The sequence below is a fragment of the Maribacter sp. 2-571 genome, from assembly GCF_050589625.1.
GTDB lineage: Bacteria > Bacteroidota > Bacteroidia > Flavobacteriales > Flavobacteriaceae > Pelagihabitans.
Genome location: NZ_JBNGOP010000029.1, coordinates 1 through 57,671, shown reverse-complemented (window position 1 = coordinate 57,671; position 57,671 = coordinate 1). Strand labels below are relative to the sequence as shown.

52 protein-coding genes (1 of these 52 running past the window's edge) are annotated in these 57,671 nt (G+C 45.2%); 14 read left to right on the top strand and 38 right to left on the bottom strand.

All coding sequences use genetic code 11. The annotated features are described in order from the left end of the window. The 3 genes from ACRD7P_RS17520 to ACRD7P_RS17510 all read left to right on the top strand — a co-directional run. Nucleotides 1–1,983, top strand: partial view of a M28 family metallopeptidase gene (locus ACRD7P_RS17520; RefSeq protein ID WP_430908981.1) — the 3' portion only. 210 nt of this gene lie to the left of the window's left edge; 1,983 of the gene's 2,193 nt are visible here — the last part of the coding sequence; its start codon lies off the left edge, out of view; its stop codon occupies nt 1,981–1,983. A gap of 162 nt (nt 1,984–2,145) precedes the next feature. Further along, nucleotides 2,146–2,376: a DUF2007 domain-containing protein gene (locus ACRD7P_RS17515; RefSeq protein WP_430908980.1), complete on the top strand. Its 231-nt coding sequence runs from the start codon at nt 2,146–2,148 to the stop codon at nt 2,374–2,376. Between the two features lie 16 nt (nt 2,377–2,392). Then, nucleotides 2,393–5,812: a HEAT repeat domain-containing protein gene (locus tag ACRD7P_RS17510; RefSeq protein WP_430908979.1), complete on the top strand. Its 3,420-nt coding sequence runs from the start codon at nt 2,393–2,395 to the stop codon at nt 5,810–5,812. A 20-nt stretch (nt 5,813–5,832) separates the two neighbouring features. On the opposite strand, the gene ACRD7P_RS17505 is transcribed toward ACRD7P_RS17510, so the two are convergent. Together ACRD7P_RS17505 and mnmA are read right to left on the bottom strand one after the other, a co-directional pair. Next, nucleotides 5,833–6,774 (bottom strand): NAD(P)H-dependent flavin oxidoreductase, encoded by a 942-nt coding sequence (locus ACRD7P_RS17505; RefSeq protein WP_430908978.1) that lies wholly within the window; start codon nt 6,772–6,774, stop codon nt 5,833–5,835. A 76-nt stretch (nt 6,775–6,850) separates the two neighbouring features. Continuing rightward, the gene (gene mnmA, locus ACRD7P_RS17500) at nt 6,851–8,041 is read right to left on the bottom strand and encodes a tRNA 2-thiouridine(34) synthase MnmA (RefSeq protein WP_430908977.1); all 1,191 of its coding nucleotides are present in this window, start codon (nt 8,039–8,041) and stop codon (nt 6,851–6,853) included. A gap of 655 nt (nt 8,042–8,696) precedes the next feature. Here mnmA and ACRD7P_RS17495 point away from each other — a divergent pair. Continuing rightward, complete coding sequence (locus tag ACRD7P_RS17495) at nt 8,697–9,698, top strand: fasciclin domain-containing protein (RefSeq protein WP_430908976.1); 1,002 nt, start codon at nt 8,697–8,699, stop codon at nt 9,696–9,698. 1,075 nt (nt 9,699–10,773) lie between these two features. After that, a complete protein-coding gene (locus ACRD7P_RS17490) occupies nt 10,774–12,810 on the top strand; it encodes a fasciclin domain-containing protein (RefSeq protein WP_430908975.1) in 2,037 nt (678 codons plus the stop codon). A 294-nt stretch (nt 12,811–13,104) separates the two neighbouring features. Here the strand turns inward: ACRD7P_RS17490 and ACRD7P_RS17485 are convergent, their stop codons facing one another. The 4 genes from ACRD7P_RS17485 to ACRD7P_RS17470 all read right to left on the bottom strand — a co-directional run bounded on the left by ACRD7P_RS17485 (nt 13,105) and on the right by ACRD7P_RS17470 (nt 17,821). Continuing rightward, nucleotides 13,105–13,674, bottom strand: coding sequence for a DUF6515 family protein (locus ACRD7P_RS17485; RefSeq protein ID WP_430908974.1), 570 nt, complete (start codon nt 13,672–13,674; stop codon nt 13,105–13,107). A 224-nt stretch (nt 13,675–13,898) separates the two neighbouring features. Next, nucleotides 13,899–15,770, bottom strand: coding sequence for a membrane protein insertase YidC (yidC, locus tag ACRD7P_RS17480; RefSeq protein WP_430908973.1), 1,872 nt, complete (start codon nt 15,768–15,770; stop codon nt 13,899–13,901). Nucleotides 15,771–15,892: 122 nt separating this feature from the next. Continuing rightward, nucleotides 15,893–17,530, bottom strand: a complete 1,638-nt coding sequence (locus ACRD7P_RS17475) for a CTP synthase (protein ID WP_430908972.1) — start codon at nt 17,528–17,530, stop codon at nt 15,893–15,895. A 60-nt stretch (nt 17,531–17,590) separates the two neighbouring features. Continuing rightward, a complete protein-coding gene (locus tag ACRD7P_RS17470; RefSeq protein WP_430908990.1) occupies nt 17,591–17,821 on the bottom strand; it encodes a DUF3820 family protein in 231 nt (76 codons plus the stop codon). Nucleotides 17,822–18,013: 192 nt separating this feature from the next. Between ACRD7P_RS17470 and ACRD7P_RS17465 the strand changes: the two genes are divergently transcribed. Beyond that, the gene (locus ACRD7P_RS17465; protein WP_430908971.1) at nt 18,014–18,880 is read left to right on the top strand and encodes a hydroxypyruvate isomerase family protein; all 867 of its coding nucleotides are present in this window, start codon (nt 18,014–18,016) and stop codon (nt 18,878–18,880) included. A 355-nt stretch (nt 18,881–19,235) separates the two neighbouring features. Next, nucleotides 19,236–20,330 (top strand): serine hydrolase domain-containing protein, encoded by a 1,095-nt coding sequence (locus ACRD7P_RS17460; RefSeq protein WP_430908970.1) that lies wholly within the window; start codon nt 19,236–19,238, stop codon nt 20,328–20,330. On the opposite strand, the gene ACRD7P_RS17455 is transcribed toward ACRD7P_RS17460, so the two are convergent. The 13 genes from ACRD7P_RS17455 to recR form a co-directional block, all read right to left on the bottom strand. Further along, the gene (locus ACRD7P_RS17455) at nt 20,320–21,990 is read right to left on the bottom strand and encodes an amidase family protein (RefSeq protein ID WP_430908969.1); all 1,671 of its coding nucleotides are present in this window, start codon (nt 21,988–21,990) and stop codon (nt 20,320–20,322) included. The genes ACRD7P_RS17460 and ACRD7P_RS17455 overlap by 11 nt on opposite strands. Beyond that, nucleotides 21,987–22,850 (bottom strand): DUF2911 domain-containing protein, encoded by an 864-nt coding sequence (locus tag ACRD7P_RS17450; RefSeq protein WP_430908968.1) that lies wholly within the window; start codon nt 22,848–22,850, stop codon nt 21,987–21,989. The genes ACRD7P_RS17455 and ACRD7P_RS17450 overlap by 4 nt, the downstream gene beginning before the upstream one ends. After that, nucleotides 22,847–23,809: a signal recognition particle-docking protein FtsY gene (gene ftsY, locus ACRD7P_RS17445; RefSeq protein ID WP_430908967.1), complete on the bottom strand. Its 963-nt coding sequence runs from the start codon at nt 23,807–23,809 to the stop codon at nt 22,847–22,849. Before ftsY ends, ACRD7P_RS17450 begins: the two co-directional genes overlap by 4 nt. A 183-nt stretch (nt 23,810–23,992) precedes the next feature. Continuing rightward, nucleotides 23,993–24,145 carry a DUF4295 domain-containing protein gene (locus ACRD7P_RS17440; RefSeq protein WP_430908966.1) on the bottom strand — a complete coding sequence of 51 codons (153 nt, stop codon included), beginning with the start codon at nt 24,143–24,145 and terminating at the stop codon, nt 23,993–23,995. A 43-nt stretch (nt 24,146–24,188) separates the two neighbouring features. Beyond that, a complete protein-coding gene (rpmG, locus tag ACRD7P_RS17435) occupies nt 24,189–24,371 on the bottom strand; it encodes a 50S ribosomal protein L33 (RefSeq protein ID WP_430908965.1) in 183 nt (60 codons plus the stop codon). A gap of 19 nt (nt 24,372–24,390) precedes the next feature. Then, nucleotides 24,391–24,627, bottom strand: coding sequence for a 50S ribosomal protein L28 (rpmB, locus tag ACRD7P_RS17430; RefSeq protein WP_430908963.1), 237 nt, complete (start codon nt 24,625–24,627; stop codon nt 24,391–24,393). Nucleotides 24,628–24,692: 65 nt separating this feature from the next. After that, nucleotides 24,693–25,943, bottom strand: a complete 1,251-nt coding sequence (locus ACRD7P_RS17425; protein ID WP_430908961.1) for a competence/damage-inducible protein A — start codon at nt 25,941–25,943, stop codon at nt 24,693–24,695. Beyond that, the gene (locus tag ACRD7P_RS17420) at nt 25,943–26,281 is read right to left on the bottom strand and encodes an Hpt domain-containing protein (RefSeq protein ID WP_430908960.1); all 339 of its coding nucleotides are present in this window, start codon (nt 26,279–26,281) and stop codon (nt 25,943–25,945) included. The genes ACRD7P_RS17425 and ACRD7P_RS17420 overlap by 1 nt, the downstream gene beginning before the upstream one ends. Next, nucleotides 26,281–26,892: a fumarylacetoacetate hydrolase family protein gene (locus tag ACRD7P_RS17415; RefSeq protein WP_430908959.1), complete on the bottom strand. Its 612-nt coding sequence runs from the start codon at nt 26,890–26,892 to the stop codon at nt 26,281–26,283. Before ACRD7P_RS17415 ends, ACRD7P_RS17420 begins: the two co-directional genes overlap by 1 nt. A 42-nt stretch (nt 26,893–26,934) precedes the next feature. Then, the gene (locus ACRD7P_RS17410) at nt 26,935–27,846 is read right to left on the bottom strand and encodes a carboxypeptidase-like regulatory domain-containing protein (protein ID WP_430908958.1); all 912 of its coding nucleotides are present in this window, start codon (nt 27,844–27,846) and stop codon (nt 26,935–26,937) included. A 3-nt stretch (nt 27,847–27,849) separates the two neighbouring features. Then, entirely contained in the window at nt 27,850–28,623 is a 774-nt protein-coding gene (locus tag ACRD7P_RS17405; protein ID WP_430908957.1) for an exonuclease domain-containing protein, read from the bottom strand. Between the two features lie 360 nt (nt 28,624–28,983). After that, nucleotides 28,984–30,348 carry a dihydrolipoamide acetyltransferase family protein gene (locus ACRD7P_RS17400; protein ID WP_430908956.1) on the bottom strand — a complete coding sequence of 455 codons (1,365 nt, stop codon included), beginning with the start codon at nt 30,346–30,348 and terminating at the stop codon, nt 28,984–28,986. A 93-nt stretch (nt 30,349–30,441) separates the two neighbouring features. Continuing rightward, the gene (gene recR / locus ACRD7P_RS17395) at nt 30,442–31,059 is read right to left on the bottom strand and encodes a recombination mediator RecR (protein ID WP_430908955.1); all 618 of its coding nucleotides are present in this window, start codon (nt 31,057–31,059) and stop codon (nt 30,442–30,444) included. A gap of 312 nt (nt 31,060–31,371) precedes the next feature. Here recR and ACRD7P_RS17390 point away from each other — a divergent pair, with 312 nt between their 5' ends. Then, nucleotides 31,372–32,856 carry a sodium:solute symporter gene (locus ACRD7P_RS17390; protein ID WP_430908954.1) on the top strand — a complete coding sequence of 495 codons (1,485 nt, stop codon included), beginning with the start codon at nt 31,372–31,374 and terminating at the stop codon, nt 32,854–32,856. Between the two features lie 74 nt (nt 32,857–32,930). Here the strand turns inward: ACRD7P_RS17390 and ACRD7P_RS17385 are convergent, their stop codons facing one another. From ACRD7P_RS17385 to ACRD7P_RS17370, 4 genes are all read right to left on the bottom strand, one after another. Continuing rightward, a complete protein-coding gene (locus tag ACRD7P_RS17385; RefSeq protein WP_430908953.1) occupies nt 32,931–33,296 on the bottom strand; it encodes a CoA-binding protein in 366 nt (121 codons plus the stop codon). Nucleotides 33,297–33,619: 323 nt separating this feature from the next. Then, on the bottom strand, nt 33,620–34,630 hold the full coding sequence (locus ACRD7P_RS17380) for a 3-oxoacyl-ACP synthase III family protein (protein WP_430908951.1): 1,011 nt from the start codon (nt 34,628–34,630) through the stop codon (nt 33,620–33,622). Between the two features lie 84 nt (nt 34,631–34,714). Further along, a complete protein-coding gene (locus ACRD7P_RS17375) occupies nt 34,715–36,034 on the bottom strand; it encodes an ABC1 kinase family protein (protein WP_430908950.1) in 1,320 nt (439 codons plus the stop codon). Between the two features lie 98 nt (nt 36,035–36,132). After that, nucleotides 36,133–36,789 carry a TetR family transcriptional regulator C-terminal domain-containing protein gene (locus ACRD7P_RS17370; RefSeq protein ID WP_430908949.1) on the bottom strand — a complete coding sequence of 219 codons (657 nt, stop codon included), beginning with the start codon at nt 36,787–36,789 and terminating at the stop codon, nt 36,133–36,135. 393 nt (nt 36,790–37,182) lie between these two features. On the opposite strand from ACRD7P_RS17370, the gene htpG reads away from it, so the two are divergent. Then, on the top strand, nt 37,183–39,072 hold the full coding sequence (gene htpG / locus ACRD7P_RS17365) for a molecular chaperone HtpG (protein WP_430908948.1): 1,890 nt from the start codon (nt 37,183–37,185) through the stop codon (nt 39,070–39,072). Between the two features lie 125 nt (nt 39,073–39,197). Here htpG and ACRD7P_RS17360 read toward each other — a convergent pair whose 3' ends face one another. The 13 genes from ACRD7P_RS17360 to ACRD7P_RS17300 form a co-directional block, all read right to left on the bottom strand. Beyond that, nucleotides 39,198–40,100, bottom strand: a complete 903-nt coding sequence (locus tag ACRD7P_RS17360; RefSeq protein WP_430908946.1) for a haloalkane dehalogenase — start codon at nt 40,098–40,100, stop codon at nt 39,198–39,200. Nucleotides 40,101–40,110: 10 nt separating this feature from the next. Continuing rightward, nucleotides 40,111–40,578, bottom strand: a complete 468-nt coding sequence (locus ACRD7P_RS17355; protein WP_430908945.1) for a MaoC family dehydratase — start codon at nt 40,576–40,578, stop codon at nt 40,111–40,113. A 6-nt stretch (nt 40,579–40,584) separates the two neighbouring features. Beyond that, nucleotides 40,585–41,322 (bottom strand): 3-oxoacyl-ACP reductase FabG, encoded by a 738-nt coding sequence (fabG, locus tag ACRD7P_RS17350; RefSeq protein WP_430908944.1) that lies wholly within the window; start codon nt 41,320–41,322, stop codon nt 40,585–40,587. A 112-nt stretch (nt 41,323–41,434) separates the two neighbouring features. Further along, on the bottom strand, nt 41,435–42,418 hold the full coding sequence (locus tag ACRD7P_RS17345) for an NADPH:quinone oxidoreductase family protein (RefSeq protein WP_430908943.1): 984 nt from the start codon (nt 42,416–42,418) through the stop codon (nt 41,435–41,437). Nucleotides 42,419–42,453: 35 nt separating this feature from the next. After that, entirely contained in the window at nt 42,454–43,458 is a 1,005-nt protein-coding gene (locus tag ACRD7P_RS17340) for an NADP-dependent oxidoreductase (protein ID WP_430908942.1), read from the bottom strand. 29 nt (nt 43,459–43,487) lie between these two features. Then, nucleotides 43,488–44,252: an enoyl-CoA hydratase/isomerase family protein gene (locus tag ACRD7P_RS17335; protein ID WP_430908941.1), complete on the bottom strand. Its 765-nt coding sequence runs from the start codon at nt 44,250–44,252 to the stop codon at nt 43,488–43,490. A 62-nt stretch (nt 44,253–44,314) separates the two neighbouring features. Further along, nucleotides 44,315–45,070, bottom strand: coding sequence for an SDR family NAD(P)-dependent oxidoreductase (locus ACRD7P_RS17330; RefSeq protein ID WP_430908940.1), 756 nt, complete (start codon nt 45,068–45,070; stop codon nt 44,315–44,317). Nucleotides 45,071–45,100: 30 nt separating this feature from the next. After that, nucleotides 45,101–45,484, bottom strand: a complete 384-nt coding sequence (locus ACRD7P_RS17325; RefSeq protein WP_430908939.1) for a hypothetical protein — start codon at nt 45,482–45,484, stop codon at nt 45,101–45,103. 1 nt (nt 45,485) lies between these two features. Then, nucleotides 45,486–46,553, bottom strand: a complete 1,068-nt coding sequence (locus tag ACRD7P_RS17320; RefSeq protein WP_430908938.1) for a phosphotransferase family protein — start codon at nt 46,551–46,553, stop codon at nt 45,486–45,488. A gap of 1 nt (nt 46,554) precedes the next feature. Further along, on the bottom strand, nt 46,555–47,787 hold the full coding sequence (locus ACRD7P_RS17315) for an acyl-CoA dehydrogenase family protein (protein WP_430908937.1): 1,233 nt from the start codon (nt 47,785–47,787) through the stop codon (nt 46,555–46,557). A gap of 11 nt (nt 47,788–47,798) precedes the next feature. After that, complete coding sequence (locus ACRD7P_RS17310) at nt 47,799–48,575, bottom strand: SDR family NAD(P)-dependent oxidoreductase (protein ID WP_430908936.1); 777 nt, start codon at nt 48,573–48,575, stop codon at nt 47,799–47,801. Nucleotides 48,576–48,615: 40 nt separating this feature from the next. Then, nucleotides 48,616–50,430: an acyl-CoA dehydrogenase gene (locus tag ACRD7P_RS17305; RefSeq protein ID WP_430908935.1), complete on the bottom strand. Its 1,815-nt coding sequence runs from the start codon at nt 50,428–50,430 to the stop codon at nt 48,616–48,618. A 348-nt stretch (nt 50,431–50,778) separates the two neighbouring features. Then, a complete protein-coding gene (locus ACRD7P_RS17300; protein WP_430908934.1) occupies nt 50,779–51,351 on the bottom strand; it encodes a Crp/Fnr family transcriptional regulator in 573 nt (190 codons plus the stop codon). 420 nt (nt 51,352–51,771) lie between these two features. On the opposite strand from ACRD7P_RS17300, the gene ACRD7P_RS17295 reads away from it, so the two are divergent. From ACRD7P_RS17295 to ACRD7P_RS17285, 3 genes are all read left to right on the top strand, one after another. Beyond that, a complete protein-coding gene (locus ACRD7P_RS17295) occupies nt 51,772–52,404 on the top strand; it encodes an MOSC domain-containing protein (protein ID WP_430908933.1) in 633 nt (210 codons plus the stop codon). A 72-nt stretch (nt 52,405–52,476) separates the two neighbouring features. Continuing rightward, a complete protein-coding gene (locus ACRD7P_RS17290) occupies nt 52,477–54,246 on the top strand; it encodes a DUF885 domain-containing protein (protein ID WP_430908932.1) in 1,770 nt (589 codons plus the stop codon). Next, complete coding sequence (locus tag ACRD7P_RS17285) at nt 54,247–54,612, top strand: DoxX family protein (protein ID WP_430908931.1); 366 nt, start codon at nt 54,247–54,249, stop codon at nt 54,610–54,612. Between the two features lie 147 nt (nt 54,613–54,759). On the opposite strand, the gene ACRD7P_RS17280 is transcribed toward ACRD7P_RS17285, so the two are convergent. Next, nucleotides 54,760–55,341, bottom strand: coding sequence for a hypothetical protein (locus tag ACRD7P_RS17280; protein WP_430908929.1), 582 nt, complete (start codon nt 55,339–55,341; stop codon nt 54,760–54,762). A 230-nt stretch (nt 55,342–55,571) separates the two neighbouring features. On the opposite strand from ACRD7P_RS17280, the gene ACRD7P_RS17275 reads away from it, so the two are divergent. Further along, entirely contained in the window at nt 55,572–56,444 is an 873-nt protein-coding gene (locus ACRD7P_RS17275) for an AraC family transcriptional regulator (RefSeq protein WP_430908928.1), read from the top strand. Next, nucleotides 56,444–57,043 carry an alpha-ketoglutarate-dependent dioxygenase AlkB family protein gene (locus tag ACRD7P_RS17270; protein WP_430908927.1) on the top strand — a complete coding sequence of 200 codons (600 nt, stop codon included), beginning with the start codon at nt 56,444–56,446 and terminating at the stop codon, nt 57,041–57,043. Before ACRD7P_RS17275 ends, ACRD7P_RS17270 begins: the two co-directional genes overlap by 1 nt. A 195-nt stretch (nt 57,044–57,238) precedes the next feature. Here the strand turns inward: ACRD7P_RS17270 and ACRD7P_RS17265 are convergent, their stop codons facing one another. Next, nucleotides 57,239–57,463, bottom strand: a complete 225-nt coding sequence (locus ACRD7P_RS17265; protein ID WP_430908926.1) for a hypothetical protein — start codon at nt 57,461–57,463, stop codon at nt 57,239–57,241. Between the last annotated feature and the right edge of the window lie 208 nt (nt 57,464–57,671).

The window sequence follows — 57,671 nt, the reverse complement described above, 5'->3', positions numbered from 1 at the left end:
AACGCCGAATGGTTAAAAAAGCAATTTACGGCCTGGGGGTATGACACCAAAATTGAAACCTATCATATTTTATTCCCCTATCCAAAACGCCGCTCGGTGCGAATGACGGAACCAACACCTTACACCGCCAAATTGACGGCCGTACCGGTAGCGGGAGACCCCTATACCGGGCAAGGTGATGCACTGTTGCCCAGTTATAATGCCTTCTCCACGGATGGTGATGTCACCGCGGATCTGGTCTTTGTAAATTACGGTATCCCCGAAGATTATGAAACCTTGGAAAAACTGGGAATCGATGTGAAAGGAAAAATTGTCATTGCAAAATATCAGGGTTCGTGGCGGGGAATCAAACCAAAACTGGCCGCTGAAAAAGGTGCTATCGGCTGTCTCATTTACTCCGATCCCAAGGACGATGGCTATGTACGTGGCGATGTATACCCAAAAGGCCCCTTTAAAAATAAGACCGGGGTACAGCGGGGATCGGTCATGGACATGCCCACTTACCCCGGCGATGTTCTGACACCGGGCTATGCGGCCACAAAAAATGCGGAACGGCTAGATCGCAAAGAAGCGCCGACCATTACCAAAATTCCGGTATTGCCCATTTCTTACGAAGATGCGCTCCCCTTATTGACCGCTTTGGAGGGTCCGGTAGTGCCAAAAAGTTGGTCGGGAGGCCTTCCCATTACCTATCATGTAGGTCCGGGACCTGCCAAAGTGAACCTGACCTTGGAATTTAACTGGAGCATAATACCGGCCCATAACGTCATCGCCACGCTAAAGGGAAGTCAATTTCCCGACCAGTGGGTCATGCGGGGGAACCATCACGATGCTTGGGTACATGGCGCCAATGATCCGGTCAGCGGAATGGTCGCCCTAATGGAAGAGGCACGCGCTTTGGGCGAACTGGCCAAAAATGGCAATACGCCAAAACGAACGGTAGTATATTGTGCTTGGGATGCCGAGGAGCCGGGGCTCATCGGCTCCACGGAATGGGTAGAGGACCATAAGCAAATGTTACAACAAAAAGTAGTCGCCTATATCAATTCCGATAGCAATGGTCGCGGGTTCCTCAACGCAGGAGGGTCGCACTCCTTACAACAAATGGTCGGTGAGGTGGCAAATGTGGTGAAAGATCCGCAGACGGGCGTTTCGGTCGGGCAACGCAAAAAAGCATTAAACTTGGTAAAAGGGCGTAAACCGGGATTTCGTTTATACGCCCTTGGATCGGGGTCGGATTATACCCCCTTCATACAACATGCGGGCATAGCGTCCATCAACCTAGGGTACGGTGGTGAAAATGCCGGAGGGGAATACCATACCATTTATGACACCTATCCGCATTATGTACGATTTAAAGATCCGGAATTTGCTTATGGGGTAGCACTGGCGAACACCGCAGGCAGAATTACCATGCGTATGGCCAATGCCGATATTTTACCTTTTGCGTTCGCACCATGGTACGAGACAGTAAACGGTTATTTGGAGAACATCGTAAAATCATGTACTACCTTAAAAAAGGAAGTGGAACAATACAATTTCCTGGTTTCGGAACATGCCTTTGAGTTGGCCGCCGATCCTAAAAAAACCTTTGTGAGACCCAAAAAGAAAGAAGTGGTCCCCGATCTGGATTTTGGTCCGATACAAAAAGAACTGGAAGCTTTAAAAAAGAGTATTGCCACCCTGACCGCTATCGATATCACCATACTTGACAAAAAACAAAAACGCAAACTGAACGGACAATTGTTACTTGCGGAACAGGCACTGACCTCCGACCAAGGACTACCACGACGACCTTGGTACAAACATCAAATTTATGCCCCAGGATTTTATACCGGTTACGGGGTAAAAACACTACCGGGAGTACGGGAAGCTATTGAAGAGGAGCATTGGGACGAAGCGCGGGCACAAATTAGTGTTCTGGCAAAAACACTTCAAAAATTCAATGCCCATATCGAAAAATGCACGCGGGTCTTTAAATGAAGTGGTATTCGCTAAAAGTATCCCAAAAAAGACAAAAAACGGAGGTAAAAACGTTTTTTGTACCACTTGAAAACTGTAGAAATCAATATCTTTTGGCACGTTAAGCTTGAAATAGTATCAATAACACAATAAAGGGGTTTAAACTTTTTCAATACAAAAACTATGGACGAAACCTTTGTACAAATATTCAGCGGAAATAACCTATTGGGAAAACGAATCTTGGGAGAACTTCAAAAAATCGGTATCGACGCCATCGTAAAAGATGAGGCCGAATCGGCACGCCTGGCCGGTTTTAGTAGTGCCATGTTGGACCAGATCACACTTCTTGTGCACCGCGACCAAGAAGAAAAAGCCTTGGAAACCGTTTCTAAAATCGCTCGGGAAACCGAATAACAAAACCCAAAGCACCATGCGAATTTCGACCAGACCCCTTCTTTTTACCACCATTGCCCTTGCTGCCTTTGCTATGGGCTGTAACCTACGGGATGCCAAACCCAAGGAAATCCCCTTGGCCATTCAAGAAGATTCGCTTTTGGGGCATGTAAAGGCCAAAAAAGCTAGGGAAGGTATTGCGGCGGTGTTGGACGAACGGTTATCCCTTACCCTATGGGCTTCCGATTCCCTGGCACCGGATCCGATAGCCATGCAGATCGATGATGCGGGAGCGGTGTACCTTACGCGAACGAACCGACAAAAAAATTCGGAATTTGACATCCGCGGATACCAGCAGTGGATGACCCCTTCCATTGCCCTAACATCGGTTGAAGAACGAAGGGCATTTTTACGGGAAACCTTTTCCTCGGAAAAAAGTTTGGAAAACGAATGGTTGCCCGACCTGAACAACGATACCATACACGATTGGAAAGACTTGGCAGTGGAAAAAGAGGAAGTTTGGAAGTTGCAGGACACCGATGGTGACGGACTTGCAGATCGGTCTACACGTATTCTTGAGGACTTTAATGAAGAAGTTACCGATGTGGCCGGTGCCCTTTTGCTTCGGGAAGACGAAGTATTCGTAGGGGTCGCTCCCCACATGTGGCGGTTACAGGACACCAATGCCGATGGCGTGCTTGATGAAAAGACGGCGATTGCCGAAGGTTTTGCGGTACATATCGGATTTAGCGGTCACGGGATGTCCGGTGCCGTTGAAGGTCCCGATGGAAAAATATATTGGGGTATCGGGGATATCGGGGCGAACATTACTACGGTCGACGGCGCTACACATGCCTACCCGAACCAAGGTGTGATCGTACGTTGTAATCCCGATGGTTCCGATTTTGAGGTGTATGCAAGAGGATTGCGAAATACGCACGAGTTTGTATTCGATGCCTATGGTAATTTGATTTCCTCCGACAATGACGGTGATCATGCCGGAGAAAGCGAGCGCCTGGTACACTTGGTGGAAGGTTCCGATTCCGGCTGGCGCGCCAATTGGCAATACGGAAAATATACCGACCCGGAAAACAATCGCTATAACGTATGGATGGATGAAAAAATGTACATCCCAAGATGGGAGGGCCAGGCGGCCCATATCATCCCACCGATCGCAAACTTTCATAACGGGCCTACCGGAATGGCCTACAACCCAGGTACCGCCCTTGGCAGTGATTGGACGGACCAATTCTTTCTGGTTGAATTTGTGGGGGACCCTGGCAAATCGCACATTTGGTCGTTCGACCTGAAACCCAAAGGCGCCTCTTTTGAGTTGAACAACGAAACCGACGTGCTCAGTGGTATGCTCCCTACCGGTATTCGTTTTGGTCCGGATGGCGCCCTGTATGTGGCCGATTGGATCAACGGTTGGGGTACCAAAAACTACGGACGCGTATGGAAGATGGATACCAAGGAATCCCATAACGACCTTAAAAGGGAACGAAAAGAAACACAACGTTTGATGACCCTCGACTATACCGAACAGGATACCGACAGCCTGCTTTCCTTATTGTCCTACACCGATATGCGGATTCGAAAAAAAGCCCAGTTCGAACTGGCAAAACGTACTTTTTGGGGCTATCGGGCGCTTGAAGATTTTCTTGTGGAAGCCACCGATCAAATGGCCCGTATCCATGCCATATGGGCCATTGGACAAATTGCGGCAAACGATGTCGAAAAAGCGGAACCATTGCTGGCATTATTACGCGATGAAGACCCCGAAGTTATAGCTCAGGCAGCGAAAGTACTTGGTGATGTTCGCTATCGGCCGGCGATTTCAGAACTGCTCCCCTTGTTAACAAAACAAGAACCCCGAATACGGTTTTTTGCCGCACAGGCCCTGGGGCGAATGAAAAGTACCGAAGCCGTTGCTCCGCTTTTAAAAGTTTTGGAAACCAACGCCGATGAGGATGTTTACATACGGCATGCCGCAGTGTTGGCCCTTGCCCGAATCGGTGAGGCCGACCCCTTGATCGCGCTACGTACCAATCCCAACAAAAGTTTGCGTCTTGGGGCCATATTGGCCCTTCGTCGTATGAAGCATCCCGCAGTGGCCGAATTTTTAAACGATACGGACGAATACTTGGTTACCGAGGCGGCAAGGGCCATAAACGATGACCTTTCCATACCTGAAGCCCTCCCCGCATTGGCGAAGATACTATCACGACCGGAATGGAAATCGGAACCGTTGATACGCCGTGCCATAAACGCTGCCTTACGGGTGGGTGGCGATACCGAAATGGACCTGGTGCTGCGTTTTGCAAAAAACGATAGTATGTCCAGTGTATTGCGAGGAGAAGCATTGGCCGCTCTGGGTAGTTGGGCAAGGCCTTCCCTATTGGATCGGGTAGATGGCCGTTACCGGGGACCAATCGTTCGGGACTCCGCAACCATAAAGGCGAAAATGGAAAAAGGAATTCCCGAATTTTTGAACGATTCCAATCCCGACATTTTGATCGGTACGTCTAAAATTATAGCCGCCCTCGGTATTGAGACCCATCATTCCGATCTCATCGTACTACTCAACCGACATCAAGATCCAGGGGTACGCTCCGCGGTGTTGGAAACACTGGCACAGCTAAAGTATACGGATATGGAGCCTTTGCTAAACAGGGGAATGGCCGACCGCTCGCAAGCGGTACGGGAAACGGCCGTAGGGCTATTGGGAAGCTTGGAAATTTCCAAGGAGCGCCTCCCTCAAATGGTAGATGCCCTTTTTAAAAACGGATCGGCCAGGGAACAACAACGCATGCTGTCCGTGTTGGGAACGATGCCCTTGGAAAAAAGCGGACCTGTTTTACACAACTTGCTGCGCAAAGCAAACCGAAACCAAGTACCGGCCGAGGTAACCCTTGATCTTATTGAGGCCGTGGAAGCCACCGGAGATACGGCCTTACTGGCCGATTTACAACAATTAAAAGGAAGCGGACATTCTGTTGAAGCCTATCAAGAAACCTTACATGGCGGCAGTTGGTGGCCGGGATACTCGGTCTTTACCAGCAATCCCACCGCACAATGTGTACGTTGCCATGCGGTAGGTGGTGCGGGCGGACAAGTAGGCCCTCCTTTGGATAATATTGGAAATCTATTGACGCGGAAACAATTACTGGAAGCCCTTATCGAACCTAGTGCGCGCTTGGCGCCGGGGTACGGCACCATTTCCGTTACGCTAAAAAACGGCCAGGAAGTTACCGGAATTCTAGAACGGGAAACCAAGGAGGCCCTAATCGTTCGGACCTCTGATGCCGAGCCTATGGAAATTTCGCATGCGCGGATCCAAAAAAGGGAAAACGCCCCCTCCTCTATGCCAGCCATGGGCCGATTGATCAGCAAAAGGGAATTGCGCGATCTGATCCATTATTTGTCGAGCTTAAGAGAAGAAGAACCCAGTTCTTGACGGGCAAATTTTTTGACTCGCTACAATCTGGAAACGCCCAACTTAGCCGCTTCGAACTCACGAACCATGTCCTTAACGATTTGTTTCGCTGGCCTGATATCGGAGATTAATGCGGACACCTGCCCTATTTCCAATTCCCCTTCCTGCATATCCCCTTCGAACATACCACGTTTGGCTCGGGCCCTGCCCAACAGGTTTTTGAGGTCCTCTTTGGAGGCCCCGTTCTCATAAGCACGTTGTAGGTCCTCATAAAATTTGTTTTTCAACAATCGTACGGGAACCAATTCTTTAAGGGTCAGTTGGGTATCGCCTTCTTTGGCAGCAACCACCTGTTCCTTGAACAGTTGGTGGGAAGAAGCTTCGTTACTGGCCACAAAACGGCTGCCCACCTGTACGCCATCGGCCCCTAATACCATGGCGGCCAACATTGCGGCTCCTGTGGCAATACCACCTGCCGCAATCAAGGGAACCTTTATTTGCGACCGTACTACGGGCAACAGCGTAAACGTGGTGGTTTCGTCCTTTCCATTATGCCCCCCAGCTTCAAAGCCCTCGGCAACAACGGCATCAACACCGGCTGTTTGTGCTTTCAAAGCAAACTTTAGACTACTGACCACATGTACCACCGTAATCCCATGTGTTTTCAAGTGTGCTGTCCATTTCCTTGGATTTCCGGCCGAGGTAAAAACGATCTTTACCCCATTATCGATTATGATGTTCATCAATTGCTCGATATCGGGATACAACAAGGGAACGTTCACCCCAAAGGGTCTTGAGGTGGCCTTTTTACATTTTAGAATATGCTCTTGCAACACCTCGGGATACATGGAACCCGCCCCTAGAAGTCCGAGACCCCCAGCATTGGAAACCGCGGATGCCAATCGATATCCGCTGGCCCAGACCATACCCGCCTGAATGATCGGATGCTCGACTCCAAAAAGTTGGGTAATCCTATTTTCCATAGTATTTAAAAAGTATAAATGTCAGCATGTGAGCACGTATCGATAGGAAGAAACCATTTACATCCGTTGACTTCCATTAGGAAATTACACCGGAACCTATAAGTTCCTCGCCCAAATACCACGCCACGAACTGTCCTTCGGTAATCGCCGATTGTGGGTTGACAAAATCGACATACATACCGCCGTCTACCTTATAAAGAGTTGCGTTCTCCAAAGGTTGTCGATATCGGATACGGGCCTGTACCTCCATTTTGGCATCTATGGCCAAGGAGAGGTCCGGTCGTACCCAGTGCAGCTCTTCATCGGTCACAAAAAGGGTATGGCGATAAAGTCCAGGATGTGCTTTTCCCTGTCCGGTATAGATGACGTTTTCCGTTACATCGGTGGCGATTACGAACAAGGGTTCCTTGGTACCTCCGACATCCAGTCCCTTTCGTTGTCCGTTGGTAAAATAATGGGCGCCCTGATGTTCGCCTACTACTACCCCGTGGTCCAACCGATATTCCGGTTTTCGCGAACGGTACGCCAACTCGTCCACCTTATTGCTAAAAACGGTTTCCGTTTTCATATAAGGTGTGGCATCTGACGGCACCTCAACGATTATGCCTTTTTTTGGTTTCAATTTTTGTTGCAGAAAATCCGGCAAACGCACCTTTCCAATGAAACAAAGACCCTGCGAATCCTTTTTATCAGCGGTCACCAATTCATTTTCGGCCGCTATTTTACGTACCTCCGGTTTGGTAAGTTCCCCTATGGGAAAAAGCGTTTTGGCCAGTTGGCCTTGGGACAGTTGACACAGGAAATAGGACTGGTCCTTATTACCGTCCACTCCGGAAAGCAACTGATGGGTTTCCGTACCGTCGGCATTTGACACCGTTGTTTTGCGACAATAGTGTCCCGTTGCCACATAGTCCGCACCAAGTTGCAATGCCAGTTTTAAGAACACGTCAAATTTTATTTCCCTATTGCAAAGCACATCGGGATTGGGGGTACGGCCCCGTTCGTATTCGTTGAACATATAATCGACGATCTTTTCCTTATATTCCTTGCTCAAGTCGACCGTTTGAAAGGGAATTCCCAATTTTTCGGCAACGATGAGCGCATCATTGCTATCTTCCAACCATGGGCATTCCTCAGAAATCGTTACCGAATCGTCATGCCAATTTTTCATAAATAGACCGATTACTTCATACCCTTGCATTTTTAAAAGGTATGCTGCTACACTGGAATCAACACCGCCAGAGAGTCCGACCACTACTTTTTTCATAATATCATAAAGTGAGTTATACTATTTTAACTGTGAAATCGCGCATATAGAAATTGAATTAATTTTTAGTTGTTCGAGGCAAAAAATGGAAGCATAGCCTTAGCTACGGTTCTATTTTTTAACGAAGAACAGCTGAAAAAGAAGCGATTTATTCGTTCTATTTCAAAGTTAAAATGGTATGGTAAAGGTACTAATACCATTTCTGATGTTAAATCGCCCTTTAAAAATTGTTCTTTTCCGTGTATGCTTCAAAATAAAATCCCTGATTTTTACTTGCGTAATTCAATACCAGAAATGGTATAATCGTAGCGTTTCACTCCTGTTCCTTACACATTTACCTCCGTTTGTTCAGCGTTAAACGTTAATTAAATACTAATGCAAACCGATGTCAGCGGCGATTTATCCCTTGGAAACCGGTCATCGAAAAAAGCTCGATACACCTGTCTATGGAGGGTTTGGCCGTTCCGGATACGGAACATCCGCTTTTTCGAGAATTGTTAAACTTTTTGTAAAAAAGAATAAACAAAAGCAACCCTTCGTTCCACCCTATATCTACCTTATGTTCATTACTTCCTCAAGGACAATAGACATAAGTAGCCCCGATTTAATGAACATCAATGTAAAATGAATTGTATTAACCCTTAAAACAAGTACCATGAAAAAGTTTTTGAAACTGAAATCATTTTTACTCTTAACCGTATTATGCAGTATTTTCGTTTCCTGTAGTGACGACGATAACGACCCTGACCCAAATATGGACGCCACAAACACTATTGTTGAACTCGCCCAGGCTTCGAACGACCTTTCCACTTTGGTGGCAGCTTTGGATCGCGCAGATCTGGTAAGCACCTTAGCTGGAGATGGCAATTTTACTGTATTGGCACCGACCAATGCCGCTTTTGACGCTTTTTTGGCCGACAAAGGTTTTGCCACTCTCGAGGATGTCCCTACCGAAGTATTGGAGCAAATACTACTAGGGCATGTAATAGCCGGCAACGCACCATTGACCGCTGGCGATCTTACCGCCTTGGGAGCAGGGTATGCCAATACGGCCGCGGCCGGAATTGCCGACGGAACCAACATCAGCCTGTATTTTGATACCTCCAGCGGTGTTACTTTCAATGGTGGACCGTCCGTATCAAGTGCCGATAATTTTGCAACCAATGGGGTTGTACATATAATTGATGCGGTAATCGACATTCCTACTGTAGTTACCTTTGTTCAGGCTGACCCAAGGTTTGAAACCTTGTTGAGCGCATTGACGGAATTGACTCCCGATACGGATTTTGCGGCCACCCTTAGCACTGCAAACGGAACGGCTCCGGCTCCATTTACCGTGTTCGCACCGACCGATGAGGCCTTCGCAAAATTGGATGCCATTCCGGCCGAAGATACCTTGACCCCCATTTTACAACATCATGTAGTGGCCGGTGCAAATGTACGCTCGGGAGACCTGACCCCGGACGGGACCACCAATGCTACGACTTTGGAAGGCGATGATATTGCCATAAGCTTGCCAGGTATTACAGGTACTATAGCCAATGTGGTCGATGGTGCAGGTAACACGGGCATCGGAATAGTAGCGGTAGATATACAGGCTGGAAACGGCGTTATCCATGTGCTGGATACGGTACTTATCCCTAACTTGGACAACTAAGTATTTCCGTCAATGCTCGTTGAGCAAAGGCCGCCTTTAAGGGCGGCCTTTTTTTATAGCCTACCTTATCCCAACAGACTAATACCCTGCGTACAAAGGCGAAAACAATCTCACCATTCCCTAGCGAATTTCTAAAATACCGCAAAACGACCTTCCCTCGATATTCTTCCATATAAAGGTCAAACCCAATCCAAAAGCAGCGTTCCTTAGCTGATTTCGATCCGTTTTAGAAGGAAAAAAGCGAACGCACCAACGGTATATTTTTTCCGAAAGTTCATCTGTCTAAGAACCTGGAAAACGCAAATAATACCATTTTAACTTTGAAATCGCGCTTATAGAAATGGAATTATTTTTTAGTCGTTCGAGGCAAAAAGCTTGTCCCCGGCTTGACCTGGGATCTAAGCATAGCCTTAGCTACGGTTATATTTTTTAACGAAGAACAGCTGAAAAAGAAACGATTTATTAGTGTTATTTCAAAGTTAAAATGGTACAAGGTCTGGGATATAAGTCTATATGCCTGTTTTACCTGTTCGTTTTATACAATGAACAAGTGACGGAAGTCGTACGACGGTAGTGGATCATCATTAAAAACTGAAGGAGATTATCTTTTTTAAAAAGCACCTTCAAGTCGTTTTGTTTAAAAAATGATGTAAGATATTATACAATTTACACCCGTAAAGCATTCCAAAAGTCAACGTTTAGGTCTTAAAAAAACCTTAATGAATTAAAAAATAAGTTTCCGGGACAATTTAAAATTTCTTTTATTCTGGCCTGTAACCACTAGTCTGATCGATAAAATACATACGTTGGGCGCTAGTACTCTTTCATTAAAATTGTTAAACTTTTGTAAAAATAAATTAAACAAAAGCAACCCTTTCAATGTTTAATACTCTAACTAATATATTAAACAAAAAATCTGTTCTGTTGAATCAAAACATCACTTTAGATATTAAAAGAAGAAAAAACTGAAACAAAGCGCTATTTCGGTTTAGAATTCAAATCCAAAGAAAGTTACCCGATACAGAACGGCAATCATTAACATAAATAAACAGTTCACACCTAAAAGTTCACTATTATGAAAAAATTTATCCGTTTAAAAAACATGTTACTCCTCGCAACGATCAGCTTGTTCGTACTCTCGTGCGACAAGGATGACAACGAAGCTACCGACAGGGGTGGCGACAGTAGCAATACCATAGCTGCCGTAGCAACTGGGGAGGCCTCCTTATCCTCATTGGTAGGTGCATTGGTACAGGCCGATGCCGGTTTGGTAGAGGCACTTAGCGATACCGACGCTACCTATACTGTATTCGCTCCAACTAACAGTGCCTTTGAAGCTTTATTGGAAGGACTGGACGGATACGATTCCTTGGAAGACTTCGACACTGCCGAGGAAAAAGCCTTGCTCGCTACCATACTCAAATACCATGTTGTTACCGGAATTGCCGCGAAATCGACCGACTTGAGCGATGGACAGGTAATAGGTACCTTACAGGGAGAGGATGTTACCATTAGTTTGGTAGACGATGGCGTTTTTATCAAGGATGCTACAATGGACAAGGCAGAAGTAACCTTGGCCAATGTTGAGGCCAGTAATGGGGTGGTGCACCTTATCGATAAAGTACTATTGCCACAGGAAATTATCGATGCCCTTAATGGTGATGGTGGAATGGATGCCAAAAACTTGGTGGAAATCGTAGTAGAGACCGAAGCATTGTCCATTTTGGAAGCCGCCGTAATTAAAGCCGGTTTGGTGGAAACGCTATCCAGTGAAGGTCCATTTACCGTATTTGCCCCGACCGACGATGCTTTCGTAGCGCTTTTGGGTGCTTTAGGTGATGATTACAACGGTTTGGACGATTTTGATACCGATGCCGAAATGATGTTGCTTACCGATATTCTATTGTACCATGTCATCGCAGGCGCTGAAGTTAAGGCAGCCGATTTAGCCGAAGGTTCCGTTGAGACGGCCCTTACCGGAAATGCTATCGACGTGATCGCTTCTGGTGACACCTTTGTAATCGGAGATGCCTCCGAGGTAGATGCAAACATTACCGCAACGGATATTATGGCCTCTAACGGAGTGGCCCATACGATCGACAAAGTATTGCTTCCACAGTCCGCCATTGATTTTGTAGCTTCTCTTAGCTTGAAGACCATTGTAGAAATTGCCGTTGAAACGGACGATCTGAGCTTATTGGTAGGTGCCCTACAACAAGCGGATGCCGGTTTGGTAGAGACACTTTCCAGTGAAGGACCATTTACGGTGTTCGCCCCTACCAACGATGCCTTTGTTGCACTTCTTGAAGCCTTGGGTGATGATTATAACAGTCTTGCCGATTTTGATACGGAAGACGAGAAAGCCTTATTGGTAAAAGTATTGACCTACCATGTTGTAGCCGATACTGCCGCGTTCGCTGCCGATTTGAGCAACGGTCAAATGATACAGACCGTTCAAGGCGAAAATGTAGGCATCAATATCAAAAACGGAACCGTACATGTTGAGGATGCTACGGACACCAATGCAAGTGTTGTGATTCCCGATGTAGCGGCAAGTAACGGGGTTGTACACGTCATCAACAAAGTACTTTTACCACAGGAAGTATTGGACCTATTGAACCCTCCGACACCGAACATCGTTGGCTTGGCACAATCCGTACCAGATCTTAGTCTTTTGGTAGACGCCTTGATCCAGGCAGATGCCGGTTTGGTGGACGTATTAAGTAGTGAAGGACCCTTTACGGTCTTCGCTCCTACCAATGCCGCTTTTGCCGATTTGCTTGACACGTTAGGACCTGATTACAATAGCTTGGCCGATTTTGACACTGCCGAAGAAAAAGAGCTTTTGGCCACGGTACTTACCTATCATGTAATTGCCGGTGCGGCAGTAGCCTCGGGTGATTTGAGCAATCACCAAGAGTTGGTGACCGTTCAAGGTGAATCCCTGTTCGCGCTTACTTCAAATGGCGTACGTATCCGTGATAGAAGTACGACCGATGCCAATGTTGCCCTGGCCGATCAAATTGCCAGCAACGGTATTGTGCATGTTGTCGACAAAGTGCTTCTGCCGCAAGAAGTATTAGAGGCTCTAGGGCTTCCCGTAAGACATTAAAAAACCATTGACCCTAAGGTTACACACCTACGGTCGGTAACAAATTGGTTGTTGCAAAAAAACTTCCTCGCGATGCAATAGTATCGCTTGGAAGTTTTTCTTTTTCTGATCCAAATCGGCAAACCACAACAAGCACATCATTAGCATACAAAATGCCGCACTTGACAACTAAGTTTATTTTTTAAGGGAAATAAGTCACATATTAGCAATCCCAAATCTTACCATACCAACTTAATCGAAAAAACCCTGACACTAGTGTCAGGGTTTCTTTTTTTATACAAAATGTTTTGAGCGTCACTCTTCTTCTTCCAAAACATCGATTACCTCGTATCCGTCTTCAATGGCACGGTATACCGCATCATTCAATTCATAGGCCGACACCCCCTCAAAATCGATTTCTTGTGCATCTTCCGGCAATTCCGGCACTACCGCACCCTTAGGAGGTGGTACTATTTCGTATTCTTCACCTACTTCTTGATAATATACTCCATCGGCATACCGGTACGCATTGTTACGGACCGCTATTCGAATGGCATTGATGGGCAACACTCTAATGCGGAACCCCCTTGGTGGAAATGCCCTAGCGTAAATGCCTTTTCGTGCTACGAAAAACATCCCCCCAACGGTATGATAGGTGATGTTTCTATAGGCGATGGCCCTTGCACCGGCAGGAAGTCGTCTTAAAGTTCTCCTGGCCACCCTTCTGTTTTTTCTGCGAACTTTGCGTTTTACTTTCTTTCTTGCTTTTCTATTTTTAACACGTACCACTTTTGCTTTGGGACGTCTTACCTGGGCTTCCAACTGCGTGCTCGGCACCAAAAAAAGGAATAAGAGCAGCCCTATGGCGTATTTGAAATTTTTCATGGCTTCTATTTTAAAATTGTACAGAGGTAGGACACCTCATTTTGCAAATGGTTTAATGAACATTGCTTAAACGGAAAAAAATGGCTTTTCGTCTTCCCTGATATCGAAAACAAGTCCAAAAACCATTGATACCATTTTAACCTTGAAATGGCATAACAAAAGGTACCCCAATAAAAAACGGCCCTGATGGGCCGTTTGTAGATTATTGAAAAATATGATGGTACTTAACGCTTTCCCGTTTTCTTTTGTTCCTCGGCCTGTTCCATCATTTCCCGCATTTTTCGCTGGAATTTATTCTCCTTTTTGGGTTTCGCCTTATTTTCTTGAATTTGCGCATGTATTTTATCGTTATCGATGATTACATTTTTAATGACCAACATGATCCCAATGGTAATCAAGTTCGAAATAAAATAGTAAAGGCTTAAACCGGATGCATAGTTGTTGAAGAAAATCAACATCATAAAGGGCATCAGATACATAATGAACTTCATATTCGGCATTCCCGGTTGGGTGGGCATGTTCTGTCCGGTCGTCATCATCATATAAAAGAAGATGGCAATGGAGGCCAAAATGGGAAACAAGCTTACATGGTTACCATAAAAGGTAGAAATTATCGGAATTTGCGCCGTCCACTCAAAAATGGAATCATAGGAAGAAAGGTCTTCCGCCCATAAAAACGACTTTTGTCGCAGCGCGAAGGAGGTCGGGAAAAACATGAAAAGCGCATAAAATATCGGCATTTGCAATAGGGCGGGCACACAACCGCTCATAGGGCTCACCCCGGCCTTATTGTAAAGCTTCATGGTTTCCTGCTGCTTTTTCATTGCGTTGTCCTTGTACTTTTCGCCCAACTCGGTTATCTCCGGCTTCAATACTTTCATTTTCGCTTGGGACATGTACGACTTATAGGTTACCGGTGACATGGCCAATCGCACCAAAATTGTCATCACCACAATAGCGATACCAAAGGGCAAGAAAGAACTCAACAGGCTGTAAAATGGGGTGAACACATAACGGTTGATCCATCCAAAAATACCCCAACCAAAAGGTATGGAATCTACAAGGCCTATATCTTCATACTTTTCCAGCACCGCAACGTCCGTAGGGCCGTAATACCAATTCATCTTTTGGGAAAACTCGCCGGCCGTCAAACTAAGGGGCACTTCGGATTCATATACCTTGGTGTATTGCGCTTTTTTATCCTCTTCGTCCACTAGATTCTTGGAACGGAGGTCTCCTTTTTTAAAATGCTCCTCGGCGACCAAGATCGAACTAAAAAAGTGCTGCCGATACGACAACCATTTGATATCTTCTTCCGTTTCCTCATCATCGCTACCCTCGGAAAGCTTACTGATCTTCCCATCGTCGTGATTATAGGTGAGCCGGCTGTACCTGTTTTCGTATTTTATACTTTTATTATGGCGTATCCCTTTCAACTTCCATTTCAACACGACGGGCCGGTTACCGTCCACAACGCCGTTTAGCCCTTGGGAACGAATGGTAAAATCGACCAGATAATCGTCCGGTTTCATCTCATATCGGTACTCCAAAAATGCATTAGATCCTGTTTTTGCCTTCATCGAAAGCACCTGCACTCCCCCATCACCTTTATCCAACGATGGTTCAAAAAACAGGTCTTTGGTGCTCAGCACCCGATTGTCGACAGTGGTAAAATCGAGCGCGAAGGAAGCGTTACCATCTTTGACCAAATATACCGGTACCGAATCGTAGGTCTTAAACTGCTTCATTCGGGCCTCAATGATCTGCCCTCCCTTGTTTGCGATCTGAAGGTATACCAGATTATTTTCCAAAACGGTCGTCCCTTCGACCGGGGCGTTATAACCAAAAGCACCAATAGTATTTTTGTAAGAGGCGAGCGCGGTAGAATCCTTTAAGTCGAGTTCCGGTCCTTTGGTGGGCTCTTCCGGTTCTTTTTCCACTTCGGCTTCCTTTTCCTTGACTACCTGTTCCTGTTTCGCCTTTTGCGCAGCCTCCTCTTCCGGAGTAGGCTTGTTTTGATAAAACATAAAAATCAAAATTCCAAAAATCAGGACAAACCCGATAATGGAATTGACGTCTATTTTCTTTTCTTCCATGAAATCGTATTTTCTATTGGTTGGCCAAAGTGCGGTTCCGTTACAGGTTCTTCGATGATTATGGCCATTCGGACCGCTGGTTTTGCTGAAGACAGTGGCAAATATATGCCCAAAAGGGCAGTTTATGCCATACTGGCATTAGTTTGTTGTTTTTTATGGACCAAGGCCGCCTGCACAAAACCGACAAAAAGAGGATGTGGGTCGGCAACGGTACTTTTATATTCGGGATGGTACTGCACCCCTATAAACCAAGGATGTTCCGGAAGCTCTACAATTTCAACCAGTCCGGTTTCACTGTTCATTCCAGAAGTCACCATTCCCGCTTTTTCCATTGCCGTCTTGTATTCGTTATTGAATTCATACCGGTGGCGATGCCGTTCCGAAATGGACTCCCGCCCCCCGTATACTTCGCTTACCAGACTGTCCGCTTTTAAGGTACAGGACCACGCCCCTAACCTCATGGTGCCCCCTTTATTGGTAACGCTCTTCTGGGCTTCCATTAAACTGATTACCGGGTTTTCGGTATCCTCGTCCATTTCGGTAGAGTTGGCATTGGCCAATCCTACCACGTTACGGGCATATTCGATTACAGCCATTTGCATTCCCAAACAGATGCCCAAAAAGGGAATTCGGTTTTCACGGGCATATTGCACGGCCTGGATCTTTCCCTCGATACCGCGTTCGCCAAAACCGGGCGCTACCAATATACCGTCCAAACCGTTCATGATCTTCGATAGGTTGTTCGGGTCAATGTGTTCCGAATGTATAGATCGTACCTTTACCCTAACCTCATTTATGGCCCCGGCATGGATGAAAGATTCCAAAATCGATTTATAGGAATCCTGCAACTCTACATATTTCCCGATAAGTCCGATGTTCACTTCATTCTTCGGGTGTTTATGCTTGTATAAAAATTCTTTCCATTGGGTCAAGTCGGGCATGGATGTATCGGTAAGCGCCAATTTTTGTAGCGTTACCCGGTCCAGACCTTCCGCTTGCATCATCACCGGCACATCGTATATGGTAGAGGCGTCGATGGACTGGATGACCGCTTCTCTACGGACATTGCAAAAGAGTGCCAATTTGTCCTTGATATCGTCCGATATTTCATGTTCGGTACGACATACCAAAATATCGGCCTTTATTCCACTCTCCATCAAGGTTTTTACGGAATGTTGTGTCGGTTTGGTTTTCAACTCTCCCGCGGCCGAAAGAAAGGGTACCAAGGTCAAATGGATGACGATGCCGTTGGTATCTCCAAGTTCCCATAGCAATTGACGCACCGCCTCTATGTAGGGCAACGATTCAATATCACCTACCGTACCACCTATTTCCGTAATGACGATGTCGTACTCACCACTATTTCCCAATAACTGAACCCGCTCCTTTATTTCGTTGGTAATGTGCGGGACTACCTGAACGGTTTTCCCCAAAAACTCGCCGCGACGTTCTTTTTCGATAACGCTCTGGTAAATACGACCAGTAGTCACATTATTGGCCTGTGAGGTACTTACGTTTAAAAATCGTTCGTAGTGGCCAAGGTCCAAATCGGTTTCGGCGCCGTCATCGGTTACGTAACACTCCCCATGTTCATAGGGATTTAGCGTCCCAGGATCTACATTGATATAGGGGTCTAGTTTTTGTATGGTGGTCTTATAACCTCTCGCCTGCAATAATTTTGCCAAGGATGCGGCAATGATTCCTTTACCCAACGAGGAAGAAACCCCGCCAGTTACAAAAATGTATTTCGTTTGAGACATGTAGCGTTCGATTGAGTTCGTACCGCCGGCAAAAGTACAAATTGAAGTCTGAAATAGGGTTCATTGAAGGGGAAAATCTTTTTGTATTTTTCGTATCAAAGGTTCCAGACCGTTAATTTTTATTTCGGTCATCTCCTTTAGCAAATTGCCCAACTTCCCCTCCGGGTATCCTTTCTGACGGAACCAAATGAGATATGCTTCCGGCAAGTCGACCAGGTAGCGACCCTTGAACTTTCCGAACGGCATTCGGTAATGGGCCAGTATTTTCAAATTTTCAATATCCGGTGCCATAGTACGGGTAAAGGTAATATTGTTATCTTTAGGAATCATCAAAAGCTTCAAAACCGAAGTGGAACGGTCCACTGTTTTCATGCCAAAGCGTCCTATGTGCAGGAGCAATGGCCGAGACGTTAAAATGGATGGTGCACCCACAAAAAAGCGGAGATGGCTTTACAGACAAAAAATTAAGAAACTACTAGGATCATGAAAAGAAGAACTTTTATCGGCGCCTCGGCAGGTGCTTCCGTCGGCCTATTGACCGGAACGGCACAGGCCATGAAAACAACACTGCTATCCACTTTAGAGTTAAAAGGAAACATACAGCATAGTGCCTGCTATTGGTGTTATGGCTCCATTCCGTTGGAAACCTTTTTACAGGACCTTAACGGATTGGGCGTTAAGGCCATAGACCTTACGGGACCGAAAGAATGGCCGTTATTAAAAAAATACGACATCCATGCGGCGATGTGCTGGGGTGCGGGAATGGGTATCGAAAAGGGTTGGAACGATACCAAACTCCACGAGGAATTGGTGGCCGACTATCTGCAATTGATTCCAAAAGTTGCAGCCGCGGGTTATACCAACCTCATTTGTTTTAGTGGCAATCGCAATGGAATGGACGATGACGAAGGCCTTCAAAATTGTGTAAAAGGACTCAAACAATTATTGCCGACCGCCGAAAAACATGGTGTCGTGCTCCAAATGGAGCTATTGAATTCCAAAGTAGACCACAACGATTATATGTGCGACCGTTCCCGTTGGGGCGTTGCACTTTGCAAGGCGCTCGGATCCGAAAATTTTAAATTGTTGTACGACATTTATCATATGCAGATCATGGAAGGGGACGTCATTAGGACCATTCAAGATTTTCATCCCTATTTTGGCCACTACCATACCGGAGGAAATCCTGGTCGCCATGAAATCAACGACACACAAGAACTAAACTATCCAGCGATCATGAAGGCTATTTTGGATACCGGTTATAAAGGACATGTTGCTCAGGAATTCATTCCTACCTATGAAGATAAAATTGCCGCTTTAAAAGAGGGTATTACCATATGTGACGTATAGAAAGGATGGTAAGACATAAGAATGTTTGAACGGTTCATTGATTACAATCGCCGGTTGAAAGAATGCACCCTGGAGCAAAACCTTCCTTCGATTACTCGACTGTCACACTTGGCGTTAGGCAATCTTCTTGGATGAACTCCTTTTACGGCCAACCGTGTACCGCTGCTTTTATGCGTTATTGAGAGGGAATTTCGTTCTTCTCCCATGCCCTTTGTATTTTAGATACCATGTGGTTCGTTACTATTTAAGGGATGCTGCGTACCATACGAAAGTGCCGTTTTTTTCGTTGTTATTGATACGTCAAACCGTTCTTTTAGAAGGGGATAACGTGGTTGCGAACCCCCATTTTTGAAGTATGAAATACTTTTTTCTTATTACGATACTCTTGCTGATAACGGGCTGTTCTTCCGATGATACGGCAGCATCGGAAACGCCGATAGCATCCGATACCGATGGAGCGATATACTTTCCACCGATAGGCCCGGACGATTGGGAAACCGTTTCTTTGGACGCTCTCGGTTGGGACACGGACGCCGAATCGGCATTGTTGGACTTTTTAGCGGCAAACGGCACCAAGGCCTTTTTACTTTTGAAAGATGGAAAAATTGCTCTGGAAGCATACCCGAACGGTGGGCAAAAAAACGAAGCCCATCCATGGTATTCGGTCGGAAAGACCCTGGTTTCCTTTAGTGCCGGTTTGGCGGTACAACAAAACCGGCTGCTGCTGAACGAGCCTTCCTCCACGTATTTGGGAACGGGGTGGTCCAGCCTGGAAAATACCCAGGAAATAGCGATTACCGTAAAGGATCACCTGCAAATGACCTCCGGTCTTGATTTTAACGTTAGCAATACGAATTGTACGGACGCTGAATGCCTGACCTTTTTGAACACTCCCGGTGGTTTTTGGTATTATCACAACGCGCCGTACACCCTTACACAAAAAATTATTGGCGAAGCGGTGGGCGAAGCGTTCGAGCCTTATTTTGAACGGAACTTAAAGAACATGATCGGCATGGAAGGTGAATGGGTGACACTCGGTTTTGCCAACATCTATTACAGCAATGCCAGAAGCATGGCGCGCTTTGGGCTGTTGAACCTGAACCAAGGTCAGTGGGAAGATACCCCGGTATTGGGCGATTTGGAGTATTTTGAACAAATGACAAGCACTTCGCAACCCATGAACAAGGCGTATGGCTACTTTTGGTGGATAAACGGGGCTGCGGACTATAGACTCCCAGGCTCCGAACAGCAATTTGACGGCAAATTGATTCCGAACGCTCCCGACGATCTGATCGCGGGCCTGGGAAAAAACGACCAAAAATTATATGTTGTACCCAGTGAAGGCATTGTGGTGGTTCGAATGGGAGAAAGTGCGGATGAACCCACCTTGGGGCCTTCCGGATTTGACAATGCCCTATGGGAAAAAATCAACGTCTTGATCAATCGATGAAATCCGAGGGTAGTTTTCTTATTTTTTGCATGGCTTCTACGGCAGCGGCCATTTGCAACAACTGATTTTCCGTAAACGGCTTTCCAATAAACGTTAGCCCAACGGGTTCCCCGGCATCGGTATAGGCCATTGGTATGGTCAAAGCGGGGTATTCCGCCACCGCGGCATATCCCGCATGATAATTGTTGATGGACAGTATCGCGTCAAGCCCGTACTTATCCATGGCCTTATCAAAAAAATGACGCCCGTTGTTTTTCAATCGGCGCTTTATACGCGCCAAGCCCTCCACAGTAGTGGTATCGTCCAACATACCGGTAAAAATTGCCTGGCCGTAGGGGATACGCACCGTGGAATCCTGCGCGTTAAATTGGGCAGCATCCGCTACCGATCGTATTGGTACCTTATTCTTATCGGTCTGGGAAATCAAATATAGGGGAAGATCGTTTCGCATATCAATGTTCAAAATGCTCAAAAAACCTTGTAAGGGTACTTCGAGCGCATCGAACACTGTAACCTTGGCGCCGGCTTCACGCATTTTTTCTATTGTTTTTCGATAACGGTCGTTTTCCTCCATTAAATTTCGAAAAGCCCCAAAATGCTTACCAAGAAGGGAAACGGTTTGAGTGTTCCAATCCAAAAAGGTTTCGGTGCTCACCACCGATTTTTCGTCCGCTTCGTCCCTTCCCAACATGGCGGAAAGCACAATCGCATTATCGATCACATTTTTGGTCATCGGTCCCGGTGTATCCAAGGTACTTGAAATCGGTACAATACCGCTTCTACTTAACAGCCCTACCGTAGGTTTTAGTCCCACCACTGAATTTTTACTGCTCGGGGATAAAATGGACCCGGAGGTTTCGGTACCGATTGCAGCTGCGGCATAGTTGACCGCTACGGAAGTACCGCTTCCCGAACTGGAACCGCCCGTTTCAAAAACCATTCGTCCATAGGGGTTCAAGGTTTGCCCGCCAATGGCGCTGTAGCCTACCGGGCAACCCTCACAGAGAAAATAGGCCCATTCGCTCAAATTCACTTTCCCCAAGATCAACGCTCCTTTTGATTTGAGTTGCCGTACGATAAAAGCGTCGGAAGCGTTATTATCACGTAAGGCGATGGCACCGGCAGTAGTGGGCATACCGGACGCTCCGATATTATCTTTCAGCAGAATGGGAATCCCATGTATCGGATGCCGTTGTCCGGCAGTGGTACGCTCGTTCAACTTATCCAGTTTTCGGGCTTCGTCGACCACCGATGGGTTCAAGGTGATCACGGTATTAAGATGTGTTTTATTGTTCAGCTCATAGTGGTAGATCCGGTATAAGTAAAACAACACCAACTTTTCATACGTCAGCATTCCCGAAACGATATGCGACTGAATGGTAGGAATGTCCTGTTCCAAAATCAAAGGCTTCAGGGCCCGATAGTCGCCCGCTGTCATTTGGGAGACTTCCTCATACAAAGGGTTAAAGACTTCGTTCTTATCCAACACCTTGCTCTCGATCAGCCGATATCGCATCCGATCAACTTCATGATCTTCGTTGGCACGGAGCGCTTCGGTTTCGTCATACGGCGTCCAAAGTACTGGGGGTGCTATCTCCTTCTTTTCCGTTTTACAACCAAAAAAGAAGGTGATGATGATCGTAACGAGAAGGCCCTTCATTTTGGTTCTTTTTGTAATTGTCGACGCCATCGAAAAATATTTTTTTGATTCATACGTACAAATTCGTCCTTTCCTTCTTTTTCGGCCAACGCCAAACTTTCTTTAGCCGAAGATATCGCGGCTTCATAATCGTGCATGGCAGCTTGTAAAAGTGATCTTACCCGATAAAAATAATACGTATCCCCTTCCAATTGTAAAGCCGTGTTCACATACCCCAAGGCACGTTCGTGGTCCACATCTTGTTCCTGCAGATAGCGTGCCGCTTGGTAGTAGGTTTCCGCAGTAGGTTTTTCAGTGATCGCCGTTTCGATTTGAACAAGCATTTTTGCGTGTGTTGCCACTGTCATGGGAACCACTATCTTGGTATGTGCCCAATTCAGTGTCATTTCCATGCCGTTGTGATGAACATTTTCGAAAGAAATAAGAAAGGTCTCGTGATAGGCCTCCGTTTTTTCGGGAAGCACCGTTATTCGAAAAACATCTTCTTCGGGATTATAATTTTTTCTACCATCGCCCCAGTGCCCCGTATTGTAATGAAAAACAATTTCCCATTTTTCTTTATACGGGAAAGCATACAAGGCGTAAGTTCCTTTGGGCAAGGTATTTCCCAATACCGTAATTTCGGAATCTACCGTTAGTTTCGTGGATTCGTTCGCCCCTACCCGCCAAATACGACCGTATGGGACCAAATCTCCAAAAATGATACGCCCTTGGGCCGAGGGTCGGGAATAGGCCACGGATACCGAGGTAAGCCCTACTTCTTGGGTAATTTTAGAAAACGCACTTGCTTTAGGGTGTGCTATCTGAGCGGAAAGCGATGTTCCGAACAATACGAAAACAACAAGCCATTTTGCCCTCAACTTTTGGTATTAAAAAAGGAATCTACAAACTCGTATTTATTGAACACCTGAAGATCTTCTATGCCCTCACCTACCCCAATATACTTTACCGGTATTTGAAACTGATCGGAAATACCGATAACCACACCGCCTTTGGCGGTACCATCGAGCTTGGTTACTGCAAGTGCGGTAACTTCGGTAGCCTTGGTAAATTGTTTCGCCTGTTCAAAGGCATTCTGACCGGTAGATCCGTCCAAAACCAAAAGCACCTCGTGCGGTGTATCGTCCACCACTTTTTGCATCACCCTTTTCACCTTGGTCAGCTCGTTCATCAGATTCACCTTATTGTGCAACCTGCCCGCGGTGTCGATAATTACGACATCGGCATCTTGTGTAACGGCCGAACTTAAGGTATCAAAGGCTACGGAGGCAGGATCACTGCCCATTTTTTGTTTTACGATCGGTATGCCCACGCGATCGGCCCAAACTTGTAATTGGTCTATTGCTGCGGCCCTAAAGGTATCCGCCGCGCCCAATACCACTTTATATCCCTTGTTTTTATACTGATGGGCCAACTTGCCAATAGTGGTCGTTTTGCCCACACCGTTGACGCCTACTACCATAATTACATACGGTTTTACACCGGTAGGCAATTCAACTTCCGTGGCGTCGCCACTGTTGGTCTCCGAAAGCAGCCCGGCAATCTCCTCCCTTAAAATGACGTTCAATTCCTCGGTGCCCATGTACTTGTCCTTGGCGACCCTTGCCTCAATACGTTCGATGACTTTTAAGGTAGTCGCCACCCCTACATCGGAACTTACCAGTACCTCTTCCAGGTTATCGAGTACATCGTCATCTACCTTTGATTTTCCCGCTACGGCCTTACTAAGCTTGCCGAAAAAACTGGTCTTGGATTTTTCCAGTCCCTTATCCAGATTTTCCTTCTTTTTCGAGGAAAAAATATTCTTAAATAAACTCATGTACGGTGTAAACTAAATTCCTTCAAATATAAGAAAGTAAACGGCAAATCGGGAACCCAAAACTAGGAATGCCCCTACGTCTATTTTGATGCATCGCCTTGCACATCGTTCGGTTCCGGTGCAGGCATAAAAAAAGCTGCCCTCTTTCGAAGGCAGCCCTATATATCGTAAAAACGGGAATGGCTACTTTTTGGCCAACCACTCGTTAACGGCCTCTGGCGTCATTATCGATTCCGAAAATGTATACGCTCCGGTCTTTGGCGATTTTACCATTTTGATCGCTTTTGTAAGCCTTTTTGAACTTGTCTGTAAACTTGCTACCGTTTTCTTTGCCATGACTAAATTGTTATGCTATCGAATTTCCCTTTTAAAATTCCAATTACTTAATTTCTTTGTGTACCGTCATTCTCCTCAGAATGGGGTTGTATTTTTTCAACTCCATACGTTCGGGAGTATTCTTTTTGTTTTTCGTGGTAATGTAACGAGATGTTCCCGCCTGTCCGGATTCTTTATGCTCCGTGCACTCCAAGATTACCTGAACCCTATTTCCTTTCTTTGCCATACCTAAACTATTTTAAGGCTTATTTTACCAATCCTTTCTGCTTTGCTTCTTTCAAAACAGCGGAAATTCCTCTTTTGTTGATTATTTTCAATCCTTTTGCAGATACCTTCAACGTTACCCATCGGTCTTCTTCAGGAATATAAAAACGCTTTTTGGAAAGATTCACATCAAATCTTCTCTTGGTCTTGTTGATAGAAAACGATACGTTGTTTCCGGTCATCGCTTTCTTTCCGGTAATTTCGCAAACTTTTGACATTACGCTGATTTTTTTAAACAGGATGCAAATTTATATCATTTTTACCGGACGGACAACATTCTACTTCAGATTTTTGAAATTTCTTTTTGCATCATTTCCAAAGCCTTATGAACGGTCTTTTGGACCACGCGGTCCCGGTGGTTTCCCATCATAAAATGTTCGGCATATATCCCATCCGGCGTTGCTATGGCGATATATACCGTTCCTACCGGTGCCTCGGAATCGCCCTTGGATGGTCCGGCATTTCCCGTGGTGGCGATAGCGTAATCGGAACCCAACAATTCTCGAACGTTCCCGGCCATGGCCATGGCCACTTCTTTGCTTACTACCGAATGATCGGCTATTATCCTTTCCGGAACATTTAGGACGGTTACTTTGGTTTCGGTGGCATAACTCACCACACTCCCCTTAAAATATGCCGATGCTCCCGGAATCGCCGTCAGTTGCTGGGCAATTTTTCCACCCGTGCAGCTCTCTGCGGTGGCCAAGGTGCGTTTCTTTTTCACGAACAATTTGCCTACAACAGCCTCAAGGGTCTCTTCGTCTTCCTCTCCGTATAAAATGTCCTTAATAAGTGGATAAAGTTGTTGCAATTGCGCCTCCATCGTTTTTTCCATGAGCGCCTTGTCCGTCCCTTTCGCACTCAATCGCAGGCGTACTTTTCCCAGATTTGGCAGATAGGCCAATTTTATGGTATCGGGCAAATTTGCTTCCCAATCGGCAATATCCTCGGCGATGGCACTTTCGCCCCTTCCATAGGTAACCAAGGTTCTGTGCAGAATGTGCGGCCTTTCAAAGGTGTCCATTATCTTGGGGACGACCTGATTTTTTATCAGGTTCTTCATTTCAAAAGGAACTCCGGGCAGGGATACATATACCGCATGTTCTCCTTTGATCCACATTCCCGGTGCAGTACCGTATTCATTTTTAAGCACCTCTGCACGGGAAGGCACCATGGCCTGCTGCCGATTGACATCGGAAATGGTCGTGCTTTTAATGTATTTTTCAAAAAGGTATTCAACATGCGCCAAAACCGCCTCGTTCCGCACCAAGGTATCGTTAAAGAACTCGCAAAAAGTATGTTTGGTAATATCGTCCTTGGTCGGCCCCAATCCACCGGTACATATCACGATATCCGCATGGTCACCGGCCGCTTTCAACGCCTTTAAAATATGTTGTCGCTCGTCCTGTACAGAAGTTATTTGGTATACGGAAATGCCTATTTTGTTCAACTCCTTCGCTATAAAAGCGGAATTGGTATCCACAATCTGCCCAATGAGGATTTCGTCCCCAATGGTAATGATTTCAGCCTGCATTAGAGGTTAAAATCTTTCTTCAACTCGGATACTACCTGAGCAATATCCTTTTGTAGTACCGGAAAGATTCTTTCGATTTCGGACATATTGGACTCACTTTTGCCCAAGGTTTCTATTTCCAGGGCGGCGGCACGGGTCTGCTCCATACCTAAAAGATCTACATTTGGTTTGATCTTGTGGGCCAACTTGTACACCTGTTCGTAGTTTTTTCGTTTTAGGGCGCCTTCCAAAAGTTCTAGATCGGTAGGTACTTCCTCCAAAAAAACTGCGATAACAGACTGAACAAATTCCTCGTCCCCCTCGGCCATTTCATTAATCTTATCCAAACTGTAAATCATCACTTAATTTTTAAGTTGAACAATTCATTCCCTTCCAATATACCCGAAAGATAGTCATTTGCCTGTATTTTACCAACCCCCGCAGGTGTTCCGGTAAAAATCACATCTCCCTTTTTTAAGGTGAAAAATTGAGAAACATAGGATACCAGTTCATCTATCTTCCACAGCATCATGGAAGTAGTTCCGTTTTGAACGACCTGCCCATTTTTCAGAAGTGAAAAGTTAAGGTCGTCCACATCGGTATAATCTGACTTTGCCTGCCAATTTCCTATTACGGCCGCGCCATCAAAACCCTTCGCTTTTTCCCAAGGTAACCCTTTTTCCTTGAGTTGTGCCTGCAGGTCCCTGGCCGTAAAGTCAATTCCAAGTCCAATTTCGTCGTAGTAGGTATGTGCAAATTTTTCGTGAATGTGCTTCCCAACTTTTTTGATCTTGACCAACACCTCTACCTCATAATGCACCTCTTGGGTAAACTCGGGAATGTAAAAATCCTGTTCTTTGGGTAAAATAGCGGAATCGGGCTTTATAAATACTACCGGGGCTTCCGGTTTTTCGTTTGCCAATTCGTTAATATGGTCGGTATAGTTACGACCGATACAAATGAGTTTCATACTTCTTTGGGGTTATGTTATCTACGCGCCGTATTACCGCGCTTAGTTTCGCAGTACCTTTAAACTGATCGCCGGTATCAAATTTTCCGCGTAATCCTTTGATTTTGTAACAAAATCGGTCCATTCGCCCATTCCATAGACCATGGCCCTAAAATTTTGGTTTTTAGTAAAGACGGCCCCAAAGGTCGGGGCGAACCGATCTTCTAACACCTTTTGTTTGGATATTGGATGTTCGTATGTATTGGTATACCAATTGCTGGGCACAAAAAGCCATTCCAGCCCGATAAAGACTCCTCCCTTGGGCATTTTCAATTGCAGGTCGGACAAGTCCACGGAAATGTATTCTTGGTTTTTATCGGTTCGTAGTACCATACTTTCCCTCAAAATATCCCTTCCCGGTTTTTTGGTACCGGGTTCCACATCGTAAACGCGAAGTCGGAAACTGGCCGAATCCCTTTTAAAGGCAACGTTCGGCCTTTGGAATATAGTTACCACGTCCAACACCTTTTCTTGTTGCCCAATATTCGGAAAATAGAGTGCAAGTACCCAAGGGGTATCGGACGAGGCAAAACCACTGGACAGACTATAACTGGAAATAGGGTTCAAAAAAATGGCCTTGCTCAGTTTTTTGGAAACGACCACTTCTTCCAAGGCAAAGGATTCGGGCGCCATTTTAAAACGCTTCGCGCGATGCAATTTTGCAGCGGTTACAATAGTGTCATTATATCCCAAAGAAGACAGGTGTACCTGTTTTTCTAGATATGCAGTGGGAACATCGAGATAAAAATGCCCGTTCTCATCAGTGGAAGTCCCTTTTAAGGTATTTAAAAAACTCAGGTTTACATAGGGTATGGGCGCTTTGGTCTTGGCATCGTAAATATGGCCTTCAAACAAGGTTTCTTGAGCGCCGAGCTGCCCTAGGAAAAGAATGGAAAACCAGAAAAAGAGTCGCATTGCCTAAAACTTATTGTTTAAACCGCTTAGCTTAATTTGTGTCAGTACTTTTTTGGTATACAAGGGAAAATCGGCGTTCAATATCCAACCAAAGTATCCCGGCTCCTTCTCGAGCACCTCATGCACTTTTTTGCCCTTGTGTTTCCCAAAGGCGAAAACCTCATTATCCTCTTCATCCAAAGCGATAAAACCGGCAAAGTCCACAAATCTGCGATGCGTGGAAAAAGCGGCCAGCTTTTTTACGTTGTTTTCCAGTTCGGGATAACGGTCCAGTTGCGATAACAACACCTCGTATGTAGCAAGGGTATCGGCCTCGGCGCTATGGGCATCGACCAACTCCTTTCCACAGTAAAACTTATACGCGGCCCCTAAGGTGCGTTTTTCCTTTTTATGAAAGATGGTCTGCACATCGATCGCGGCCATACTTTTCATGTCAAAATCGACATCCGCGCGTAACATCTCTTCCGCCAGCAAAGGAATATCGAAGCGATCGGAATTAAAACCGCCCAAATCACAATCCTTGATCATTTTATAGACATCCTTGGAAAGGTCCTTGAAAGTAGGCTCTTGGGCCACCTGTTCGTCAGTAATCCCATGAATGGCCGAAACCTCTTCGGGTATGGGCATTTCAGGATTTACCAACCATGTTTTACTTTCCTTGTTGCCGTTCGGGTATACCTTTAGGATAGCGATTTCGACTATACGGTCCTTGGCAATATTGGTTCCCGTTGTTTCCAAATCGAAGAAACAAATGGGGCGGGTCAGTTGTAGTTGCATTTGGGAATTATTTCGGCAAATATAGTGGTTTAGATGCGTATTAAAATGGGAAAGCTCCAGCTTAGCAACGTACTTTTATGGTAATTGCACCGTCAAATCTTGCAAGTCCCACTAAAAGGCAGGGAAAGCCAAAGTTTATTGAGCATATTATAATAGCAGTCGCTACTGGGAATGTTTCAACATCATGCTAAAACAGTTACTCAATTGTTCTCATTTTACTTTGTACGTTGTGTAAGGCGCTCCCAAAAAGTGCCTTTGTTAAGATGGGGTGAAACCTTTCCCATAAGAGCGCGCCCACGCTTTTTATTTGGCAACGAAAAAATCGGTTTTTATGCCGCAATGAAGGCGCTGTTGGAAAGCTTATATTTCCCTATTAGGATCCCAGGCCTCTAGATTATCGGCTATCGCTTTGGCAAACATACTACCGAGCGCTCCGTTTACCACACGATGGTCGTAACTATGCGATAGGTACATTTTACTTCGGATACCGATAAAGTCGCCTTCTTCCGTTTCAATTACCGCGGGCACCTTTCTTATGGCGCCCAGTGCCAAAATTCCAACTTGTGGCTGGTTGATGATGGGCGTACCGAAAACACTGCCAAAGGTTCCTACATTGGTTACCGTATAGGTACCATCCTGGATTTCGTCGGGTTTTAAGGAATTGGAACGCGCACGATCGGCCAGGTCGTTAACTACTTTTGCCATACCGACCAGATTCAATTGGTCCGCATTTTTGATTACGGGAACAATCAAGTTACCATCGGGCAATGCGGCCGCCATTCCTATATTGATATTTTTCTTTTTGATTACCTGGTCGCCCTTTACGGAGATGTTCATTAAAGGATACGTTTTCAATGCTTTGGCAACGGCTTCCATAAAAATTGGGGTAAAGGTCAACTTTTCTCCCTCCCTTTTTTCAAAGCTATCTTTGTTTTTCTTTCGCCAGTTCACCAAATTGGTGACATCCACTTCAATAAAACTCTGAACGTGGGCAGAGGTAGCGACGCTTTCTACCATGTGTTTGGCGATCAATTTGCCCATGCGCGACATTTCGATTACCTCGTCACCGCCTGAAACGGATACCTGCGGCGTTGGTTTGGGGCGTTCCGGCGCCACTTTGACTTCCGTACTGGGCCCACCGCCATTTTGTGATATTACGGGGGTAGCCGCTACCGGAGCGGCACCACTCTTTCGATTTTCGATATAGGCCAAAATATCGTTCTTGGAGACCCTCCCTCCTTTTCCAGAACCCGCAATTGCGTCCAACTCCGCGGTAGACACCCCTTCTTCCTTTGCAATATTCTTTACCAAAGGGGAATAAAAACGGGTATTATCCGATACGCTTTCCGAAGCTGTGGTTGCCTCCTTTTGAACGATTTCAATGCTTTCCTCAATTGCTGTGGCAGCCTCGATGGCTACATCCGAATGGGGCTCCGAATCGGTTTCGTTACCGTTATCTGAAACAGCGACCGTTTCGACGATGGCATCGGTCTCTATAATAGCTATGGTTTCGCCTACTTTAATGATATCGTCAACACCAAAACGTTTTTCCAACAATACCCCCTCCACTTCGCTGGGCACTTCCGAATCTACCTTATCCGTGGCAATTTCCAAAACCGCCTCGTCCATCGCTATGGTATCGCCCACTTCCTTCAACCAAGCGGTCAAAGTTGCTTCGGCAACACTCTCCCCCATTCGCGGTAGTTTCAATTCAAATTTTGACATATTCCTAATTTATATGCTCTTTTATCTATTTCGATTGCAAAAATAGCAAATAATTGCACTCTATTCTGGTTTTTCCCTATCAAAAACCACTTTTCAGGTTCTAAGAGAACCTTCAAATGGAATTCGATTTACGATACTTCTTCCCAAAGTAACTTCATCGGCATATTCCAATTCGTCCCCGACCGATATGCCCCGTGCGATCGTAGAGGTTCGAATATCAAGTCCGTTCAATTGTCTGAAGATATAAAAGTTGGTCGTATCGCCTTCCATAGTGGGGCTCAATGCAAAAACCAATTCCTTGATCTCCCCCAACTTGGCCTTTGCCACCAAGGTGTCTATTTGCAATTCTTGTGGCCCCACACCCTCCATCGGTGATATTTTACCGCCCAACACATGGTACAGGCCTTTAAACTGTCCGGTATTTTCAATGGCCATAACATCCCGAACATCCTCCACCACACATACCACACTACGGTCCCGTTTGGTATTGGAACAAAGTTCGCACAAGGCTACGTCCGAAATGTTGTGGCAATTGCCGCAAAACTTGATATTCTCCTTTAGCTGTACCAATGAACCGGCAAGCAAGGTAGTGCGTTCCGCCGGTTGCTTTAATAGGTGCAATACCAAGCGAAGTGCCGTGCGTTTACCGATTCCCGGTAGTTGGGCCATTTCATTTACAGCGTTCTCCAATAATTTGGAAGAAAAATCCATTTTTCCGTTTTAGTCGCAATTCTTGGTAAAATTACAATCAATTTTCGCTTTATACCATTTTAACTTTAAAATGGTACGTATAGCAATTGAATTGTTTTTTAGTTGTCCAAGGCAAAAGCCTGTCCTCGGCTTGTCCGGGGATCTCAGCACTGCCTTAGCGTGGGTTATATTTTCAAAGAAGAACAGCTGAAAAGTAACCACCGGATTAGCTACTTCAATCCACCCACGGTCGACCATGGAAATTCGATTTTCATTTCATCCCAAAAGAGTTACCGGTCGTATTTCGTACTTTTCGGAAATCAAAAATAGCTTATGCAGCCATTTCACATCATTCTATTGATCGGGGGGTATTTCATTTTGCTTTTGGCAATTGCCTATTTTACGGGGAAAAAGGATTCCAATACCGACTTTTTTAAGGCCGGAAAACGCTCGCCTTGGTTTGTAGTCGCCTTTGGAATGGTAGGCGCATCGCTCTCGGGTGTTACGTTTATCTCCGTTCCGGGTTGGGTAGAAGCTTCCCAGTTCAGTTATATGCAGGTCGTTTTGGGGTATTTTGTCGGTTACCTTATAACAGCTTACGTATTGTTACCTGTGTATTACAAACAAAACGTGACCTCTATTTACGAATATCTAGCACAGCGTTTTGGATTCGTAAGCCATAAAGTAGGCGCCCTGTCCTTTTTTATTTCACGTGTGCTCGGCGCGGCCTTTAGGTTGTTTTTGGTCGCCATTGTATTGCAGCAGTTCGTGTTCGACGCATGGAACGTGCCCTTTGAAGTTACCGTTGCCCTTTCCATTTCACTGATTTGGATCTACACCAAAAAAGGAGGTATTAAAACCATTGTATGGACGGACACCCTTCAGACGCTGTTCATGCTCGTTTCGGTAGGACTATCCATTTACTTTATTCTTGATGAGCTCGGTCTGGATTTTATACAGGTGCTAAGCAGCGATGCGTTGGAAGGATACGATAAAATCTTTTTCACCGACGATATCAACGCTAAAAATCATTTTTTAAAATCGTTTTTAGGCGGAATTTTCATCACTGTTTGCATGACCGGACTGGACCAGGATATGATGCAGAAAAATTTGACCTGTAATACCTTAAAAGATGCGCAAAAAAACATGCTGAGTTTTAGCGTTGTTTTGGTGGTGGTCACCTTCCTGTTCATGGTTTTGGGAGGATTGTTGTTTTTGTATGCAAAAGCGAACCAAATAGCCGTACCGCTAATGAACGGTACACCAAAGTCCGATCTATTGTTTCCGGAAATTGCCTTGAACACCGGCCTGGGGTCCTTGGTAGCGGTTACGTTCATGTTGGGCTTGATCGCGGCGGCATATAGCAGCGCGGATAGTGCCCTGACCTCACTTACCACCTCGTTTTGTGTGGACTTTTTGGGAATAGAAAAAAGGCCAGAGCGCCAACGGCTTCGTCTCAGAAAGACCGTACATATTGGCATGAGCTTGTTACTGATCGTGGTCGTCATTGTTTTTAAGCATGTTCTGGACACCAACGTTATCGATGGTCTGCTGCAAGTTGCCGGCTTCACCTACGGCCCCCTGTTGGGGTTGTTCTCCTTTGGGATATTCACCAAGTTACAAGTGAAAGATCGTTATGTTTGGGTCGTTGCCTTGACCTCCGTAGTAATGATTTTTTGTATTTCCCAAATACCGGCGAAGTTTTTGGGCGGATATCAAATAGGATACGAATTATTGCCGCTAAACGGACTGTTCACGTTTATAGGACTGCTAGCAATTCGTAAAACGACCAACAATTCTTACAAAAATGTAACGTAAACACTTATAAATCTTTGAGTTGAACATTTTTGAAATGTTAAATTTTTCTCGGCCGGATATCCTGAATCTTACTTTCACTCCCAATACTGTCCGGTAGACAACAACACTAGAGTACAGGCAATCACCACTGCTATCCCCCTATTTTCCAGTATTTTATAAAATTCAGGGTTTTCCGTGCCCGGATTAAAAATGACCCTTTTGGGATGTAGCTCCAGTATTTGTCGATAATACCCCGCTTGGCGCTTTGGGTTCATGTACAAAGTAACGGTATGAATATTTTGAAAATCATCCAAATTGGTCTTAATTTGTACATCCCTTATGTTACCCCCTTTAATACCAAATGCTTCAGTTTTAAGGTTATGGCTTCTTAAACGATTCACCGCCATATTACTGTATCTTTGGGGTTTTAAAGAAGCGCCAAAAACGAGTGTTTTTTCCATATTAAGGACTAAGATGTTAAAGTTTGTACAATTACTGTAACGATATTCCAAACTTAACGTCTATTGAAATAAGGTACATCAAAAGAAGATAACGATAAGTCGTTGATATAGCTATATGTTTATAGTTAATGGTTAGTGTTTAGTATAGCAAAATCGACGAAAGAGACCCTGGCAGCAATGTCAGGGTTTTATCGTTTATGCCCTTCCCCATCCGTCTAATTCTGATGAAAACAAAAGAGTAAACCATAACAATATTCAATTCACCGAACTTTTGCATCCGTTGCCGTAATTTCCTTACCATTCAAAATAGTACACTGGGATACTTACCATTTGATAATGGCACTGCCCCACGTAAATCCACTTCCAAAGGCGGCCAATACCACTACATCGCCTTTTTTTACTTTTTCCTGTTCCCAGGCCTCGGTAAGTGCAATGGGTATGGATGCGGCCGTTGTGTTTCCGTAGTTCATAATATTGTTATAGACCTGATCGTCTCGCAACCGAAACTGTTTTTGCACAAATTGCGATATTCTTAGGTTGGCCTGGTGGGGCACCAATAGGTCAATATCCCCTGCATTCATATTGTTTGCGGCCAAGCCTTCGTTGATGACCTCGCTAAAGCGGACTACGGCATTCTTAAACACGAACTGTCCGTTCATATAGGGAAAATACGATTCGTCGTCCGCATCATTGTCGGCAATGATATCGGTCACCCATCGTTTGCCCATTCCCGGGGCGATCAAACTGAGTTCTTCGGCGTGTTGCCCCTCGGAATGTAAGTGTGTGGATAAAATTCCCGAGTCGCGGTTTTCCTCACGGGACAATACCGCTGCTCCGGCACCATCTCCAAAAATAACGGAAACCCCTCTACCGCGTGTGGTCATATCCAATCCGTGGGAATGCAGTTCGGAACCGATGACCAATACATTTTTGTACATCCCACTTTTAATATATTGATCGGCAACGGAAAGGGCATAGATAAAACCGGAACATTGGTTTCTAACATCGAGCGCCCCTACGGTTTTAATACCGAGATCGCGCTGTACCAATACCCCTGGACCTGGAAAGTAATAATCCGGACTCAAGGTTGCAAAAATGATAAAGTCGATATCGTCTTTGTCGATACCCGCACGATCGATGGCCACCTTGGCGGCTTTAACGCCCATGGTAGTGGTGGTATCGCCATCCCCTTTGACCACATGACGCCTTTCCTTGATTCCCGTGCGCTCCTGAATCCAAGCATCATTGGTGTCCATTACCTTGGAGAGGTCGTTGTTGGTCACTACATTTTCGGGCACGTAATGTCCTAACCCTATAATTTTTGAATTGTACATACTTTGGTTGATTGTGTTGCGGTATACGGAACGATTAAACTTCAGACTAATATACTGAAAATTATATCGCTCCTTTAGCTGGTATTAACTTTGGTCTGCCAAATACTTGCGAAAGTGGTTAACATCTACTTTTGCCCTAAGATCGTGCAATAGATTGTATAGCCCAAAGAAGGTTCTGTTCATATACAGGAAATGCTTGGATCCTCGATTGCCGTTCATCCTCCGTAGCTGTTCGTCTTTTGAAAAACGCTCACTAAGGGAGGCGATCCGCATCCAAAATTCATCTGCGCCAAAATCGAACTCCTCCGCATTAAAAGGTGCCGTAAAAAGCGTGAGCAGCTCTCTAAAAAGGTCGGTGAAGAAGGTAGTTTCTTTTGGTGTATCCGTAGGGGTCAGAATCTCTAGCTGAACCAATTTCTCGCGAAAGAGGTCATCGTTATCTATGTTTTCCTTTTTTGCCAACTCAAAATAGGGATAGTAAAAAGAATCGGGCACTTCCTTGATGCATCCAAAATCAATGGCTATCAACCTTCCGGCATCGCTGATCAAAAAGTTACCGGGATGGGGATCGGCATGCACCTTGCGCAAACCATGGATCTGAAACATATAAAAATCCCATAGGGTCTGTCCCAAGCGATTGCCCATTTCGGGGGTGAAATCGGTTTTGGCGAACTCGCTCAAATGCATCCCCTGCATCCATTGCATGGTAATGATTTTTTCACTGGACATTTCCTCATAGTATTCCGGAAATTCCAAATTTTCGATGTGGGCGCAGGCCTGGGTAATTTCTTTGCTCTGCTGCACCTCAAGGATATAATTGGTCTCCTCAATAAGCTTATACTCTACCTCCTTAAAATATTTATCGGAATCCTTTCCCTTAATATTGAACATCCGTATCGCTATCGGCTTTACCAAGGCAAGGTCGCTACTGATGCTTTTGGCGACACCAGGATATTGAATTTTAACCGCTAGCTGTTTGCCGTCCTTGGTGGCCTTATGCACCTGACCGATACTTGCGGCATTTACCGAATCTTTTTCGAACGTGTCAAAAATATCCTCTGGATATTTTCCCAAATATTTTTTAAAGGTTTTGCGCACTAAAGGGGCCGACAATGGGGGAACTGAAAATTGGGATAAGGAAAACTTTTCTACATAAGCATTGGGCAGCAGGTTTTTTTCCATACTCAACATCTGCGCCACTTTGAGTGCGCTACCTTTCAAACTTTTAAGTCCGTCATAGATATCACCGGCATTATCCTCGTCCAGTTCGGCACGGTCCATTTCAGGATTTACCAGTTTTTTACTGTAGTATTTTACGTAGTTGCCCCCAATTTTGACTCCCGTTTTCACAAGTTTTCCGGCGCGTTCAATTTTACCGGTCGGAATTTTGTCGAGGGTTTTCATAGGCTTTCTTTGGTTTATTCAAACATCGTTTACATCAACATGCGACGATGTCATTATCTGACACATATGGTTTACGGAGCGGTCACGGCATCTTACGCTTAGGCCATTCTTTCCTTGAAGAGGAATTTTCCGAAGTCAATGATATTTTCCAATGGGGTATTATCGAATACGTCAAAAATGGTATTGATCGATTTTTCTATCGCCATATCCGTTTTTTCAAAGCCTGGACTGTTATCGTTCATCCAGAATTTTAAAACAAATACGAACTGTAGCCATGCACCTTCGGAAAATATTTTCGGATTGTGTTGCGTTAATCGAGAGGCCTTTTCGGCATTACCGTCCTCGATCAATTCCTTGGCAAACGAAACAATGTGTTTTTTTAAATCTTTCAACTGGCTCGGCGCACCCATCATATTTTTATCGTGGGCCAACGCAAAAAGCACATAACTTCGATTTAAGGTCATCAATTCGAAAAAAGAATAGAAAAAGGTCAACATTTTTTCTTTGTTCGAAAAGGTCTCGTATTCTTTATTTTTGAGCATAACGCTCTCCGTATTCTCGTAGAACTTTATCCATATCGCTTTTTGCAGTCCTTCGATGGACCCGAAAAAGGAGTAAAATTCCGATTCCTCTATTTTTAGTTCTTTGGCAAATTTGTAGATGGACGTGGGAATTTGTTCTGTCATCAATACATGGTCCATATACCCTGCTATAATCTGGTCTTCGGTTACCTTCTTTTTTGTTTTTGTTGCCATCGGAGTGTGTTTTGTATATCGTTTTTATTCTTGGCCCGCTTGCACTTGCGAGGTCGATTTAAAGATAATAAAAACGTGCCTCGGGGGCGAAGCACGTTTTAAACAACCTAACCAATAAATAATCAAACATGATTATATGTTAAAAATCTTCTTCATAGCAAGATTTTAATCTAATCATACTCAAAGATAATACTGTTTAACTTATTAACTAAAAAATTAAACAAAAAATATTGTTAAACTTTACGACACTTCATTACCAAACCTTAAATGTCAGTTTGTCATGTGTAGGAAGTATGGTATTTTTTTTGACATATGGATACGCGAAGCATGGGTGTTATTTCCATGGCTTTAATAAAACGCAATTCGTTAAAAACATATAAAGCAGTAACAATTATGGCAACAGGTAAAATTAATGTGTCGGTGGACAATATTTTTCCACTGATTAAAAAGTTTCTTTACAGTGACCACGAAATATTTCTAAGAGAGCTCATTTCCAATGCCACCGATGCTACCTTAAAGTTAAAGCACCTTACCGCTATCGGTGAGGCAAAGGTGGAATACGGCAATCCTCTTATCGACATCAAAATCGACAAGGAAGGCAAAAAGATACATTTGATCGATCAAGGTATCGGAATGACGGAGGACGAGGTAAAAAAGTACATCAATGAAGTCGCTTTTTCAGGTGCCGAAGAATTTTTGAACAAATATGAAGACGGTGCCAAAGACGCAGGAATTATCGGCCATTTCGGACTCGGTTTTTACTCCTCCTTTATGGTGGCCCATACCGTGGAAATTATTACCAAGAGCTTTAAGGACGAACCTGCGGTACATTGGTCATGCGATGGATCTCCCGAGTTTACCATAAAGAAAGGAAAAAAAGAAGACCGCGGAACAGAGATCATTCTACATATTGCCGAAGATTCCATAGAGTTTTTGGAAGATTCCCGAATCACCGAACTGTTGACCAAGTACAACAAGTTTATGCCGATACCCATTCGTTTCGGTACCAAAACGGAAACCTTACCAAAACCGGAAGACGCTAAAGAGGAAGATCCCGCTCCTACCAAAGAGGTAGATAACATTATCAACAACCCAAATCCGGCGTGGACAAAGCAACCTGCGGATTTGGAGGATGCCGATTACAGTGGGTTTTACCGCGAACTCTATCCAATGCAGTTCGAAGAACCATTGTTCCATATTCATTTGAATGTAGATTACCCGTTCAACTTAACGGGCATCCTATATTTTCCCAAATTGACCAATGACCTGAATGTCCAGAAAGATAAGATACAATTGTATCAGAATCAGGTTTTTGTCACCGACAATGTGGAAGGTATCGTTCCGGAATTTCTGACCATGCTTCGTGGTGTGATCGACTCTCCGGATATTCCTTTGAACGTATCGCGATCCTATCTGCAGGCTGACGGTGCCGTAAAGAAAATTTCCTCCTACATCACCCGAAAGGTAGCGGATAAGCTCAACTCCCTGTTTAAGAACAGCCGAGAAGATTTTGAACAAAAATGGAACGATATTAAAATCGTCATCGAATATGGCATGCTTTCCGAAGATAAATTCTTTGAAAAGGCGGATAAGTTTGCCCTCTATCCAACGGTGGACGGAAACTATTTCACTTTTGAAGAGTTGCAAGAAAAACTAAAGGATACCCAAACCGATAAAGACGAGAAGTTGGTGATTCTTTATGCATCGGATAAAGATGCGCAACACAGCTATATCGAGGCTGCCAAGACAAAAGGATACGAGGTATTGCTGATGGACTCTCCCATTATCTCTCATTTGATGCAAAAGCTCGAAACTTCAAAGGAAAAAATATCCTTCGCCCGGGTGGATGCCGATCATTTGGATAACCTGATCAAAAAAGAGGATACCCAAATATCCAAACTATCGGATGAGGAAAAGGAAAAGCTGAAAACCAATTTGGAGGAAGTCATCTCCGATAAAAGCTTTACCGTACAGTTGGAAGCGATGGATAGCAGCGCGTCGCCGTTTATCATTACCGAGCCGGAATTTATGCGCCGTATGAAAGACATGCAACGCAGTGGTGGAGGCGGTGGCATGTTCGGAATGGGAGGTATGCCCGAAATGTACAACCTCATCGTAAATACCAATCATGAGCTGGTAGGCGAAATCTTGAATACCAAGACGGCCAAAAAACGGGAACGCCTTATCAACCAGTCAATCGACTTGGCACGTTTGTCAAAAGGCTTGTTAAAAGGTGAGGAACTGACCAACTTTATCAAAAGAAGTTACGAAATGGTAAAGTGATGACCTGAACTATCGGATATTTTAAACCAAAACGCCCTGAATCATATCAGGGCGTTTTCTTTTTGTTATACTATTTTACTTTTGAAATGGTATTGTTCTCAGTATCTGACCGGTAATGGCCAACCTTATGCTATCGCATGCGCTTTTAAAAAAGCTGCCAAATGCTCGGCCAATTCTTCTCCTTTGTCCTCCTGTATAAAGTGCCCGGCCTTTTCAATTGTCCGGTGCGGCATTCCCAGGGCCCCGGGAACCTTCGCCTGAAAATACAGATCGCCTCCCTTCATCAAGGGGTCCGAATCACCAAAAAGGGTAAGAAACGGTTTCTCCCATTTTTCCAAAACCGCCCAGGTAGCGTCGCATGCAGGTAAGGCGTTATCAAAATCCTCCCCATCGAAGGGAACCAGTTTTGGAAATACCCGCGCTCCCGCTTTGTAGGTGTCATCGGGAAAAGGGGCATCATAAGCGGCAATCGCCTGTTCCGACAGTTCCGATACCGTTCCCATTTGAAGTACCCCTCCCGCATGGAAGTTCGGGGTCGTTTGCGAAAAATGACGCCATTTTAAAAAGGCTTCGTTCGCTTTGATGCCCGTTCTTGGGACAAAAGTGTTGGAAGCGGTAATCGTTGCAAAAAGTTCCTGGTTTTCCGCTGCCAAACGCAAACCGCACAGCCCGCCCCAATCTTGGCAAAAAAGATGTATATCGGTCAATTTCAAAGTGGTTACAAGTTGCTTTAACCAAGCCACATGTTTTGCATAACTATACTCTTGCGGAGCACCAAGTTTATCCGATTTGCCAAAACCGATCAGATCCGGAGCGATTACCTGATAGCTCTTCTCCACTAGAATCGGAATCATTTTCCGGTAGAGATACGACCAGCTCGGTTCGCCATGCAACAGTAGTACGGTAGGACCATTACCTTCCTTTACATAATGCATTTTTAGTCCTTGTCCCACTTCGCAAAAATGGGCTTTAAAGGGGTAATCTTCTAAATCGGAGAAACGATTCTCCGAGGTTGTCAGTATCTTCATTTACTTCTTTTTAAGATTCGAACATTAACGAAACAAATTCAGCGACACAGGCCGGTTTCTCGGCCCCTTCAATTGCAATGGTGCAGTCCCATGTAATTTTTGCGCCATTTTCGCCGTAGTCGTCCATCCCTACAATTTTACTCAATAGCCGTACCTTGCTCGAAACGATCACGGGGTTCGGAAAACGTACTTTGTTCAGTCCATAATTAACGCCCATGGTCGCGCTGTTTACCGTAACCACATCTCCCAACATTTTTGACAATAGGGAGACGGAAAGAAATCCATGGGCCACCGGAGCCTTGAAAGGCGAATACTTTTTTGCCTTTTCCACGTCTACATGGATCCATTGAAAATCGTGGGTAGCGGATGCAAACGCATTGATCATTTGTTGGGTAACGGTTACCCATTCACCAACGGGCAACTGTTTTCCGATATGGGTCCGTAACGCGGCTAAATCTTTACAAATGAGGGTTTTCATATGCGCTTATCTTGAAATTCCACCATCGATCGTCAAACAGATACCGGATACGTATCGGGCCTCGTCCGAAGCCAAGTACAGGTATCCATAGGCAATATCGATAGGGTCCGCTGCGGTTTGTAACGGAATCTGTTTTTTAATGGTCTCCAAATGTTCTTCGGGAATCGCTTTTACCATTTCGGTCAGCGTGAAACCGGGTGCCAAGGCGTTTGCGGTAATGCCGTATTTACCTAGCTCCATCGTCCATGTTTTTGACATCGCGATCACGCCAGCTTTGGTGGCCGCATAGTTGGTCTGCCCAAAATTCCCACGAAGCCCAACGTTTGAGGCGGCGGAGACAATTCTGCCGTATCCTGCTTCTTTCATATACCCGGCAACGGCCTGGGTACAGATAAAAACGCCTTTTAGGTTTACATCAATGACCGCGTCCCACTCGGCCTCGCTCATTTTTTGCAGGGTCTTATCTTTTGTAATCCCCGCATTGTTGATCAATATATCGATTTTACCATGTTGGGCATGGATATCCGCTACCGCCTTTTGTACCGCATCCTTGTCCGTAACGGAAATCATTAAAAAACTGGCTTTTCCCCCGTGGGCCGTAATTTGCTCGGCGGTTTGCCCACCTTCCTCCAAAAGGTCCCAAATATACACGGTGGCACCCTCCTTAGCGAATAATTCCGAAACGGCTTTTCCGATGCCACGCGCACCGCCCGTTACTATAGCTACTTTATCTTTTAATCGCATACTTTTTATATTGTACTATTCTTGTTTCCATTCTTGTCCATATCATCCCTAATATGAAATCAACACTAATACCTTGCTTATTCTGAAAAGAAAAGACTGCTCCCAAAACAAACTATTGCTCTTCCATTTCGATGACCGCTTTGCCCTTTACCCGTCTGTGCATCATATCGTCCAAGGCAACGGGTACTTCCTTTAAGGAATACCTTTGGTGTATGTGCGGCCGTATACGACCGTCGGCATACCATTTCATCAGGTCCATGGTATTTTTTTGGTTTTGTCCCGGTGATTTCATGGCAAAACTTCCCCAAAATACACCTACGAGAGCGCATCCTTTTAGCAACGGCAAGTTGAGCGCTATTTTTGGAATATTACCGGCCGCAAAACCAACGATCAAATAACGGCCTCCCCATGCCATTCCGCGAATGGCCGCCTCGGAGTAATCGCCTCCGACCGGATCATAAACGACATCTACGCCCTTACCATCGGTATTTTTCTTTATCGCGGATTTCAGATCTTCCTTGGTATAATTGATCAGTACATCCGCACCATATTCGGCGCATAATGCCAATTTATCATCTGTAGAGGCTGCGGCAATGACCGTTGCTCCCATCAGCTTGCCCAACGCTACGGCCGCGAGCCCTACTCCGCCAGAAGCACCGAGCACCAGCAAGGTTTCCCCTTTTTTAAGCTGCCCCCTATCTTTTAGGGCATGGTAAGAAGTGCCATAGGCCATCATAAAAGAAGCGGCAATGGCATGCTCCATCTGCGGTGGTTTTAAAAAACAAGCGTTGGCCGGAACAATTACTTCCTCGGCAAAGGCGCCGTTCAATACAAATCCGAACACCTCATCGCCCGGGCGCACAGGATCGACCGCTTCGCCGACCGATTTTACGATTCCCGATACATCACTGCCAGGGGTAAACGGTAATTCGGGCTTAAACTGATAAAGCCCCTGTATGATCAGCGTATCGGGAAAGTTTACCCCACTTGCCTTAACGGTCACCACTACTTCCTTAGGGCCGGGCTCGGGAAGTGTTACTTCCTCCAACGTTAAGCTGGAGGGCGGCCCGAAGGTATTGCATACGATTGCTCTCATTGATCTGTTTTTTGTATCCTTTCGAGATGAGTTCGTTATTCTTCCAACACTTTTAATACCAATTTCCCCATTTTTTCCCCGGTAAACAATCGGGCAAATGTTTCTGGAAATTGCTCGATCCCGTCATAAACATCCTCTTTACTTTTTAATTTGCCCTCCATGAGCCATTGTCCCATTTCTTTTGCGGCTTTTTTGTAACCGGCAGCATAGTCGAATACGATCATTCCCTTCATGCTGGCTCGGTTCACTAAAAGTGAAAGGTAATTTTTGGGCCCCCGAACATCCTCTCGATTGTTGTATTGCGAAATGGCACCACAGATGACAACCCTGGAATTCATGCGTAATCGGGAAAGTGCCGCATCCAGGATTTCCCCGCCTACGTTATCAAAATATACATCGATTCCTTTTGGGCATTCCCGTTTTAGGGCCTCATAGATTTCTTCGCTCTTATAATCGATGGCCGCATCAAAACCGAGCTGGTTTACCAGGTAATCACATTTGGCAGGTCCGCCAGCAATCCCCACTACGGTGCAACCTTTAATTTTAGCGATTTGCCCAACGATACTTCCTACCGCTCCGGCCGCTCCGGAAACCAGCACTACATCGCCCTCTTTTATTTTTCCTTCCTGTAAAATTCCGAAATAGGCCGTCATACCGGGCATACCCAAGGTACCGATATACATTGGCAACGGTGCGAGCGAGGCATCTACGGGGTACCAATTTTCACCATCGGTCACCGTGTATTGCTGTACGCCGCCCCAACCGCTCACAAAATCGCCTTCCTTGAATACCGGGTGGTTGTTGGCCTTGATCACTTGGCCCACCGAACCGGCACGCATTACATCGTTCAAGGCTACCGGGGGGATATACGATTTGGCATCGTTCATCCAACCGCGCATTGCGGGATCTAAGGAAATATAGTGCTGTTGTACCAATACCTCTCCATCGCCCGGTGAGGGTATCGGGTTCGTTTCCAACGACCAAGTTGTTGCATCGGGCATTCCCTCAGGTCGTTTTCGTAACATCCATTGTTTGTTCATTTATGCTCTCGTATTAAATTAAATTAATTTTATTTCTTTTGAAGACTATCGACAAATGCTTTCATCTTGGAACGAATTCGCGGCGACCACCACAATTCGATGGCTTCCCCAAGATCTTTTTTAGCATCGTTTTCCAGCTTGTTCCACCAACTACTTCTCAATTTCTGTTTGGTATTCCGGAGTATCCCGGTATCGGCCTTTAAAAACTGGTCCATTTTTTTCTCGGCAACGGGCATTACTTCCTCCAAGGGGACTAGGGCATTGACCAAACCACTGGCCAAGGCTTCCTTGCCATGGAGCAATTTTCCATCCAAAATATACTCATGGGCCTTTCCATTGCCGACCCAAAAAGCATATGCTTCGATCAAATTGTTGGAAATCTGAATGTTTACCGCCACCTCGTTCAATCCAATGGTATAGGCATCGCCCTCGGCCATGATCCTATAGTCGGCCGTTATTGCAAACACGCAGCCTCCTGCCGGTGCGTAGCCCGGTATGGCACAGACCAAAGGTTTGGGGAAACGGGCCATACGAATATGTAAGGCGCCAAAATCCTCAAAGAAAGAAGCGATCTGCGCTTCATTGTACCCGTATAGTTCAATAACATCCAAACCTGCGGAAAAAAAGTGTGGAATGCCCGTGATTATGACCCCTTCCACCTTGGAATTCGTTTCCAAATCGGTGAAAACGGTAGTCAACTCCCGCACCATTTCATGGTTGATGGCATTGACCTTGCCCCTGTTGAGCTGCACGATGGCATAACGTTCCTTGTGTGTTAACTGTATTGTTTTCAAGTGTTTCTTTTAAGGTTTCGGTCCGAACTAACGTATCGGCATTCCGTAAACGCGGTTTTCTATTATAAAGAAGTGCCCCCGTCGAGGGTAATGGTCTGTCCTGTGATAAATTGGGTACTATCGGAGGCCAGCCACACGATCGCCTCGGCAATTTCTATGGCATTTCCGTAACGCTTCATGGGAATGACACTTTTTAAAATATCGTCCATATCGGGCCTTGCCGCACGAAGTTTGTCCAACAGTGCCGATTCGGTATACCCTGGACAAACGGCGTTCACCCGAATATTTTTGGTTGCATACTCCATGGCCGCGGACTTGGTCATCCCAACCACGGCAAACTTACTGGCGCTATAGGACAGATTGTTCGGCGATGCCTTTAACCCTGCCAAGGAAGCCACGTTTACGATATTCCCATACCCTTGTTCCAACATTTGGCCCAGCGCTACTTTCATACAGTAAAAAACACCGGTCTGGTTTACGGCAATTACATTGTCCCAATCCGCCAAGGTCGCATCGGCGGTCTTTGCCATTTTTCTTGGACCGATACCCGCATTGTTTACGATGACATCCAAACGGCCATATTTGGATACCGTATCCTTCACCATGGTTTCCACGGCATTGAAATCGGCCACATTGGTTTCCATCGCACTGGCATCGCCATTGCCGCTCAAAATCCCGTCTACCGTTTTTTGGGCTTTTTCGAGCCGAACGTCCGACACTACCACTTTGGCGCCGTGATCGGCAAAGTGCTTTGCCGTGGCAGCTCCGATACCCGAACCGCCACCTGTTACGAGCACTACTTTATTTTTCACCTTCATAATACTTCAATTTAGGTCCATCGACCGAACTTATTCACAACAGATGATCCTTGAATCGACCAAAGCCTTCTTTCTGATATCGCCCGGATATCCCTCCATCCGTATCAGTTTAAAAAAGTCTGCCTTGGTGGCGTAGGTAACGATCAACATCTCGTCCCATAACTGCTCTTCACGGGGTCCAATAATCGTCAAAGCGGGCCTTGCCTTAAAACTGATCCGTGCATCGATCTTCGCAAAAAAGGGCGTCGCTTTTTCCATGTATTCTTTATAGGTTTCCCTTCCGGTCTTCCCGGTTTCCGGATCCATTTCGGCATATCGCATATAGTTGAGCATATGCAAGGGTTTATCTTCGGGAAACTCGGCTAGCGCCGCCAAGGCTTCCGGATCGATATCGGTATGTAACGTACTTGACATGTTATTCGATTTTATTGGTTTGGATCGCCTTTAAGGCAATATTGCAGCACAACTCCGCGGCTTTGTTGAGCCCTGCAAAACGAGGATCGGTCGTATACCCATGTTTGTATCGGTAATAAATTTGTTGTGCGATGACCGCTATCTTAAAAAGGCCATACACATAATAAAAAACGATATGGTCTACCGTTCTCCCACTTTTTTGGGCATAGCGTTCTACAATTTCCCTTCTACCGGGGTTTCCCTTGAACACCGTTGGCGAAGGAATGCCCTGCTTTACAAAATCATGATCGTTGTGCATGGTCCAATACCCCAAGGAAGTACCAAGGTCCATTAAAGGGTCGCCAAGGGTGGCCATTTCCCAATCCAGTACCGCATTTACTTCTTGCCAGGTGCTGTTCTTGAATACGATGTTATCATACTTGTAATCGTTATGTATCAACCGGTGCTCATATGTTTTCGGTTGCCGTTCTTCCATCCAGCGCATTACTTGGGTTGCGGCAGGTACATCATCCGTGGCAGCTTTGACATATTGTTTTCCCCAATTGGTCACCTGTCGGGAAACATATCCATCCGGTTTGCCAAGATCTCCGAGCCCTACAGCTTTATAATCGACTTGATGGAGTTCCACCATGGTATCCAACCAGGCATTGGCAATGGTATCATATTCCGGTTCGGAGATGTTCCTTTTTTTTGCCTCTTGGAAGTTTAAAATGATTCCGTCGACTTTTTCCATAAGGTAGAACGGCGACCCGATAACCGCTTCATTATCGGTAAAAGCATACATTTCCGGCACTTTTGAAAAAACGGGTCGAACGGCATTTTGTACTTTAAATTCGCGCCCCATGTCATGCCCCCGTTTTATGGCGCCGAAGGGCGGGCGCCGTAATACGTATTCCTTTTCTTCTATGGCCAACAAATAGGTAAGATTGGAATACCCATGCGTAAATTGTGTAATGTGTATCGGGCTATCGATTTCCTTGATCAACCCTTTTTCCTTTAAGAATGCCTTTAAGGCGGATGCATCGAGTTCCTCGCCCTTTCTAACGTTTTGTGCCCCTTGCTTTTGCATTTTATTCGTTTTCGTCCGTTTTCGAACTGTGTTTCGCGATAATCATTTTTCCCAGCTGGTATAGGTGTACCTCATCCGGACCATCGGCAAGCCGCAACATTCGGGCCGCTGCAAAGTAATGGGCAAGTGGCGTATCGGGGCCTACTCCCTTACCACCGTGAATTTGTATGGCGCGATCAATAACCTGAAGTGCCATTTTTGGAGCGATGATCTTTATCATGGCGATCAACTCCTTGGCTTCCTTATTTCCTTTTTTGTCCATTTTGTCGGCCGCGGAAAGGGTCAACAACCTGGCTTGCTCCACCTCACATTGCGATAACGCAATTTCTTGCCTGATGCTGCTAAAATCCTTAAACTTCCTTCCAAACGCTACCCGTTCGGAAACACGAAGGGCCATCATTTCCAGAGCACGTTGGGCCATTCCGGTAAGCCGCATGCAATGGTGTATGCGTCCGGGGCCCAAACGCCCCTGCGCTATTTCGAAACCCCTGCCCTCGCCCAGCAACAAGTTCCCTTTGGGTACACGAACGTTATCCAATACAATTTCGGCATGTCCTTCGGGAGAGTCGTAAAAACCGAAAACCGAAAGCGGTCGTATGATGTTTACCCCCGGGGTATCCATGGGTACCAAGATCATGCTTTGTTGTTGATGGCGGGGCGCGTCAAAATCGGTCTTTCCCATGACAATCGCAATCTTACAATTGGGATCCATTCCGCCCGATGACCACCATTTTCTACCGTTGATGACATAGCTGTCGCCTTCCAAACGAATGGAGGTTTCGATATTGGTGGCATCAGAGGAGGCCACTTCAGGTTCCGTCATTAAAAAAGCGGAGCGAATTTCTCCGTTCATTAAAGGCAAAAGCCATTTTTGTTGTTGGGCGTCGTCTCCATATTTGGCCAACACTTCCATATTACCGGTATCCGGGGCACTGCAGTTAAATACCTCTGACGCCCAAATGACCCGTCCCATTAGGGCTGCCAAAGGCGCGTATTCCAAATTTGTCAATCCCGCGCTCAAGCTTCCGTAGTCTTTTGGGAGAAAGAGGTTCCATAAGCCTGCCTCCCGCGCTTTTTCCTTTAAGTTTTCCAGACCGGGCCATTTTTTCCATCGATTGTCGGGATTTGCGTGGAAGGCGTACACCTCTTGTTCCACCGGAAAAATATGTTGTTCCATGAACAGACTTAAGCGCTGTTGTAATTCTTTTGATCGTTTTGAATATTCAAAGTCCATAGCGTATCGTATTATCCTGCTATAATATATCCACCATCCGCCGTATACACCCCTCCGGTCATATAGGCCCCCGCTTCCGAGGCCAACAGGCAAACGATACCTTCCATTTCCTCGGGCATGCCCATGCGGCCGGATGGAAGCGTTTTCTGTATTTTACCCAATATTTTTTCGTTTTGCCACAATGCGGCGCTAAACTTGGTCTTTATCAGTCCGGGGCAGAGTGCATTGGCTCGAATGCCATGCTTGCCCCATTCTTTTGCCTGATTTTTGGTCAACATCAGCAGCGCCGCCTTACTGGTGCTGTAAAGCCCCAATCCCATTCCGGGACTCAACGCTTCCACAGAAGCGATATTGATGATACTGCCCCCACCACGGGATTGCATGCTGGGAAGCACTTGATTGGAAAGCATCCATGGTGCCTTCACGTTTACATGCATTATTTTATCGAAAATATCCTCCGCCGCATCTTCCAAAGGACCAAAAACGGGATTAATGGCAGCGTTGTTTACCAAAATATCGATACCGCCCAGTTTTGAGACCGTTTCGGTCACCAAATGCTTGCGGGCCTCCTCTTTTCCGATATGACAGGCAATTCCGATAGCCTTTAAACCTGCCTCTTCAAATTCCGACACCACTGCATCACAGGCGTTTTGATCCCGGCTACTGATGACCACCGTAGCGCCATTCTCGGCCAAGCCCCTAGCGATCGCCTTTCCTATTCCTTTACTGGAGCCCGTAATGATTGCGACCTTATCGGTAAGGTCGAACTGCTTTTGGATGTTTGTCATTTGTTCGTGTTGTTTGTTAAAACCCCTTGTAAAGAAAGTATCAGACAAATACTTTTTTACCGGTTTTTACCGTGAGTACTTCGTCATCCATCAACGATTCTGCAAGGCCATTGGTTTTGGGGACTTCGTATTTGAAATAAAATTTCATCGTGTGAATCTTACTTTCATAAAATGCCTCTGAAAATTTGGTCTCTCCCTTTAGCAGACTTTGCTTTGCTTTGGTGGCCATGTCCAGCCATAGCCAGCCAATGGTAACGATACTCAAATATTCCATGAATAGATTGGCATCCGCCAAATAACGTTCGTAATCGCCCTTTTGGGCATAGGGCATCAAAAATGCCAGTATTTCCTTGGCCTGTTTTAATTTTGACCCCAATACTCCTGCCTGTTTCTTTAAATCCTCATATGCGGCAGCGTTGCCGATGGTCTCCATCATTTCCGCGGCCAAAAGTTCCAATGCCTTTCCATTATCCATCGGTATTTTTCGTCCCAAAAGATCTTGCGATTGAATTCCCGTAGTGCCCTCGTATATTGCCGAAATTCTGATATCGCGATAGTACTGCTGTAAGATAAAGTCCGAACAGAAGCCGTAGCCGCCCAGTACTTGAAGTCCGTTATTGACGGCCACCGCGCCGGCTTCGGAAGGATACGTTTTTACTATAGGAATAATGATTTCCAACAGTAAATGGTATTTTTTTCGCTCCTCCTCATCGGCGGTCGCCTGTTTGATATCTTGATAGCGGGACGCCAAAACCACCAAACTCAGGGAGGCCTCGGCAATGGCTTTCTGTAGCAATAACATCCGCCGAACATCGGGGTGTTCTATAATCAGGGTCTGATTTTCATCCGGATTCTTTTTTCCCGTACTGGTCAATTTTCGCCCCTGTGGGCGTTCGTTGGCATACTCTAAGGAGGCTTGGTAAGCGGCCATGGCAATAGCTGCAGCACCGCGCCCGACGGCAATACGCGCGCCGTTCATCATCAAGAACATGTATTTAAGTCCCTTATGGGGTTCACCGACCAACCAACCATGACAATCGCCTTTGTCCCCAAATCCGAGATGTGTGGTGCAATACCCACGTTGTCCCATTTTTTGAAAATCGGCCACGGTCGTTACATCGTTGTACGTTAAATTCCCATCAGTACCGGGCCGATGTTTCGGCACTACAAATAGCGAAATTCCCTTGGTTCCCGCTGGGGCCCCTTCGATTCGCGCCAAAACCAAATGGACGATATTCTCCGCGTATTGGGTATCCCCTCCGGAAATAAAGATTTTCTGGCCCTCTATGCGATATCCACCATCTCCATTGGGTATGGCCTTGGTCGTGATATCGGATAACGAGCTACCGGCCTGAGGTTCCGTAAGGCACATGGTACCGCCCCATTCTCCCGATAACATTTTTGGTACATAGGTATCGTTTAGGTGTTCATCCCCAAAATGAACGATAAGTTCCGCCGCCCCTAGGGTAAGGCCGGCGTAGCCCGGTAGGTGGTTGTTGGCGGCATCCAAAATATAGGCGGCGGTGGTATAGGCCATTCCCGGTAGTTGCAGGCCACCATGGGCGTAATCAAAAGGTGCTGCGATCAACCCCATTTCCCCGCCTTTTTTCATCATTACATCTACCTGCTTGTGCACGATTACGGTACCGTCCTTATGATGGGCAGGTTGTTCGTCCATTTCCTTGAAATAGGGAAACAGCTCCCGATCGGAAAATTCCTTTACCGAGTCGATGAACATCCCCAGCGATTCCTCGTCATGATCTTGAAACCGTTCATAGGCCAACATATCCTTTAAACCATGTACATCGTATAACAGATACTTTAGGGTATCCATATCTAAATATTCCTTTGCCATTTTTGAGGTATTTACAAATTATAATGAAAATTAGTTGATATTTTGAGAAATTCCTGTTAAACTGGTTTAATAAATGCAGAATTGTTTGTGGTGGCTCCTAAACAATACCATTTCTACCTTAAAATTACCCACTGAAAATTGCCCTTCTGCGCTTACACTTCAAAATAAAAAACAACCGTAGCTATTGTTATATCATGGACCAGACCCCTATGGTCATCGGTCATATTATAGGAAAGGACGCTTACACCAAATTGGGAAGGCTAATACCATCATCAAAACAGGACCTATCGAAGGGGAAGGTATCGGGAGAAGTAAATCGTTTAAAAAAACCGATGATGTATACCAATCTTATTGTTCCACCACCCGCTTACGAATTTTCGAAAGCCCCACCGGGGTCAGTCCGAGGTAGGAAGCGATCAGGTACTGGGGAACGCGCTGGAACAGATGGGGACGTTTCTGGAGCAGCCTTAGGTAGCGTTCTTGATGGGAAAGGTTCTTCAGTTGATTATTTCTTCTAAAAAGACGCATAAAACCGTCCTGCATGGACAGGCGACCAAAACGTTCTAGTCCGTGGGAACGATCAAACGCCTTTAGGACATCCGTTTTTGATATGGCGTACACCAAACTGTCTTCGGTGGCCTCCAAGTAAGCGCCCGAAGGTATTTCTTCTATATAGGCGTATAAGTCGGTAAAAAAAGAGCCTTCGGTAAAAAATTCCATCACTTTGGTCCGCGTTTCGTCTTTTTTATAGTAACACACGCAGCCTTTTTCCATATAGTAAAAGTGTGCGATCCGCTCTTCTGGCTTTACCAAAAAATGCCCTTTTCTGATTTCCATTTTTTTATAAAACTGTAACAAAAAATTCAGGTCGTCCTCAGCGACCGGAACATAGGAGCATATTTTCTTTTTGATGTTTTCCAAAAACCAGATGTAATGTGTCGTACAAAGATAGAAAAACAAGTGCTTCTTTACCGTTGCCAAAAGGATATATGGGCATTATAAAAATGGGAAAAAAATACGGGAAAACGGAATGAACTCGTCTTGAGTTTTTCTTTTACCTACCCCCGACGCTTCGGGGTCGCATTTTGCGCCATAATTTCGATATTTTTAGCTTTCGTAGTCCCGAACCCTCGGGAGCTATGCAATCGAAAAATGGCTTCCTTATGACACAAAAGCCGTCATTCTCGGTTCCAAACAAAAACTCAAGACGAGTTCAATAAGAAAACACGATGTTCGCTATCTTTAACCTATGAAATGAGCCATAACAATTCTTGATACCAACCGAAATGATTATTGGCGAATTACATCTGACGATTAAAAAAAAACAATAAATATAAACAGATGAAAATCACTTCTACCAATATAGGGCAACCGACCACCTTTACGTGGAACGGGGCCGAGGAACAAACGGGTATTTTCAAATATCCCGTTGAAGAACCCCTCCAACTGACGCGGACCGATGTAAAAAAAGACACCATAATCGATCGCGTGCACCACGGTGGGGACAACAAGGCCTGTTACCTGTTCTCCGCGGATTATTATCCCTATTGGAAGGAACAGTACCCGACATTAGCATGGGATTGGGGAATGTTCGGTGAAAATTTGACCGTAACCGACCTTGATGAGGCCAAAATACGGGTAGGTGACGTATACCGCATCGGGGAGGCCCTGGTACAGGTTTCTCAGCCGAGGGAGCCCTGTTACAAGTTAGGCGTTCGGTTTAACGATCAGCACATCCTCAAAAGCTTTATCCAGCATGCCCATCCGGGCACCTATGTGCGGGTATTGGAAGAAGGTGCCGTAAAAAAAGGGGATGCGGTGGTTTTGGTGCAACGATCCGAAAACACCTTTACCATTAAAAACTTTTTTGAATTGCTCTATGCAAAACAGAAACGATCCGAGATGATCCAATTGGCCTTGGACAACCCCGCTGTTCCCGAATACAAAAAAGAACGATTTAAAAAATTTTTGTGAAGAAACACCTTGGGCCTTAGCACTCAAAAGTATATTCGCGTCCGCATACCACAACCGTTTAAACCGTACATCATGAAAAAAATAATCGTCTTTGGTTTTGTTCTTTTGGCATTTGTTGCCTGTAAAAATGAGCATAAAACCCCAAAAGCGGAGGTTTTGCCCATTGCCAGTGTTTTTGAATCGTACCATGAAGAAAGCTTGCGATTGAACCCTTTGAACGCCACCTTTCAAGGCGATACCCGTTATAATGATACCTTACCCAATTTTCTTACGGACCAGTTCGAGGAACGGCTAAGCGCCTTTTATTCCGACTACAAATCGAAAATTGCCCAGTATCCCGATAGTACCCTAACAGAAAACGAACGACTGAGCAAGGCCATCATGCGCTGGGAATGCGACATCAACTTGGAAGGCCTCGCTTTTAAGGAATATACCCCTATCGATCAAATGTGGTCCATGAACCTCATGGTGGGGCAATTGGCGGGTGGATCTAGCGCGCAACCCTTCGAAACCGTAGCAGATTATGACAACTGGCTGAAACGCTTGGAAGATTATACCGAATGGCTATACGCGGCAAAAAAACGAATGCAGCAAGGTATGGCCGTCGAAGACGTACTGCCCAGGTCATTGATCAAAAAAGTAATTCCGCAATTGGCAAGTGTAGCCGATACCCCCTTGGAAACCCATTTGTTCTATACCCCGATCAATACCCTTCCCGAAACGTTTTCGGAGGCCGATAAAACCCGTTTGACCGAAGCCTACGGAAAAATGATTACGGAAACCCTGATTCCCGCGTACAAAGACCTGGTAGACTTTATGAAAACGGATTATATGGAGGCCGGTCGAGAGAGTAGCGGCATTCAAGGTATTCCCAATGGGGATGCCTATTATGCACATCAGATAAAATTGTACACTACTACCGATATGACCGCCTCGCAAATACATGAATTGGGTTTGAGCGAAGTAGCCCGTATCTCGGCCGAAATGGAAAAGGTGAAAGAACAGGTCGGTTTTCAGGGGAACTTAAAGGCCTTTTTTGATTATGTGCGCACTAAAAAGGAGTTGATGCCCTTTACCGACCCTCAGCAGGTTATCGCTAATTTTAATGCCATCCATCAAAAAATGAAGCCGCAGGTGGACAAACTTTTTGATCTGCAACCAAAAACAGCCTTTGAAGTGCGACGAACGGAAGCGTTTCGAGAAGCTTCCGCCAGCGCCGAATACAATCCAGGAAGTGTTGACGGTACCCGACCGGGCATTTTTTATGTACCCATTCCCGATGTTACAAAATACAATATGTATTCCGATGAAGACCTCTTTTTGCACGAGGCGATCCCCGGTCATCATTTTCAAATTTCACTGGCACAAGAAAATGAAAGTTTGCCCAAGTTCCGAAAAACGCTTTGGTACAGCGCATATGGCGAAGGATGGGCATTGTATACGGAATCGCTTGGCAAAGAATTGGGGCTATATGAAGATCCTTATCAATATTTTGGGATGCTGGGCGCCGAAATGCATCGGGCCATTCGGCTAGTGGTCGATACCGGAATGCACGCCAAAGGATGGACCAGAGAACGGGCCATTCACTACTCCTTGGATAACGAAGCGGAATCCGAAGCGGGCATCACATCGGAAATCGAACGTTATATGGCTAATCCGGGACAGGCCTTGTCCTACAAAATAGGACAGTTGAAAATAAGGGAACTTCGGGCCAAAGCCGAAAAAGAAATGGGCGATGCCTTTAAAATTACCGAGTTTCACAACCAAGTGCTCCAAAATGGGTCCATGCCACTGGCATTGCTCGAAAGTCAGATCAACGATTGGATAGCCCAGACCAAATAGATGGATTTCTTTACGTACCCCTGGCATCTGTATCTCATGGCCCTTGTTTATATCACGGCCGGAATACTCCATTTTTTAATGCCAAAAATGTACATGCGTATTTTACCCGCTTATTTACCGGGACATCAGTTTTTGGTAAATTTTAGCGGGGTTGTGGAAATTGCGTTGGGAATCGGTCTCTTTTTTGAAGAAAGCCAAAACTGGGCACTTTTTGGAATCATGGCCATGCTTACCTTTTTTCTTCCGGTCCACTTTCATATGCTTTACGATAAAAGAGCTTCCATGGAACTGCCAAAATGGGCGTTACTACTTCGGATACCGCTACAATTCGCATTAATGTACTGGGCCTATTCGTATGTATCCTAAGGTCGATCAATACCATCTCGTGGTCCGCTGATAGTGCGCCAAGTGCGGGAGAAGGCACCGAAATCGGCTCCCTATTCGATGAACCATAAAAAAACCCCTTGCAGCATTATATACAAGGGGTTGTTCAAATCAACTTAAACTAACTAACTACTTTACCACGATCTCTTCATAATAGGTGTGGGATGCATCCCTAACCATAACGGTGTAACTATCGTTCTTGGCATCCTCAAAATTAAAGGCCTTCTGAACAATTTGATCCGCATTGTTCGTCTCCGAAAATAGTCTTCTCCCCTCACTATCATACACCGCAATGGCGATATCTTCCAAATCAAGATTCAATAGATTTACATAAATACGATCTCCTTTTTTACGGAATACCGGCTTATTGGTGCGTTTGGGTTTTGAAATTTCCAAGGTATCACCATCTATGGTCACCGAATAATTAATGCGCTTCAAGCTATCTTCTATGGACACTGTATAGTTACCGGAAATCAAATTGGAGACATCGAACTTTTTAAAGTAAGGTGTCCCGGCAGCGATAACATCACCATATATTTCCTGTAGACGGCTATCCATAATGCGGATCGTGGTCGATTGCTTTGCCGCCTCCATCTCAAATACCAAACTTTGTTCGGTACTGTCGGCCGTAATGTTCAAATCTTTCGCCGATACCATAACGGTAGTAAACAATACGGCGAGCAGTGCAATGGTTTTAAATGTATTTCTCATAACGTTGTTTTTATGGCGTTGTCTAAAACACCGGTTAACAATAAATTACAATACAAACTTATGCCGAACCGATACAACATACCACTTCAGATTTTTCCAGTTTATGTGCTATTTTACCTCGGTAATACATTAGCAAAATGTTAAGGGATAATATTGCATATATTTGAGGTAATTTTGTAATCTTAATTGATTTTGGACGTTGCTAACTTTATCCTATAACAATGGATGATATGATTCAACACAAACCTGCTTTTGAGGCGATCGCTCCAGATTTTGGACACTCCTTTACGTACCAAAAGTTTGACGAGGACCGGTCCAATACAAATGTCCGTTGGCATTACCATCCAGAGATAGAACTGGTATATGTTAATGGTGGTTCTGGAAAAAGACAAATAGGGAGCCACGTTTCATACTATACGGACGGCGACCTCATCTTGATCGGTAGTAATCTGCCACATTGTGGGCTTACGGATAAATTGACCGGAAACAAAAGTGAGACCGTAGTACAAATGAAAGCCGATTTTTTGGGTACGGATTTTTTTACGATTCCCGAAATGAAAAAAATAAAGGCCCTTTTTGATTTGAGCAAATCCGGTATCGCCTTTCATGGGGATATCAAGCGACAGATCGGGGAAAAAATGGAACTGTTACAGCACCAGACCGATTTTCAACGCTTGCTCGCCATCCTGAACATTTTGAACGAACTCGGAAACGCTAAGGATTATAAGGTATTGAATGCCGAAGGATATTCCATTACCGCCGAAGTAAAGGACAACGAACGCATCAATACCGTGTTCAATTATGTAAAGAACAACTTTCGGGAGGAGCTTCCATTGGAGGTAATTGCGGACATGGTCAGCATGACCATTCCATCTTTCTGCCGTTATTTTAAAAAGATTACCAACAAAACCTTTGTACAATTTGTAAACGAATATCGATTGGTACATGCTTCCAAACTTCTGGCGGAACAACCCATGAGCATTACCGATGTCTGTTTTGAGAGCGGATTCAATAACTTTTCGCATTTTAACAAATCGTTCAAGGCGTTTACCGGGCATACCGCATCGGAATACCGAAATCAGTTAAAAACCGTCTTAAGCTAATGGCCTCCCTTTTTTCAGACGGTTTTGCGCTAGAGCTGCCCGATAGCGATATTATGTATTACCCCAACTTTTTAAGTTCGGAAAAGGCTTCTACATACTTTACGACCTTGAAAGAAAACGTACCTTGGCAACAAGATGACATCAAGGTTTTTGGAAAGGTGTATCCGCAACCGCGTTTGACCGCTCTTTTTGGAAACAACGACAAACCATATCGGTATTCGAACATTGTAATGCGGCCCCATCCGTTTTCAAAGGAATTATTAGAAATAAAAAAACGAATCGAGGAAAAAACTACGGCATGTTTTACCAGTTGCCTTGCCAATCTATACCGTGACGGAAAAGATAGTAACGGATGGCACGCCGACAATGAAAAGGAATTGGGAAACAATCCCGTAATCGCTTCCATAACGTTGGGACAAGAACGTTATTTCCATTTAAAACATCGAAAGGACAAACTCCTAAAACACAAAATACTCCTAGAGCACGGCAGCCTTTTGCTGATGCAAGGACCAACACAGCACCATTGGCTCCATCAAATACCTAAAACGGCAAAACCCATCAGGGAACGGATCAATTTAACGTATCGGGTAATCAAGTAACCTAGGATTTCGATTTTCGCTTAAGACGCTTTGTAAACCACGTTGCCCAAAGACTGAGGAAAGTGCAGGTGTCAAGTTTCAAGTTCAAGTGTCAAGTTCAAGTGTCAAACTCAAACTCAAATTCAAAGTCAAAGTCATCCGCCAAGTACTCATTACTTTTTACTCATTACCTTTTACTTTTTTAAGCACCACTAATTACTGCAGACTAGCAACTGCCGCTGCGAACTGATAATTGTTCATGGTCCATTGAAAAAAGACCGCTACGCTCAAAGAACAAGGAGAAAAGACTGAAAAAGTGCAAGTGTCAAGTTCAAGCTCAAGTTCAAAGTCATCCACCAAGTACTCATCACTTTTTACTTTTTTACGCACCACTAAATACTGCAGACTAGCAACTGCCACTGCGAACTGATAATTGTTCATTGCTAATTGTCCATTGAAAAAAGACCGCTACGCTGAAAGAACAAGGAGAAAAGACTGAAAAAGTGCAAGTGTCAAGTTCAAGTGTCAAGCTCAAACTCAAACTCAAATTCAAAGTCATCCGCCAAGTACTTATTACTTTGTACTCAATAGTGTCCGGTTAATGTAATAGTAATCTTTGTAAAGACCTTAAAAATATACAAGTTACGGC

Coding starts and splice junctions, on each gene's coding strand:
- ACRD7P_RS17475 (WP_430908972.1), bottom strand. CDS start 17,530: ATGTCTCAAACGAAATACATTTTTGTAACTGGCGGGGTTTCTTCCTCG.
- ACRD7P_RS17290 (WP_430908932.1), top strand. CDS start 52,477: ATGAAAAAAATAATCGTCTTTGGTTTTGTTCTTTTGGCATTTGTTGCC.
- ACRD7P_RS17495 (WP_430908976.1), top strand. CDS start 8,697: ATGAAAAAGTTTTTGAAACTGAAATCATTTTTACTCTTAACCGTATTA.
- ACRD7P_RS17280 (WP_430908929.1), bottom strand. CDS start 55,341: ATGAGAAATACATTTAAAACCATTGCACTGCTCGCCGTATTGTTTACT.
- ACRD7P_RS17440 (WP_430908966.1), bottom strand. CDS start 24,145: ATGGCAAAGAAAACGGTAGCAAGTTTACAGACAAGTTCAAAAAGGCTT.
- ACRD7P_RS17330 (WP_430908940.1), bottom strand. CDS start 45,070: ATGAAGGTGAAAAATAAAGTAGTGCTCGTAACAGGTGGCGGTTCGGGT.
- yidC (WP_430908973.1), bottom strand. CDS start 15,770: ATGGAAGAAAAGAAAATAGACGTCAATTCCATTATCGGGTTTGTCCTG.
- ACRD7P_RS17415 (WP_430908959.1), bottom strand. CDS start 26,892: ATGAAACTCATTTGTATCGGTCGTAACTATACCGACCATATTAACGAA.
- ACRD7P_RS17305 (WP_430908935.1), bottom strand. CDS start 50,430: ATGGCAAAGGAATATTTAGATATGGATACCCTAAAGTATCTGTTATAC.
- rpmG (WP_430908965.1), bottom strand. CDS start 24,371: ATGGCAAAGAAAGGAAATAGGGTTCAGGTAATCTTGGAGTGCACGGAG.
- ACRD7P_RS17375 (WP_430908950.1), bottom strand. CDS start 36,034: ATGAAAACCCTCGACAAAATTCCGACCGGTAAAATTGAACGCGCCGGA.
- ACRD7P_RS17455 (WP_430908969.1), bottom strand. CDS start 21,990: ATGAAGGGCCTTCTCGTTACGATCATCATCACCTTCTTTTTTGGTTGT.
- ftsY (WP_430908967.1), bottom strand. CDS start 23,809: ATGAGTTTATTTAAGAATATTTTTTCCTCGAAAAAGAAGGAAAATCTG.
- ACRD7P_RS17485 (WP_430908974.1), bottom strand. CDS start 13,674: ATGAAAAATTTCAAATACGCCATAGGGCTGCTCTTATTCCTTTTTTTG.
- ACRD7P_RS17380 (WP_430908951.1), bottom strand. CDS start 34,630: ATGTACAATTCAAAAATTATAGGGTTAGGACATTACGTGCCCGAAAAT.
- ACRD7P_RS17265 (WP_430908926.1), bottom strand. CDS start 57,463: ATGAACAATTATCAGTTCGCAGTGGCAGTTGCTAGTCTGCAGTATTTA.
- ACRD7P_RS17340 (WP_430908942.1), bottom strand. CDS start 43,458: ATGAACAAACAATGGATGTTACGAAAACGACCTGAGGGAATGCCCGAT.
- ACRD7P_RS17295 (WP_430908933.1), top strand. CDS start 51,772: ATGAAAATCACTTCTACCAATATAGGGCAACCGACCACCTTTACGTGG.
- ACRD7P_RS17345 (WP_430908943.1), bottom strand. CDS start 42,418: ATGAGAGCAATCGTATGCAATACCTTCGGGCCGCCCTCCAGCTTAACG.
- ACRD7P_RS17315 (WP_430908937.1), bottom strand. CDS start 47,787: ATGGACTTTGAATATTCAAAACGATCAAAAGAATTACAACAGCGCTTA.
- recR (WP_430908955.1), bottom strand. CDS start 31,059: ATGGATTTTTCTTCCAAATTATTGGAGAACGCTGTAAATGAAATGGCC.
- htpG (WP_430908948.1), top strand. CDS start 37,183: ATGGCAACAGGTAAAATTAATGTGTCGGTGGACAATATTTTTCCACTG.
- ACRD7P_RS17465 (WP_430908971.1), top strand. CDS start 18,014: ATGAAAAGAAGAACTTTTATCGGCGCCTCGGCAGGTGCTTCCGTCGGC.
- ACRD7P_RS17460 (WP_430908970.1), top strand. CDS start 19,236: ATGAAATACTTTTTTCTTATTACGATACTCTTGCTGATAACGGGCTGT.
- ACRD7P_RS17270 (WP_430908927.1), top strand. CDS start 56,444: ATGGCCTCCCTTTTTTCAGACGGTTTTGCGCTAGAGCTGCCCGATAGC.
- ACRD7P_RS17275 (WP_430908928.1), top strand. CDS start 55,572: ATGATTCAACACAAACCTGCTTTTGAGGCGATCGCTCCAGATTTTGGA.
- ACRD7P_RS17405 (WP_430908957.1), bottom strand. CDS start 28,623: ATGCAACTACAACTGACCCGCCCCATTTGTTTCTTCGATTTGGAAACA.
- ACRD7P_RS17420 (WP_430908960.1), bottom strand. CDS start 26,281: ATGATTTACAGTTTGGATAAGATTAATGAAATGGCCGAGGGGGACGAG.
- ACRD7P_RS17360 (WP_430908946.1), bottom strand. CDS start 40,100: ATGAAGATACTGACAACCTCGGAGAATCGTTTCTCCGATTTAGAAGAT.
- mnmA (WP_430908977.1), bottom strand. CDS start 8,041: ATGAAAAAAGTAGTGGTCGGACTCTCTGGCGGTGTTGATTCCAGTGTA.
- ACRD7P_RS17490 (WP_430908975.1), top strand. CDS start 10,774: ATGAAAAAATTTATCCGTTTAAAAAACATGTTACTCCTCGCAACGATC.
- ACRD7P_RS17320 (WP_430908938.1), bottom strand. CDS start 46,553: ATGCAAAAGCAAGGGGCACAAAACGTTAGAAAGGGCGAGGAACTCGAT.
- ACRD7P_RS17400 (WP_430908956.1), bottom strand. CDS start 30,348: ATGTCAAAATTTGAATTGAAACTACCGCGAATGGGGGAGAGTGTTGCC.
- ACRD7P_RS17355 (WP_430908945.1), bottom strand. CDS start 40,578: ATGAAAACCCTCATTTGTAAAGATTTAGCCGCGTTACGGACCCATATC.
- ACRD7P_RS17505 (WP_430908978.1), bottom strand. CDS start 6,774: ATGGAAAATAGGATTACCCAACTTTTTGGAGTCGAGCATCCGATCATT.
- ACRD7P_RS17310 (WP_430908936.1), bottom strand. CDS start 48,575: ATGACAAACATCCAAAAGCAGTTCGACCTTACCGATAAGGTCGCAATC.
- ACRD7P_RS17410 (WP_430908958.1), bottom strand. CDS start 27,846: ATGCGACTCTTTTTCTGGTTTTCCATTCTTTTCCTAGGGCAGCTCGGC.
- ACRD7P_RS17385 (WP_430908953.1), bottom strand. CDS start 33,296: ATGGAAAAAACACTCGTTTTTGGCGCTTCTTTAAAACCCCAAAGATAC.
- ACRD7P_RS17390 (WP_430908954.1), top strand. CDS start 31,372: ATGCAGCCATTTCACATCATTCTATTGATCGGGGGGTATTTCATTTTG.
- fabG (WP_430908944.1), bottom strand. CDS start 41,322: ATGCGATTAAAAGATAAAGTAGCTATAGTAACGGGCGGTGCGCGTGGC.
- ACRD7P_RS17470 (WP_430908990.1), bottom strand. CDS start 17,821: ATGGCACCGGATATTGAAAATTTGAAAATACTGGCCCATTACCGAATG.
- ACRD7P_RS17325 (WP_430908939.1), bottom strand. CDS start 45,484: ATGTCAAGTACGTTACATACCGATATCGATCCGGAAGCCTTGGCGGCG.
- ACRD7P_RS17425 (WP_430908961.1), bottom strand. CDS start 25,943: ATGCAGGCTGAAATCATTACCATTGGGGACGAAATCCTCATTGGGCAG.
- ACRD7P_RS17510 (WP_430908979.1), top strand. CDS start 2,393: ATGCGAATTTCGACCAGACCCCTTCTTTTTACCACCATTGCCCTTGCT.
- ACRD7P_RS17370 (WP_430908949.1), bottom strand. CDS start 36,789: ATGGCAACAAAAACAAAAAAGAAGGTAACCGAAGACCAGATTATAGCA.
- ACRD7P_RS17285 (WP_430908931.1), top strand. CDS start 54,247: ATGGATTTCTTTACGTACCCCTGGCATCTGTATCTCATGGCCCTTGTT.
- ACRD7P_RS17515 (WP_430908980.1), top strand. CDS start 2,146: ATGGACGAAACCTTTGTACAAATATTCAGCGGAAATAACCTATTGGGA.
- rpmB (WP_430908963.1), bottom strand. CDS start 24,627: ATGTCAAAAGTTTGCGAAATTACCGGAAAGAAAGCGATGACCGGAAAC.